47 protein-coding genes and 1 tRNA gene (1 of these 48 running past the window's edge) are annotated in these 56,783 nt (G+C 67.3%); 17 read left to right on the top strand and 31 right to left on the bottom strand.

Annotated elements, in window-relative coordinates:
- Positions 1-2,971 carry the 3' portion of an AsmA family protein gene (locus tag QNJ67_09655; GenBank protein MDJ0609229.1) on the top strand. It extends 836 nt beyond the left edge of the window, so the window shows 2,971 of its 3,807 coding nt (coding positions 837-3,807); its start codon lies beyond the left edge, outside the window; its stop codon occupies positions 2,969-2,971.
- 131 nt (positions 2,972-3,102) lie between these two features.
- Here the strand turns inward: QNJ67_09655 and QNJ67_09650 are convergent, their stop codons facing one another.
- Positions 3,103-3,435, bottom strand: a complete 333-nt coding sequence (locus QNJ67_09650) for a hypothetical protein (protein ID MDJ0609228.1) — start codon at positions 3,433-3,435, stop codon at positions 3,103-3,105.
- Between the two features lie 242 nt (positions 3,436-3,677).
- Between QNJ67_09650 and QNJ67_09645 the strand changes: the two genes are divergently transcribed.
- On the top strand, positions 3,678-4,541 hold the full coding sequence (locus QNJ67_09645) for a hypothetical protein (protein MDJ0609227.1): 864 nt from the start codon (positions 3,678-3,680) through the stop codon (positions 4,539-4,541).
- Between the two features lie 79 nt (positions 4,542-4,620).
- Here QNJ67_09645 and QNJ67_09640 read toward each other — a convergent pair whose 3' ends face one another.
- The 5 genes from QNJ67_09640 to QNJ67_09620 form a co-directional block, all read right to left on the bottom strand.
- Positions 4,621-4,770 (bottom strand): hypothetical protein, encoded by a 150-nt coding sequence (locus QNJ67_09640; GenBank protein MDJ0609226.1) that lies wholly within the window; start codon positions 4,768-4,770, stop codon positions 4,621-4,623.
- Between the two features lie 25 nt (positions 4,771-4,795).
- Positions 4,796-5,455, bottom strand: coding sequence for a pentapeptide repeat-containing protein (locus tag QNJ67_09635; GenBank protein MDJ0609225.1), 660 nt, complete (start codon positions 5,453-5,455; stop codon positions 4,796-4,798).
- Between the two features lie 339 nt (positions 5,456-5,794).
- A complete protein-coding gene (locus QNJ67_09630; protein MDJ0609224.1) occupies positions 5,795-6,034 on the bottom strand; it encodes a hypothetical protein in 240 nt (79 codons plus the stop codon).
- Positions 6,035-6,125: 91 nt separating this feature from the next.
- Complete coding sequence (locus QNJ67_09625) at positions 6,126-7,193, bottom strand: 2OG-Fe(II) oxygenase (protein MDJ0609223.1); 1,068 nt, start codon at positions 7,191-7,193, stop codon at positions 6,126-6,128.
- A gap of 96 nt (positions 7,194-7,289) precedes the next feature.
- Positions 7,290-7,366, bottom strand: a tRNA-Pro gene (locus tag QNJ67_09620).
- A gap of 187 nt (positions 7,367-7,553) precedes the next feature.
- Here QNJ67_09620 and QNJ67_09615 point away from each other — a divergent pair.
- Positions 7,554-7,805 (top strand): hypothetical protein, encoded by a 252-nt coding sequence (locus QNJ67_09615; protein ID MDJ0609222.1) that lies wholly within the window; start codon positions 7,554-7,556, stop codon positions 7,803-7,805.
- A complete protein-coding gene (locus QNJ67_09610; GenBank protein ID MDJ0609221.1) occupies positions 7,805-9,286 on the top strand; it encodes a patatin-like phospholipase family protein in 1,482 nt (493 codons plus the stop codon). The genes QNJ67_09615 and QNJ67_09610 overlap by 1 nt, the downstream gene beginning before the upstream one ends.
- Positions 9,287-9,296: 10 nt before the next feature.
- On the opposite strand, the gene QNJ67_09605 is transcribed toward QNJ67_09610, so the two are convergent.
- From QNJ67_09605 to QNJ67_09550, 12 genes are all read right to left on the bottom strand, one after another.
- Positions 9,297-9,578, bottom strand: coding sequence for a hypothetical protein (locus tag QNJ67_09605; protein MDJ0609220.1), 282 nt, complete (start codon positions 9,576-9,578; stop codon positions 9,297-9,299).
- 39 nt (positions 9,579-9,617) lie between these two features.
- Complete coding sequence (locus QNJ67_09600; GenBank protein ID MDJ0609219.1) at positions 9,618-10,979, bottom strand: amidase; 1,362 nt, start codon at positions 10,977-10,979, stop codon at positions 9,618-9,620.
- Between the two features lie 24 nt (positions 10,980-11,003).
- Positions 11,004-11,201, bottom strand: coding sequence for a hypothetical protein (locus tag QNJ67_09595; GenBank protein MDJ0609218.1), 198 nt, complete (start codon positions 11,199-11,201; stop codon positions 11,004-11,006).
- Positions 11,202-11,234: 33 nt separating this feature from the next.
- Positions 11,235-12,602: a TRAP transporter large permease subunit gene (locus QNJ67_09590; protein ID MDJ0609217.1), complete on the bottom strand. Its 1,368-nt coding sequence runs from the start codon at positions 12,600-12,602 to the stop codon at positions 11,235-11,237.
- A 44-nt stretch (positions 12,603-12,646) separates the two neighbouring features.
- The gene (locus QNJ67_09585) at positions 12,647-13,222 is read right to left on the bottom strand and encodes a TRAP transporter small permease subunit (GenBank protein ID MDJ0609216.1); all 576 of its coding nucleotides are present in this window, start codon (positions 13,220-13,222) and stop codon (positions 12,647-12,649) included.
- A 113-nt stretch (positions 13,223-13,335) separates the two neighbouring features.
- Positions 13,336-14,490 (bottom strand): TRAP transporter substrate-binding protein, encoded by a 1,155-nt coding sequence (locus tag QNJ67_09580; GenBank protein MDJ0609215.1) that lies wholly within the window; start codon positions 14,488-14,490, stop codon positions 13,336-13,338.
- 359 nt (positions 14,491-14,849) lie between these two features.
- A complete protein-coding gene (locus QNJ67_09575; protein ID MDJ0609214.1) occupies positions 14,850-15,815 on the bottom strand; it encodes a D-glycerate dehydrogenase in 966 nt (321 codons plus the stop codon).
- Between the two features lie 257 nt (positions 15,816-16,072).
- A complete protein-coding gene (locus tag QNJ67_09570; protein ID MDJ0609213.1) occupies positions 16,073-17,188 on the bottom strand; it encodes a DUF2336 domain-containing protein in 1,116 nt (371 codons plus the stop codon).
- A gap of 219 nt (positions 17,189-17,407) precedes the next feature.
- Positions 17,408-18,166, bottom strand: coding sequence for a hypothetical protein (locus tag QNJ67_09565; GenBank protein ID MDJ0609212.1), 759 nt, complete (start codon positions 18,164-18,166; stop codon positions 17,408-17,410).
- Positions 18,167-18,326: 160 nt separating this feature from the next.
- A complete protein-coding gene (gene dusA / locus QNJ67_09560; protein MDJ0609211.1) occupies positions 18,327-19,331 on the bottom strand; it encodes a tRNA dihydrouridine(20/20a) synthase DusA in 1,005 nt (334 codons plus the stop codon).
- A gap of 84 nt (positions 19,332-19,415) precedes the next feature.
- On the bottom strand, positions 19,416-20,051 hold the full coding sequence (locus QNJ67_09555; protein ID MDJ0609210.1) for a phosphoribosyltransferase family protein: 636 nt from the start codon (positions 20,049-20,051) through the stop codon (positions 19,416-19,418).
- On the bottom strand, positions 20,048-20,812 hold the full coding sequence (locus tag QNJ67_09550) for a BtpA/SgcQ family protein (GenBank protein ID MDJ0609209.1): 765 nt from the start codon (positions 20,810-20,812) through the stop codon (positions 20,048-20,050). Before QNJ67_09550 ends, QNJ67_09555 begins: the two co-directional genes overlap by 4 nt.
- Before the next feature lie 188 nt (positions 20,813-21,000).
- Between QNJ67_09550 and QNJ67_09545 the strand changes: the two genes are divergently transcribed.
- The 5 genes from QNJ67_09545 to QNJ67_09525 all read left to right on the top strand — a co-directional run bounded on the left by QNJ67_09545 (position 21,001) and on the right by QNJ67_09525 (position 26,232).
- A complete protein-coding gene (locus QNJ67_09545) occupies positions 21,001-22,152 on the top strand; it encodes a spermidine/putrescine ABC transporter substrate-binding protein (protein ID MDJ0609208.1) in 1,152 nt (383 codons plus the stop codon).
- 115 nt (positions 22,153-22,267) lie between these two features.
- The gene (locus tag QNJ67_09540) at positions 22,268-23,143 is read left to right on the top strand and encodes an ABC transporter permease (protein MDJ0609207.1); all 876 of its coding nucleotides are present in this window, start codon (positions 22,268-22,270) and stop codon (positions 23,141-23,143) included.
- Positions 23,140-23,937: an ABC transporter permease gene (locus QNJ67_09535; protein MDJ0609206.1), complete on the top strand. Its 798-nt coding sequence runs from the start codon at positions 23,140-23,142 to the stop codon at positions 23,935-23,937. Before QNJ67_09540 ends, QNJ67_09535 begins: the two co-directional genes overlap by 4 nt.
- A gap of 301 nt (positions 23,938-24,238) precedes the next feature.
- Positions 24,239-25,348 carry an ABC transporter ATP-binding protein gene (locus QNJ67_09530; protein MDJ0609205.1) on the top strand — a complete coding sequence of 370 codons (1,110 nt, stop codon included), beginning with the start codon at positions 24,239-24,241 and terminating at the stop codon, positions 25,346-25,348.
- Positions 25,345-26,232: a polysaccharide deacetylase gene (locus QNJ67_09525; GenBank protein MDJ0609204.1), complete on the top strand. Its 888-nt coding sequence runs from the start codon at positions 25,345-25,347 to the stop codon at positions 26,230-26,232. Before QNJ67_09530 ends, QNJ67_09525 begins: the two co-directional genes overlap by 4 nt.
- Positions 26,233-26,266: 34 nt before the next feature.
- Here QNJ67_09525 and putA read toward each other — a convergent pair whose 3' ends face one another.
- The 3 genes from putA to QNJ67_09510 form a co-directional block, all read right to left on the bottom strand.
- Complete coding sequence (gene putA, locus QNJ67_09520; protein ID MDJ0609203.1) at positions 26,267-29,824, bottom strand: bifunctional proline dehydrogenase/L-glutamate gamma-semialdehyde dehydrogenase PutA; 3,558 nt, start codon at positions 29,822-29,824, stop codon at positions 26,267-26,269.
- A gap of 79 nt (positions 29,825-29,903) precedes the next feature.
- Positions 29,904-30,842 carry an arginine deiminase-related protein gene (locus tag QNJ67_09515; protein MDJ0609202.1) on the bottom strand — a complete coding sequence of 313 codons (939 nt, stop codon included), beginning with the start codon at positions 30,840-30,842 and terminating at the stop codon, positions 29,904-29,906.
- On the bottom strand, positions 30,839-31,900 hold the full coding sequence (locus QNJ67_09510) for an ornithine cyclodeaminase (protein ID MDJ0609201.1): 1,062 nt from the start codon (positions 31,898-31,900) through the stop codon (positions 30,839-30,841). Before QNJ67_09510 ends, QNJ67_09515 begins: the two co-directional genes overlap by 4 nt.
- Positions 31,901-32,048: 148 nt before the next feature.
- Between QNJ67_09510 and QNJ67_09505 the strand changes: the two genes are divergently transcribed.
- Positions 32,049-32,495, top strand: coding sequence for an Lrp/AsnC family transcriptional regulator (locus QNJ67_09505; protein MDJ0609200.1), 447 nt, complete (start codon positions 32,049-32,051; stop codon positions 32,493-32,495).
- A 15-nt stretch (positions 32,496-32,510) separates the two neighbouring features.
- On the opposite strand, the gene QNJ67_09500 is transcribed toward QNJ67_09505, so the two are convergent.
- From QNJ67_09500 to QNJ67_09490, 3 genes are read right to left on the bottom strand one after another with little or no spacing between them, the layout of a single operon-like run.
- Positions 32,511-33,176 (bottom strand): NnrU family protein, encoded by a 666-nt coding sequence (locus tag QNJ67_09500; protein MDJ0609199.1) that lies wholly within the window; start codon positions 33,174-33,176, stop codon positions 32,511-32,513.
- An 11-nt stretch (positions 33,177-33,187) separates the two neighbouring features.
- Entirely contained in the window at positions 33,188-33,604 is a 417-nt protein-coding gene (locus QNJ67_09495) for a DUF126 domain-containing protein (protein MDJ0609198.1), read from the bottom strand.
- Complete coding sequence (locus QNJ67_09490) at positions 33,601-34,830, bottom strand: aconitase X catalytic domain-containing protein (GenBank protein ID MDJ0609197.1); 1,230 nt, start codon at positions 34,828-34,830, stop codon at positions 33,601-33,603. Before QNJ67_09490 ends, QNJ67_09495 begins: the two co-directional genes overlap by 4 nt.
- A gap of 298 nt (positions 34,831-35,128) precedes the next feature.
- Here QNJ67_09490 and yghU point away from each other — a divergent pair, with 298 nt between their 5' ends.
- On the top strand, positions 35,129-36,004 hold the full coding sequence (gene yghU / locus QNJ67_09485) for a glutathione-dependent disulfide-bond oxidoreductase (GenBank protein MDJ0609196.1): 876 nt from the start codon (positions 35,129-35,131) through the stop codon (positions 36,002-36,004).
- Between the two features lie 232 nt (positions 36,005-36,236).
- On the opposite strand, the gene phnY is transcribed toward yghU, so the two are convergent.
- Positions 36,237-37,694, bottom strand: a complete 1,458-nt coding sequence (phnY, locus tag QNJ67_09480) for a phosphonoacetaldehyde dehydrogenase (protein ID MDJ0609195.1) — start codon at positions 37,692-37,694, stop codon at positions 36,237-36,239.
- 20 nt (positions 37,695-37,714) lie between these two features.
- Positions 37,715-38,971, bottom strand: a complete 1,257-nt coding sequence (gene phnA / locus QNJ67_09475; protein MDJ0609194.1) for a phosphonoacetate hydrolase — start codon at positions 38,969-38,971, stop codon at positions 37,715-37,717.
- A gap of 281 nt (positions 38,972-39,252) precedes the next feature.
- On the opposite strand from phnA, the gene QNJ67_09470 reads away from it, so the two are divergent.
- The 4 genes from QNJ67_09470 to QNJ67_09455 are packed head-to-tail and all read left to right on the top strand — an operon-like array spanning position 39,253 to position 41,480.
- A complete protein-coding gene (locus QNJ67_09470) occupies positions 39,253-39,558 on the top strand; it encodes a metalloregulator ArsR/SmtB family transcription factor (protein ID MDJ0609193.1) in 306 nt (101 codons plus the stop codon).
- On the top strand, positions 39,555-40,088 hold the full coding sequence (locus tag QNJ67_09465) for a hypothetical protein (protein ID MDJ0609192.1): 534 nt from the start codon (positions 39,555-39,557) through the stop codon (positions 40,086-40,088). Before QNJ67_09470 ends, QNJ67_09465 begins: the two co-directional genes overlap by 4 nt.
- The gene (locus tag QNJ67_09460) at positions 40,085-41,080 is read left to right on the top strand and encodes an acyl-CoA desaturase (GenBank protein MDJ0609191.1); all 996 of its coding nucleotides are present in this window, start codon (positions 40,085-40,087) and stop codon (positions 41,078-41,080) included. Before QNJ67_09465 ends, QNJ67_09460 begins: the two co-directional genes overlap by 4 nt.
- Positions 41,070-41,480, top strand: coding sequence for an ACT domain-containing protein (locus tag QNJ67_09455; protein MDJ0609190.1), 411 nt, complete (start codon positions 41,070-41,072; stop codon positions 41,478-41,480). The genes QNJ67_09460 and QNJ67_09455 overlap by 11 nt, the downstream gene beginning before the upstream one ends.
- Here the strand turns inward: QNJ67_09455 and QNJ67_09450 are convergent.
- On the bottom strand, positions 41,477-42,334 hold the full coding sequence (locus tag QNJ67_09450) for a sterol desaturase family protein (GenBank protein MDJ0609189.1): 858 nt from the start codon (positions 42,332-42,334) through the stop codon (positions 41,477-41,479). The genes QNJ67_09455 and QNJ67_09450 overlap by 4 nt on opposite strands.
- A gap of 101 nt (positions 42,335-42,435) precedes the next feature.
- Here QNJ67_09450 and QNJ67_09445 point away from each other — a divergent pair, with 101 nt between their 5' ends.
- Positions 42,436-43,017 carry a TetR/AcrR family transcriptional regulator gene (locus QNJ67_09445; protein ID MDJ0609188.1) on the top strand — a complete coding sequence of 194 codons (582 nt, stop codon included), beginning with the start codon at positions 42,436-42,438 and terminating at the stop codon, positions 43,015-43,017.
- On the opposite strand, the gene QNJ67_09440 is transcribed toward QNJ67_09445, so the two are convergent.
- The 3 genes from QNJ67_09440 to QNJ67_09430 all read right to left on the bottom strand — a co-directional run bounded on the left by QNJ67_09440 (position 43,014) and on the right by QNJ67_09430 (position 45,987).
- On the bottom strand, positions 43,014-43,955 hold the full coding sequence (locus QNJ67_09440) for an alpha/beta hydrolase (GenBank protein ID MDJ0609187.1): 942 nt from the start codon (positions 43,953-43,955) through the stop codon (positions 43,014-43,016). The genes QNJ67_09445 and QNJ67_09440 overlap by 4 nt on opposite strands.
- Before the next feature lie 282 nt (positions 43,956-44,237).
- Positions 44,238-45,014 carry an SDR family oxidoreductase gene (locus QNJ67_09435; GenBank protein MDJ0609186.1) on the bottom strand — a complete coding sequence of 259 codons (777 nt, stop codon included), beginning with the start codon at positions 45,012-45,014 and terminating at the stop codon, positions 44,238-44,240.
- Between the two features lie 22 nt (positions 45,015-45,036).
- A complete protein-coding gene (locus QNJ67_09430; GenBank protein MDJ0609185.1) occupies positions 45,037-45,987 on the bottom strand; it encodes an arginase family protein in 951 nt (316 codons plus the stop codon).
- Between the two features lie 241 nt (positions 45,988-46,228).
- Between QNJ67_09430 and betA the strand changes: the two genes are divergently transcribed.
- Positions 46,229-47,920 (top strand): choline dehydrogenase, encoded by a 1,692-nt coding sequence (gene betA, locus QNJ67_09425; protein MDJ0609184.1) that lies wholly within the window; start codon positions 46,229-46,231, stop codon positions 47,918-47,920.
- Positions 47,921-48,050: 130 nt separating this feature from the next.
- Here the strand turns inward: betA and QNJ67_09420 are convergent, their stop codons facing one another.
- Positions 48,051-56,756, bottom strand: coding sequence for a cadherin domain-containing protein (locus QNJ67_09420; GenBank protein MDJ0609183.1), 8,706 nt, complete (start codon positions 56,754-56,756; stop codon positions 48,051-48,053).
- Positions 56,757-56,783 lie beyond the last annotated feature (27 nt).

Here is a 56,783-nt window from a genome sequence, read left to right as displayed (position 1 = left end):
GACCGCGCTCGCGCTCGAGGACCTGCGGGTCGAGATCCTGGAGACCTCGGGACAGTTTCTCCGCGCCGAGGGATCGCTCGCCGACCTCACGGCGGGCGAGGGCCTGGACTTCAGCGTCGATGCCGCACTGGGCCCGGCGGCGCTCAACCTGCTGCCCGCCCCGCCCGAGATGCTGCGCCGGCTTCTGGCCGAGACCGAGGAGCTCGAGCTGACCGGGCGGGTCGCCGGCCGGCTCGCCGCGCCCGCGGTCGAGGACTTGGCGCTTCGCTTCGTGCACGACGGCGCGGCGGCGCTCACGGCCGAGGGCCGGCTGGCGCTGGCCTTCGACGACGGCGGGCCGGTCCCGAGCGCGCTGACGGCCGCTCTCGCGCTCAGCCTCGCCGACCCCGCCCCCTTCGAGCAGGCGCTGGACACCCGGCTGCCCGAGCTCGGCGCCGTCGATGTCACCGCCGCGCTCGAACCGGCGGACGACCGCATCCTGCTCACCGCGCTCACGGTCGAGGCGCCCGCCTTCGAGTCCCTGCGGCTGGAGGCCTCGGGACCGCTCGCCCGGCACGCGGACGACGGCCTCGCCTTCGAGCCCGACCTCAAGGTCTCCGCCGCGCTCGACCGGAGCGCGCCGCTGGTCGAGCTGCTTCTCGATCCCACCCGGCAGCCGCCAGCGCCCGAGATCGACCCCGCGCGTCTCGAGGTCTCGGGCCGGGACCTCGTCCTGGCGGTCCAGCAGGCACTGCGCGACGCCGGCTTCGATCCCGGTCCCCCGGACGGGCTCATGGGGCCGCGCACCCGCGCCGCGATCGCCGCCTACCAAGCCGAACACGCGCTGCCGGTCGACCGCCGGCCCTCGCGCGACCTGCTGGCCCACCTCCTGGGCGCGGGCGTCCGGCGGCCCGCCTTCCCGGGCAAGGCCGAGCTCGACGCCCTCGTGGCGCGGCTCGCCCCGGTCGCGGCCGAGGCCCGGCTCACCCATGCGGCCGGCGCCTTTCGCCTCGATGACCTGCGCGTGACGCTCGGCGCGCGGGAGGCCCTGTGGCTCGAGGCGGCCGGCAGCCTGGCGGCGCCACGGCCCGGCGCCGAGGCACCGGTCGAAGACCTCGCCCTAGCGGTCCGCGTCGCCGCCGCGTCGAGCCGTGTCCTGGCGCCGCTGCTACCGCCCGACCTGCCCGAGATCACCGGTATCGAGGGGCGCTTCGACCTGCAGGGCGTGCCGGCCGCGCTCAGCCTGAGCGACGCCTCCTTCGAGGCAAAAGGCCCGGCGGACCTGGCCGTGCGCGCGACGGGTGGGATCGAGCGGCTGTCGCTCCTGCCTGCCTACGCCACGGCCGGCCTGGCCTTCGCGCTCGAGGCCCGGGCGCCCGAAAGCGCGCGCCTGCTGCAAATCCCCGAGCTCGGCCTGCCCGAGCTCGACCCGCCGGAGATCGGCGAGCTGCGGGCCCGGGCGACCCTGAGCGACCCGGACGGGCGCCTCGGCCTGAGCGCCCTGGAGCTCTCGGTAGGGCCCGCGGACGAGCCGGTGGCGCGGGCCGCCGGACGGATCGGCGACCTGCTCGGCCGGAAGGATGTATCGCTGAGCGGCGACTTCGCGCTGCCGGCGGCTATGCTGCTGGAGCTGAAAATGCCGGCGGGGGCGCCGGCGCTCGGCAGCGTCGAGGGCCGCTTCGGTCTGTCGGACCAGGACGGCACCCTGGGCATCGACGCCCTGGAGGTGGCGGTGACCGGCACAGACCTGCTCACCCTGACCGGCGAGGGGATCTTCGACGACATGCCGCGCTACGACCGGCTCCGCCTGGAGGCCGCGCTCGAGGTGCCCGACGTCCCAGCGCTGGCGCGCGCCCTCGGGCACGAGGTCGCCGGCGTCGGCAGCCTCGCCTTCGAAGGCCAGATCGCGGGCAGCGACGAGTTCTTCGAGGCCGACGGCTTGCTCCGGGTGGGCAAGACCGAGATCACCGGCACGCTCGAGGGCAACCACCTCGGCGATCGCCCGGTCCTGAAGGCGCGACTCTGGTCGCCGATCGTCTACCTGGCCGACTTCGGCCAGCCGCCGGCGGCAGACGACGAGGAGAAGCCTCTGGCGCCGGGGGACCCCCGGCTGTTCGACGAGGAACCCTTCGAACTCGGCGTCATCCGGGACTACGACCTGGACCTCGACATCGAACTGGACGAGATCGACGGCCTCCATTTCGACGTCGATCAGGCCCGGGCGCGCATCGAGGTGGTCGACGGCCTGCTGACGGTCGACCCCCTGGTCTTCAGGTTCATCGGCGGCAGCGTCGATATTCGCCTGGGCGTCGACGCGCGCCGCGCGCCGCCGGAAATGCGCATCCGCGTCGTGGCCGACGACCTGGACATCGGCGACTTCCTGGCACAGATCGAGGGCGAGGTGCCCCTTGACGGCGAGCTCGACATGATCGTCGAGGTGCAGGGCTCGGGGGAGTCGCCCCATGCGCTGGCTTCGTCGCTCGACGGCACCGTCAACCTCGCCGTAGCCGAGGGCCACGTGCAGACCGGCCTCCTCGACCTGACCGTGACCAACCCGGTCCGCTGGCTGTTCTCGCGTTCGGCGCGCCGGGGCTATTCCGAGCTGAACTGCCTGGTCGTGCGCTTCGAGATCGACGACGGCACGGCAGACGACGTCAACCTCATGCTCGACACCCGGAACGTCCGCGCCGAGGGAACCGGCGACATGGATTTCGGCGACGAGAACCTGGACATCGACGTCAGCCCGCGCCCCAAGCGCCGCCGCCTGATCGCAATCGTCACGCCCTTCGAGATCGAGGGGCCCATGACGGGCCCCTCGGTCATCGTCAGCAAGCGGAGCGGCGCCAAGCGGGCGATCGGCCAGATCCTGGTCAGCCCGATCAACCTGCTCGGCTCGCTCTTCACCCTGGTGAGCGATGACGGCCGCGACGCCGACAACGCCTGCCTCCAGATCCGCGAGATCACCCGCGCCCCGGAAGACCTGCCTGAATGATCCCCGGGGGCCCGTGGCTCGGGAGAAACAACGCGCCCTCACCCTGACCCTTTCCCAGCAGAAGAGCAGGCGTGGCCCGGACGCTTCGCGCAGGTGAGGGTATCTTGGTTTAGAGCCAAGGCCGCTCTCAATCAGCGCAGGCCGCGGGCCCAGATGCTGGTTACCTGGCAGGCTACAGAGAGCTCGACCACGATGGCGCCGCCGCCCTCCTTCGGCCGGACCCAGGCCTCGAAGCCGACGAGTCGGCCCCGGCCCCGCGTCGTGCCACGCACCTCGCGGAAACGGATGCTCTCGATCCAATCCTTGCCGACGTTCTTGCTCGCCAGGGCGTCGTTGACCGCGTCGCGGCAGAGCTGGCGCTCGCGCGGCGGCAGTTGGGCGAGCGGGTCCCTGCCGAAGGAGACACCATCACAGGCGACCGTCAGCAGGAGCGCGGCGGCAAGAAGTGGCCGCGCCGTCGGCATCCGGTATCGCCCTCGCATGCTTGGATCCCGCCTTCCCTTGATGCCTGGACCGGTCCCGCCGGCGCCCCCTATGTCTCATCACCATTCTTAGAGCAGTTGCCAGCCGAAGCAAATCGCCCCGCGGCACTGGAACGGGGGCGGCAAAACCGATATTCTCCCGCCGCCAGATCGGGTAGGCGCACGACTCCAACCGCGGTCGCCGCGCCACCGGGCACGCACCTTTCGCTTCGGACAATCTCGCCATGGCTAAAATCACGCTCAATCCCGCCGTCGACGACTACGTCGTCGAGGTCGACTGGGGCCCGGGCCCCCGGCTCTCCGCCGAGACCCGCGACCTGGTGCTCTCCTCTTTCGAGGACGGCAAGCTGATCGTCTTCAAGAACCATCCCCTGCGCGTCGACTACGCCTTGCTGAACAGCTTCGAGCTGCCCGACTCCGAGGCGCTGCGCAAGCTGAGCTACCGACGGCTGCTCTATCCCTGGCCTTGGCGGACCGAGAGCCGACGCGCAATTCTCGGCGCCTTCGGCTTGAACCTCGCCAAGTACCTGCGGGTGCGCGCCGAGATTCAGCGGGTCAACGAGGGCCTCTCGTCCCTCTGCCACGAGATCTTCCCCGGCTACCGGGTCCTCAAGAAGCAGTATTCCTGGCGCTTCCTGCCCACCGACCTGGGCGTCCACCCTGTCCACCTCGACTCCTACGGCGGCCATGGTGCCTTGCACTACGTCCGCCTGTTCCTGAACCTCGACGTCGCGCCGCGTGTCTGGCGGGTCGCCGATCGCCTGGACACCATCGTGCGGCGGGATCACGCGGAACTGGACTGGAGCGCGCTTGCAGGCCTGACCGACGACCGTTTCTGCCGCGAGATCAATAGCCACGTAGGGCGCCAGGGCGACGCGATCCCAACCCACGAGGCCGCCTTCGAGCAGGGCGACCTATGGCTCTGCGACACCCGAAAGATCCCCCACGGCGTGGTCGCCGGCCACCGCATGGTCGCGACCCACTTCTGGGTGGACCCGGCCAGCATGGCCGATCCGAGCAAGGCGATCGACCCCACGGCCGCCGCCTACATCGCTGAGTACGGCGCCGTGGCCACGGCCGCGGAGTAGGCACGCGCGGGCGGCCCCACCGCCGGAAAAATAATGAGGGCAAAACAACGCCCCTCTCCCACGGGGAAAGGGGGACGGCCTATTCGATTTGCCGGTACACCAGCACGGGCAGAGCGGCAACGACGCCGAGAAACAGCGTGTATGACAGGCTGTGCTTCTCTTGGAACACGCCCAGCCACTCGTTGAGCGCTCTCATATCCTGGAAAAATCCGCTCAGTCCTCTCAGCATTCCGCCTCTCCCGTCTGATCGCCGGTCACTCTCCGAACTCGCATCGCATGCGCAGCGCGTGGGCGCGCACCTCCTCAGGCATGCCGGTCGTCTCGAGTAAGTCGGCCATGTAGAACTCGATCCCGTCGAACTGGACGCCGGTGAAGTTCACCCCGTTGGCGACGCAATAGGTGAAGATCGCCTCGCGGAGATCGGCGCCCTCGAGGTTGGCCTGGCGCATCGTGGCGTTCTCGAGCTTGGCGCCGCGCAGAACCGCGCCGCGCAGGTCCGCGCCGTCCAGATTGGCGTGGCGCAGGTCGGCGCCCGCCAAGTTGGTGCCCTGGAGGTCGACGCCGGCGAGACGGGTGTGGCGAAGGTCCGCCCCGCTCAGGTCGGCGCCAGCCAGCTTGGCGCCTTCGAAGCTCGCCTTCTTGAGCAGGGCGCCCGCCAGCTTGGCGCCGCCGAGGTCGGCCGAGTCGAACTGGCTGGCGTTCATCTTGAGGCCGGAGAGATCGAGGTTCGAGAGGTCCTGCTTGGCCAGATCCGCGCCGCTCAGGTTGGCGCCGTCTGCCTGGGCCTCGGCCAGGAGCGCCCGGATCAGGTCCGAATGGCTGCGCTGCTGGGGAATCGGCAGCACGGCGGAGTAGAGCTGCTTGCTCGAAGAATGCGCGAAGAGGATAACCTCCCGGCTATTCGGCATTTCCATGCGTTCCGCCTCTCCACGGCCGGCGCCACCGGCCATGTATTGCGCCGTCACCTCGTCCTAACCCTGCGACCTCATCTGAGAGACTATTTGAGCGGTCTTGAGAATTCGTGAAGCATCCGCCCCGCCTGAAGACGCTAGGCAAAATAAAATTAGATTTAATTTGTAGTTTTGCTACGGCTCAACAGACCGCAGCGCCGCGGCGAGGCCCGGATAGAGAATGGGGCCTGGCAGCGTCCGTCACGGGGCGGCAGGCGGGCCGCCTGCGGCTCGGAACGGCCCCTTCGCCCAACGGCGAAGGCACGCGCCCGAGCGAGCCGCGGCGGCCGGAACGCGGCCGCGCTACCTCAGGGCTTCGGCGGCCTTCAGGTAGGAGTCGCAGGCCTCGATCTTCTCGTTGTCGCCGGCGGCCTCCTTCACGCAGTCCTGGTACTTGTCGACCAGCTCGAGACGCTCCTGGGCCGCTTTCTCGATCGCCTCGTAGGACCGCTCCTGCGCCTTCGCGGCCCGGTCCTGCGGGCTCGAGCAGCCCGCCAGCATGCCGAGCACAGCCAGACCCGCCAGGATCTTCACGTGCTTCATGAGTGCCTCCCCTCCGATTCCATGGTTGCTTGGGGGTATTCTCCACATCCCCCTGAAGCGATCAAGGTCGCGGATCGCCGCCGCGGGAGGGTCAGGCGTCGCCCTGCTCCTCGCCCTCGGGGCCGTAGAAGAAGGTGAGCAGCACGAAGCGCCGGCCGGCGGTGACCGGCGTCGCCTCGTGGAGCAGCGGGCAGGCGAAGACAACCGCGTCGCCCGCGGCCGGCCGGTAGAGGTGCGGCCCGTACTCGGGGAAGCGCAGGTAGCCGCCCTCGTAGTCGCCGGTGTTGAGATTGAGGCTCATGGCGAAGCGCCGCCCGGTCCCGATCGGCTTGACGTTGTCCCGGTGCGGCCGGAAGAAGCCGCTTTCGGTCGCGTCGTAGCAGGCGATCTTGAACTCCTTGACGTAGTTCACCTTGAAGCTGAAAGCCTTGAGGATCTCTGGCACCACCCGCCGGCCGATCAGGCCGCCGATCTCCTCGTTGATCGCCGGGTCGGTGACGATATGGTCCCGTCGCGCCTTCATCTTGGGGTCGAGCAGCCCGCCGGACTCCCGGTAGTCGGCGCGGAACACCCCGCTGGGCGCATTGCCGCCGGTCTCCCAGAGCGCGATCAGGCGGCGGCAGTACTCCTGGTCGAAGACCCGGGGCACGATGAGGACCGGCGCGCTCGGGCCGACCTCGCGCGGGGCGGGCTGGGGCTCGGTCTCGAAACGGGCAACCAGCTCGGCGGCCGGCGCACCGCCCGCCCCCCGGTCGATCTTGACGACCCGGCGGTTGGCGTCGGCGGTCACCAGGGCGTAGGCCCCGGGCGCCGCCGCGCCTTCGGGTGCTGGCGCGATACCGCAGGCGCGGTGGACCGCCCCGTCCGGGTCGCCCAGGATTGGGAACGGCAGGCCCGTATAGACCGGGTTGGCGGCGTTGCTCTCGGGTGCGGCACCGTTGACCGCGATCAGGTGGATGTGCGGCCCGAGCCGCGGCTGCACGTCCACGAAGCCCTGCAGCAGCCGCTCGGTATCTGGGGTCCCGTCGTCGGCGAAGAACAGCACGACCAGGGATTTGCCGAGCGCCGTGGCGAGTAGCCCGGTCCCGCCGCCTCGCTGGTTGGTCAGCTGGAAGTCGGGCAGGAAATCGCCGATATCCAGTCTCGCCTGCTCCGCCATCTCCGCCGCACTCCCTTGCGTGACCCGCAACGCGGCACAGCCCCCGCCGGTCCCGACCTGGCGCGGCGCGCCGAAATCACGATGCTCTTGATTTCGTGGTCGGGGAGAGAGGATTCGAACCTCCGGCCCCTACGTCCCGAACGTAGTGCTCTACCAGGCTGAGCTACTCCCCGACGCGGCGGGGGTTATAGCGCCTCCCAGGGCCTTTGGCAACGGCGCCAACGCGCCCAATCGGGCCTGCTCAGCTCCCGGGATCGGCCGGCCCAGGCAGGTTTGTGGCGAAAGCCACAGCGCCGCGCCGCTACGGGTGATAACATGGCGGGATCGCCCAGGAGGGGGAGCAGCATTCGGGGGGTGAGCATGGTTGAATTCGTGATCGTGATCTATCCGCGCCGCCGCGGGGTCGTGGTCAACGGTCGGGAGACGGCCAAAACCAACGAGCGTTTCCTGGTGCAGACCGGCACCCACGAATTCTCGCTGACCGGAGACGCCAACTACACGCCGCCGACGCAGGTCTTGCCCGTGGAGAACACGACAGCAGACGAGCCCTGCGTCGTCACCTTCGTTCCAAAGGCCAGGGTCGAGGCCATCGTCGCCAAGGCGGACGGTTAATGGCCCGGCAGCAAAGGAAGCGGCCGGGGCGGAAGTCGCGAGTCTCGCTCGCCTTGGCGCTGGGCTTCACGCTCGCCGCCTGTGCCCATTTCGAGGAGAATCCGCCCTTTCCGGCGGGCCAGCCCGACGCCGGCTACCGTTACGACAAGCTGACGCCCTACACCACGGGCAACTCGGAGGAGGTCTTCGTGATCCTGACCTTCTCCGGCGGCGGCACCCGCGCCGCGGCGCTCTCCTATGGGGTGCTCGAGAAGCTGCGCAGAACGACGATCGAGGTGAACGGCGAGCGCCGCAGCCTGCTGCAGGAGGTGGACGTCATCTCATCCAACTCCGGCGGCAGCTATACCGCCGCCTATTACGGCCTCTTCAGGCAGGAGATGTTCGGTGACGGCTCCGATCCGGACCTCTATTTCACCGATCGCTTCCTCTACCGCGACATTCAGGGGGCGATCGTCGAACGCGCGCTCTTCAATCCGGTGAACTGGTTCAAGCTGATGTCGCCGACCTACAACCGCAGCGACCTGGCGGCCGAGCTCTACGACGAGGAACTCTTCGATCGCGGCACCTTCGGCGACCTGGTGCCCAATGGCAGGCCCTTCGTCATCGTCAACGCCAACGACACCACCAAGGGAGTCCGCTTCGAGTTCACCCAGGAGAATTTCGACCTGATCTGCTCGAACCTGGATGACTTCCCGCTGTCCCGTGCTGTCATGGCCTCTTCCGCGGTTCACGGTGTCTTCGGTGCGATCCGCCTGGTGAACTACGAAGATACCAATTGCCAGGAGCCGCGCTGGGTCGCCTTGGCGCTGGGCGAGGCCACGGGCGACCGCGGCGACCTAGACCGCAATCGCCAGCGCTACAAGCTGGCGCGGGTCGCGCGGTCCTACCGCGAAAAGGACGACCCCGGTGCGACCTACTACGTCCACCTCTCCGACGGCGGCGCGGTCGACAATCTGGGCCTGAGGTCGCCGCTCCAGTCCCTACGCTCCCTCGACCCTTCGTGGAGCCTGCTGGCGAAGCTCGACCGTAAGGAGGTCAAGAAGATCCTGGTCTTGAGCATCAACGCAGCCTCGGAGCCGGACAACGATTTGGACAGGTCGGCCAAGGGCCCGAATCTGGTCGAGCTGATCGCCAGTGCGATAAACGGCGCTATCGATACCATCACGCTCGACTCCATCGACGTCGCCACCAGCGTGGTGAATGAGCAGATCCGCGCGGTCAGAAGTCTGGGCTGGGACGCCGAGATATTCGGCCCGGTCCTGATCGACTTCGAGCACATTGACGATCCCGGACAACGGCACTGCTTCAAGAACATTCCGACCACCCTGGCCCTCGATAAGGACACCGTCGACGGCCTGCGCAAGGTCGCCTATGAGCTGGTGCACAGCTCAAAAGGGTTCCAGAACTTCCTAGGTGCCATGGACGGACGGGAAGAGCCGATGCCCGATCCGCTTCCGGGCCAGCCGGCCTGCCAGTCCTGAGTCCGTTCCTTTACGGTTCCCGCGCCTGGTCCTTCGAATCGGGCAGGAACTCCTGGAAGATCGCCTCCAGACCCTCCTTCTGGTCGCCGCCGAAGGTCAGGTAGACGACCGCCCAGAGGATCAGCGTTAGGATCGCGAGGCCCTGAACGATGGACCTCATCGAGCGGCCCGTGGCCCGCTCCACCACTTCGGAGAACCTCTCATAGAGGTTGCCGAAGCGCCGCCGCACATAGATGCCCATAGCGATTAGGGCGACGACGAGGAGCAGCAGGGGAAGACTGATCTGATCCACGGCCGGCCCCGGTCTCCGGATGCTCGCACGCGACGGGGGCTAGTCGGCCGCGCCGTCCGGCGCCTTGTCCCCGGCTCCGTCCGCGAGGCGCGCGATCAGCCAGCGCGCGGTGCGCAGCAGGCGGGCGTCGTCGCCGCGCGGGCCGATCAGCTGGACGCCGATCGGCAAGCCGTTGGCGCCGCGGAGCAAGGGCAGCGAGAGCGCCGGCACGCCGAGATAGGTCCAGAGGCTGCAGAACGCCGGACTGCCGGTCGCGTCCAGGCCCTCGGGCGCCTCGCCGGGCGCCGCCGGGGTGACGATCGCGTCGTAGCGGTCGAAGACCTGGTCGAGCCCGGCGTTGAGCGCCTCGGCGTGGTCGAGCGCCCGGTTGTAGTCGACCGCCGTGACCGTCCGGCCCTCTTCGATCATGCCGTGCAGGGTCTCGCTCATCTGCGCTTTCTCGGCGTCGTAGGCCGCGCCCAGGTTCTTGGCGATGTCCGGCAGCATGACCGTCTTGTGCCGCTCGATGGCATCCTCGAAGGGCGCCGGCAGGTCGAAGGCGTCGATGTCCTCGCCCAGCGCCTCGGTCAGCTCGCCGAAGGCTTCGCGGCAGTCGGGGCTGGCCTGGTCCCAAACCGGAGACTTGACGAAGACCAGGTCCGGCGTGACCGGCGGCTCCTGGCTCGAGACTTCCCGCAGGTGCGGCGCCGCGCGGGGCCGGGTGTCCGGATCCTCCGGGTCGTAGCCCATCAGCACCTCGCCCAGCAGGGCGAGATCGCCCAGGTCCCGGGTGAAGACCCCCAGGGTGTCGAGCGGGCGCGAGAGCTTCAGCACGCCCCGCCGCGAGATCAGGCCGTGGGTCGGCTTGTAGCCGAAGACGCCGCAGAACGAGGCGGGCCGGATGACCGAGCCGTTGGTCTGGCTGCCCAGCGCGGCCGGCGCCATGGCGCTGGCGACCGCCGCCGCCGAACCGCTGGACGAGCCGCCCGGCGTCCGCGTCGGATCGTGGGGATTGGCGGTCTTGCCCGGACTGTAGACCGCGAACTCGGTGGTCACGGTCTTGCCCAGAATGACCGCCCCGGCCGCGCGCAGCCTGGCGACCACGGTGGCGTCCCGGCGCGGCTGGCGGCCGGCGTGGATCGGGCTGCCGTTCTCCGTCGGCATGTCCGCGGTATCGATGATGTCCTTGACCGCGACCGGGAGGCCGTGCAGCGGGCCGGTCGGGGCGCCGCCTGCGCGGGCCTCGTCGGCGGCGCGCGCCTGCGCGAGGGCGTAGTCGGCGTCGAGATGGGCCCAGGCGCCAATCTCGCCGTCGACCTGGTCGATCCGGTCGAGGCACGCCCGCACCAGTTCCTCGGACGTGATCTCGCCGTTTCCTATCCTGCGGATCGCCTCGGCGGCGGGGAGCTGGTTCAACGTCATGACATCAAAGCTGCAGACAGGTCCCTACTTCTTGCGGAAGCAGGACTCCCAGAAGTCGTAGAACACCAGCCCCAGGACAGCGATGCAGATGACCCAGAAGGGGAAGCCGCCCCAGAAACCGGCGGCGCCGGAAGAAATGCTCTCCGCCAGACCGAGCACGAAGCCGGCGATCATGAACGAGCCGATCAGTCCGGAAATCTTCTCAATGGTTTCAGGCGACATCGCGTTCTCGCTTCCTCAAGCCCGTATCCCTGCTCACGGAATGTACTTGCCGAACAGGACATCCGGCAGCCACAGCGCGATCCCCGGGAACTGGTACATCATGACCATGATGAAGATGACGATGCCCAGATAGGGCATGATGCCCTTGAAGATCTGCGCCAACTCGATCCCTCTTCCCACGACCCCCTTCAGGTAATAGGCGGACATGGCCATGGGCGGAGTCAGGAACGAGGTCTGAAGGTTGAGCGCCACGAGCATGGCGAAGAAATAGGGGTTCACGTCGAATGCGGGCAGCATGGGCAGGAAGATCGGCACGAAGATGATCAGGATCTCCGACCACTCCAGGGGCCAGCCCAGGAGGAAGATGATCACCTGGACCATGACCAGGAACTGCCAGGGCTCGAGGTTCAGCCCGAGGACGAAGTGCTCGATGATCTCGTGACCGCCCAGGTAGGAGAAGACCGACGCGAAGGTCCAGGATCCGACGAAGAGCCAGCAGACCATCGCCGTCGCCTTCGCCGTCAGGTAGACCGAGGCCTTGAGCATCTCCCAGTTGAGCGAGCGATAGAGCGCCGCCAGCACCAGCCCGCCGAAGGCGCCCATCGCGGCGGCCTCCGCCGGTGTCGCGAGGCCGCCCAGAATGGAGCCGAGCACCAGCATGATGAGGGCGGTCAAGGGGACGAAGGAGGTCAGAAGCTCGAGGTAGACGACGCGCCTCGGTGGAATATCCTCCTCGCGCGGTTTCGGCGCGATCGACGGATTGAACCCGACGCGGATGATGACGTAGACGATGTAGCAGCCGGCCAGCAGAAACCCCGGGAGCACGGCCGCGGCATAGAGCCGCAGAGGCGAGAGCTCCGCGATTGCCGCGTAGACGATCAGCATAATCGAGGGCGGGATCAGGATGCCGAGCGTCCCGCCGGCACAGATCACGCCCGAGGCGAAGCTCTTCTCGTATTGGGCCTTGGCCATCGCCGGAAACGCCAGGAGTCCCATCAGCGTCACCACCGCGCCAACGATGCCGCTGGCGGTCGAAAACACCGCGCAGGTGATCAAGGCGGCGATGGCCATGGAACCGGGCAGATTGCGGGCCGCCATTTGCAGCGCATAGAAAAGCTTGGTGACGATGTTGGCGCGCTCGACCACGTACCCCATGAAGAGGAACAGCGGGATCGCGACAAGGGTGTCGTTCTCCATCACCGAGTAGGTGTTCTGGTTCAGCAGGTAGAAGATGTTGTTATTGAAGATATCGCCGAGCGACTCGAAGGAGCCGGGCTGATAGTAGGCGTAGTAGCCGAAGCCGACGCCCATGGCGAGCAGCGTGAAGGCGACCGGAAACCCAAACAGTATCATGATGATAAAGAGGGTCAGCATCAGGATTGCGACTTCGGGATTGGTCATCCTGCGGCCTGCTCCGTGTCACGTCTTGGCGTCATGAAATGGGGTTACCTTTTTTCGAGCTCAGCGGCCTGAGCCTGCAGGATGTCTTCCGTTTCCTTTGCGTCCTCCAGCCGCGGCAGCCACTTGTTGGTCTTGATCGCCAGATAGCACCGCATGCATTCCGCGATGCCCTGAATGATGAACAGTCCGCCGGCCAGCGGGATCAGGGTCTTGAAGAAATAGATCTGGATGCGCGCCGGGCTGTTCCAGCTGACTTCCTTGTAACGCCAGGAGTCCATGGCGATTTCCCAACCGAACCAGACCAGGGCCAGCATGCCCGGGAAGAAGAAGACGATGTAGAGAAGCAGGTCGACACGGCCCTGCCAGCGGACCGACAGGAAGCGGTAGACCACGTCGGCCCGCACGTGGGTGTCCTGGGCGAGAGCGTAGGGCCCGGCCATGAGGAAGAGCGCGCCGTACATCTGCACCATCATGTCGAAAACCCACACGGTGGGCGCGTTGAGCACGTAGCGCATAAAGACTTCATAGACGACTGAAAGCGTCAGGATCAGGATGCACCAGCCGAAGGCGCGCCCAACCCAGATACTGAGCTGTTCAATCGCGTGAATAAAGGAAACCACGGCTAGTCCCCCACCCTTGCAGTCTCTTCAAGTTATGAGAGGGACAGCCCCTCGGCTGTCCCTCTATGACTGCACGATTTTGCGTAACGGTCTTGCAAAAGGTACGGATCGGTTCAGCCGAAGTGGTGCTTGTAGGCGAGGGCGTAGTCCGGCTGGTTCAGCAGCAGGTAGTTCATCACCTTCTTGGCGTATTCTTTCTGCGACTTGACCACCTTGGCGAAGAAGGGATCCTGCGACGAGATACGCTCGACGACGATGTCCCACCCCTTCAGCTGATCGGCCATGACCGAGTCCGGCGTGCGGTAGACATTCACGCCGTGCTTCTCCTTCAGCTTCACCAGGTCATCCGCGTAGCGAAGGGTGTTGTGCCAGTAGAAGTTCGAGTTCTCGGCCTCGGAAGCGTACTTCAGAATGGCCTGGTGCTCCTTCGACAAGGAATCGTACTTCTTCCTGTTGAAGGTGACCTCGAAGCACTCCTGGGACTGGTGGAAGCTGGCCAAGTGGTAGTGCTTGGACACGTCCTGCATGCCGAAGTCGCTGTCCGAGGTCGGGTTGTTGAACTCGGCGGCATCGATCAGGCCGCTCTTCATCGCCGGCTGAATTTCGCCGCCCGGCAGCTGCACGACCGACATGCCCATCTCGTTCAGCACGTCCGCCGCCAGGCCGACCGTGCGGTACTTCAGGCCCTTCATCTGGGAAGCGTCCTTGATCTCTTCCTTGAACCACCCGAGCGGCTGCGCCGGCATCGGGCTGTTGAAGAAGCTGACCAGGTTCAGGCCGAGGGTCCCCATCAACTCGTTGAAGAGGTCCATGCCGCCGCCGTAGTGGATCCAGCCGAGCAGCTCCTGCGCCGACCAGCCGAAGCAGGGGCCGGTGCCGAACAGGGACGCCGCCGGCGACTTGGAATACCAGTACGCGGGCACGTAGTGGGCGCCGTCGAGGACGCCGCGGTGCACGGCATCCTGCATCTGGCTGGTCTTGACCACGGAGTTGACCGACAGAAGGTCGATCTTCAGGTCCTTGCCGGCCATGGAGTTCACGCGGTCGACATAGCTCTTCGCGTTCTCGAGAAAGATGCCGCCGCCCCAGGCCGCCTGGACCTTGAGCACCGTCGGTGCCGCGGTCGCGACGTTGGGCGCCGCGACCATGGTCGCCGCGCCGGCCGCGGCGACGCCCGCGCCGGTCAGGAACTTCCGGCGGGTCGCCGCCTTGCCCTTGTTCTCCTCGGCGAGCGTCGAGTTGCGTTTCGTGACTTTCGTCATAACCATTGCTGTACCTCCCTAAGGCGATTTTACCCGGCGGGGCCGTCGGCCGCGGCGCCGGGAGTCCGATCAGAGTGCCAAAGTTCTTGGTGTCGTTGGTCCGCCGGCGAAGCTTATCTTCTTGTTATCGGCCGGCGTGGGCGCCTGGGCGCCCAAGCTGCCTCCTGTTCACTTCCTGTTCGCGCCTCCCCCTGGACGCGTCGGGACTCTCGGCTATTTCCAGGCCCTTCGCAAGTGACTTTTGTGACAGCTCCCAAGGGCCGCCGCCGCGAACCAGCCGCACTCAACTCGACCGAATGGATGCTCTTGATGGCTCGCGCCGCCCCGATCCCTCTCCCTTGAGAAGGGTCAGGGTGAGGGTGGTGTTAGGCGACGCGGTCGCCCGGCGCGCGGCCGGCGAAGAAGGCGTCGAGGTTGTCGCAGGCGCGGAAGCCCATGGCGTCCCGGGTCTCGCGGGTGGCGCTGCCGATGTGCGGCAGCAGGAAGGTGTTGTCCAGCTCGCGGTAGGCGGGGTCGAGCGCCGGCTCGCCGTTGAAGACGTCGAGGCCGGCCGCCGCCACCCTGCCCGACCGGAGCGCCGCGATCAGCGCCGGGTCGTCGACGATCGCGCCCCGCGCCGTGTTCACCACGATCGCGTCCTCGGGCAGCAGGGCGAGGCGCTCGGCGTTCAGCAGCCCCTCGGTCTCCGGCGTGTTGGGGCAGTGCAGCGAGAGCACGTCGCTCGCCGCAATCAGGTCCTCGACGGTCTCGTGGAACACCGCGCCGGCCTCGGCCGCCGGGTCGAGGCGCCGGCGGTTGTGGTAGTGGACCGCCATGTCGAAACCCCGGGCGCGCCGGGCGGTCACCTGACCGACCCGGCCCATGCCGATCACCCCGAAGCGCTTGCCGGTCACCTGGGTGCCGACCATGAAGGCCGGGCTCCAGTCGCGCCACTGCCCGGCGCGGATCAGGCGCTCGCCTTCGCTCGCCCGCCGTGCCGCGCCCAGCATCAGCAGCATGGCGATCTCCGCGGTCGCGTCCGACAGCACATCGGGCGTGTTGGTCACCACGATGCCGTGGCCGGCCGCGGCGCCGAGGTCGACGTGGTCGACCCCGACCGACATGTTGGCGATGATCCTGACGCTTTCCGGCAGGCGGCCCAGGACCTCGGGCGGGAAGCGCTCGGTGTGGCACGGCAGGATGGCGTCGGCGCCCTCGGCCAGGGCCAGAAGCTCTTCGCTGGTATAGAGCCGGTCGCTCTCGTTCAGACGCGCCTGGTAGTCCCGTGCCAGACGCGCCTCGACCGCAGGCGGCAGCTTGCGCCCAACCAGGACAACCGGTTTCTCGCTCATGGGACCCTCATAAAGGCGGCTCGACGGAAGGCGTTCAACGGCCGCGATCTACAGCAGGGCGCGGCGGTTCCGTCAAGCGGCAGCAGGCTGTGGGAAGGGCACTGAGTTGGCACCGTCACCCTTCGACAAGCTCAGGGTGAGGGCGATCCATTTACGAGCAGATACCCTCATCCTGAGCTTGTCGAAGGATGACGGTGATCAAGGACTGAGAGGTTTTCAGAAGCCTGCTTGATCCGGTGGCGAAATCAGCCAGGAGGTCAGGCGGCGAGCTGTTGCAGCTTGGACATGAGGAACTCGATGTCGTCATCCGACAGGCGCTCGCTCGGGTCCTCGCACTGGGTCAGGATGCGCTCCAGCATCCGCTCGATATAGCGGTTGCGGTCGTTCTCGCCACCGTCGTAGTCGGTCTCCTCGACCACCTCGATGCCGGCGCGCACCGCGGCGAAGAGCCGCTCGGGCAGGCCGGCGCGCAGGTAGATCGATTCCAGGCCCAGGGTGCCCTTGTCGTGGATCAGGATCCGGGCGTTCTGGACCGGTACGCCGGCCAGGCGAGCCAGCGCGACCTCGAAGAAGGCGATGTCGCCCATGCAGAGCGCGCGCAGCACCAGCGTCGGGGTCAGCCGGCCGTTGACATGGAGCTGCTCGACCAGGCGCTCGAGCTCCTCGTCGCTCGAGCCGTCGCTCAAGAGACTGACCGTGGCGCGCTCGCGCACCTGAAGGATCAGGCTGCTGGCGGTATCGGCCGCCAGGTCGTGCTGCTCGACCAGGAAGGACTCCAGACGGCTGCTGAGCGCCGACACCAGGCGCTCGGAGATCGCCGCCGAGAGGTTCGGCCGGCGGACCAGCGAGTCGGCGACCGCCTCGCTGCTCTCGTAGCGGTCAAGCACACGGCCGATCGCCTCGTCGTCGAGCTCCGCCCCCTGGTTGGCGACCAGGTGGGCCACGGCGACGTCGTTCTCGCTGTCGATCAGCGCGTCGGCGACACCGGGCGCGACGCGGTCGCGCTGGGCGATGGTCTGCTGCTTGGCCGGCGCCGCTTCGCGGATGATCTCGATGAGGTCCTCGTCACGCAGCACCTCCGAGAAGCGCAGGATCGGCAGGCTGACCTGCTCGACGTCCTTGGCCAGGGTCAGCGCCACGTCGTGCGGCAGGTCGTCCGAGTGCTTGAGCCCGACAGAGAGCGCCTCGCGCACCCGGACCTCGGCGTCCTTGACCAGGACCCGGAAGATCTCCTCGGCCAGCTTGCGCTCGTTCTTGGACAAGCTCTTGGCGCCGAACTCGTGCGCCACCTTGGCCGCCGTCTCGGCGCGCGCATCGGCCGTCGGATCGTTGATCAGCCGCTCGACGTCGGCCTTGGAAAGTGTCTTGCTCATGTCGTCCTTGCGTCAGGCCGGCGGGGCGTCGAGGCGGCCCGAACCGCCCGCCCCAGGACCAATGCGGTTGAACGCGGTTAGTGTAACGTTAAGTGGCTAAGCCTTGTTTAACGCACCCTGACATTCGTGCCCTCCGGGCCCCTCGAAAGGGTCTAGCGCAGGGAGATTAGGGCGCTTCCGGCCGTTGGGAGGGGGCCCGGCCAGGCCCCGGAAGAACCTTCAGCCGCGGCCGATCATCGCCTGGCCGACCGCCCGGATCTGCTCCTCGATCGAGAAATCGAGGTAGGAGGTCACCTCCAGGTCCCGGTCCTCGAAGACATTGGCGCCGGGGTTCCGCGCGCGCCAGTCGGCCACGGTCCGGTCGCGCCGCTGGACCAGCTCGACGATCTGCGGCTTCATGAGCCGGAGAACCGCGGTGATCCAGCGGTTGACCGGCCAGGACGGGCGGGCGTGGTCGATCTCGAAGTGGTCGAGCAGGCGGGCGACGTCCTCGGCCTCGTACCAGACCTCGCCGGTCACCCAGCGATTGACCGTGAACAGCCGGAACGGGAAGCCCATCTTGTCCATCGAAACGGCGATCAGGTGACAGAGCGCGTCGTTCGGGTCCTTGGGCTTCTTGTACTCGGGCACCTTGGCCGGCTCGATCCCCTCGGGCATGCCCTTGGGCCGGATGAAGGTGTGGAAGTGGCCGTGTTCCTTCTCGAAGCGGTCGGCGAAAGGGTGCGCATGGTAGTAGTACTGGCCGTGGGTCTCGTTGTCATAGACGTCGCCTTTAGGATAATGGTCCCATTCATAGAAGGTCCCCTGGTCGCGCAGTAGCTCGCCGACCACGTTGTCGCCGGTCTTGGCCAGGATTCGGTGGATCTCGACCAGTTCGCGCCCGGCCTCGGCCATGGCCTCGAGCTGCTCGCCCGGCAGGCCTGCCAGGTCGACGTCCGACTGGATCGCGACCCGCTCGATCGCCTCCGCCGTCCGCATGGTGCCTCCTCCTTCGAAGCCTATGCTCAGGATCGTCTAGGTGGGGCCGGCCGCCCCGCCGTTCACCGCACGGGAGATAAAGATGCCGTGAGCCGCCGGCCTTGAAAAGCCCCGGCTGGACGGCGAACCAAGCGCCCTCGGGGTGGGGGCGTCGGGCCTCCTACGCGGCGAGACCGCGGGCCTGTAGCCGTGCCTCGACCTGGGCGAGCGCCTCCAGCATCACCTCGGGGCCGGCGCCAGGCTTGTGGGCCGCCTCGCTCAGGTGGCGGCGCCACTGGCGGGCCCCGGGCAGGCCGTTGAACAGTCCCAGGATATGCCTGGTGATCGACTTGACCGGCACGCCCCGCCGCCCCGCCGCCTCGGCGTAGGACACCAGGGAGCGGACCACCGCCGCCCGGCTCGGCGGCGCCGCAGAATCGCCAAAAAAGCGCCGGTCGACCTCGGCCAGGACGTAGGGGTTCTGGTAGGCCGCGCGGCCGATCATCACGCCGTCGACCCCCCGGGCGAGGTGGGCCTCGGCGGCCTCCAAGTCGAGGATGCCGCCATTGATCACGATCTCCAGCGCCGGGAAGTCCGCCTTCAGGCGATAGACTCGCTCGTAGTCCAGCGGAGGGATCTCGCGGTTCTGCTTCGGGCTGAGGCCGGAGAGCCAGGCCTTGCGGGCGTGGATCGTGAAGCTGCGGCAGCCGGCCTCGGCGACCGCCGCGACGAAGGCCTTGAGCTCGTCGTAGGAGTCCCGGTCGTCGATGCCGATCCGGGTCTTCACCGTGACCGGCAGGCTCGAGGCGCGGCCCATGGCCGCGACGCAGCGCGCGACGAGCGCCGGCTCGGCCATGAGGCAGGCGCCGAAGCGGGCGTTCTGGACCCGGTCGCTCGGGCAGCCGACGTTGAGGTTAACCTCGTCGTAACCATAGGCCTCGGCCTGCTCGGCGGCGACCGCGAGGTCCGCCGGCGCCGCGCCGCCGACCTGCAGCGCCAGGGGCCGCTCGGCCGGGTCGAAGCCGAGGAACCGCTCCCGGTCGCCGTGCAGGATCGCGCCGACCGGGATCATCTCGGTATAGAGCAGGGCGCGCCGCGAGATCAGCCGCAGGAAGAAGCGGTCGTGGCGGTCCGTCCAGTCCATCATGGGCGCGACGGAAATTCTGCGATCCAGACTGTAAGACACGGGGTTCGCTCGGAGGTTCCATCCAAGCCGCAAGCTACCACGGAACGCCGTCCGCGGCACGGGTAGAGACGCCAGCCGGGAGGCTCAACGGCGGGCCGGAAAAGCCATCTCCGGTTTGTAGCTGCCGAAGGAGCTCAGGGTTTGGCCGTTGCACTCCACCTGCCAGAATGAGCCAGGCACCACCGCCGACACACAGAGATAGTCCTCGCGAAAGGCATTGGTCGTCTCGTTCTCCTCGATGGCGATCGCGACCAGGCCGGCGACGATTCCTCCTTGCGCCGTGACCAACTGAATCGCGCCCTGCATGGTCCCGCCGGTTTCGATCCACTGGTCGACCAGGAGGACCTTCGTGCCAGGCGCGAAGGCCGGCAGGCGCATCTCCATGTCCTGGGTCCGGCCCGAATAGTTGGTGAAGGTCGCCTTGTCGGTATCGACGCAGAGCTTGCCGGCCTTGCGGATCGGCAGCATGCCCACGCCCAGGCGGGTCGCCAGGGCTGCGGCAAGCACGAAGCCCATGGCATCCAGGCCGGCCACGACATCGACCTCCGCGCCCTGCAGATCGGCTTGAAGATCGTCCAGCAGATCGTGGAAGGCCGCGCCGTTGATGTAGATCGAGGTCGGATCGAGCCAGGCGAACTTCGGCCCCTTGGTGTTGGGCGACATGATCCGCAGATACCAGCGGTCGTCTCTCGGGCCGCGTTCGAGACTCGCTTTGGTCATAGGCCTCCCCAATCAGTATTGCCAAGCGTACGGCAGAGAGTCATCAGATCCGCCAGACGCACCGGATCGATGTTGTAGAAATCATCTTCGTGGTTGATTCCCGTTGCCACCAGGAAACAGTCGACCGCGAGGCAATAGTACTGGGCGTTCTCCGGCGTTACACCCGAGGCCAGGGCCAGAGCGTGCGGCCCGAGTCCGGACCGAAAGGCCGCGATCTTGTCCAGGTCGGCTTCCACTCCGGTTGCCATGCCGGAGGTGGTCACGACGTCCATCCATTCCGCCGCCCGCCTCGCCGCCTTGACGTAATCCTTGGGAGCAACCGGCCGCTGCTTCTTGAAGGCTGTTCCGCCGAAATATAGACCCTCCCAACCGGAACTCTCGCGGGCCGCCGAGATCGCTTCCGCCTCTGGCTGATCGGAATGGAAGCCCCGCTCGTCGATGCAGGCATCGTCGGCCCAGTAGGCATCGAAGCGCGCACCCTCTCTCTGAAGAGCACCGAGAATCGGAAAGGCGTCGCGCCCGGTCACGGCGAGGAAATTCACCCCCATCCAGAGTGTCGGAAAGTCTGCTCTCACCCGGCGAAGGATCGGCAGGAAGGGTTCGACCGGAAAGTCGTGGTTGATCAGGAAGGCCCCGGCCGCGCCCGCCTCCGCGACGATGCGGAGATTTCTCTCCGTCTGCGCCGTGTCCAGCACATGGATGACCGGGAAGACCACCGGCCCGGGGGTATCGAAGTGTCGATGAAAGCTTGCACGGTCCATGACAGGCACAAGAATAGTCGGATTCCCGATCGAGCAAAAATTCATGTTGTCGACGGCGGCGGCCTTGAACGGGCGGCGCGACCCGCGGATCGCTTTAAGTCTTCTACCCGGTCAGCACCGTCGTTAAGATCGGCCCGGGCGGCCGAGCGGAAAGGCACCCCAAGGAGAACGACGGGGAGACAGGTACAATGAGAAATCCAAAGAGCTCGAAACTGGCGCAGCCGACCAGGCGGGAAGTGCTGAAGTACGGCGGAGTCGCGGTCGGCGCCGCCGCCGGTCTGGCCATGCCCTTCGTCAAGCGCGCGAAAGCGCAGGCGACCGAGATCAACATGCTGGCCTGGTATGGCCACGGCGAGCCGGACATGGTCGAGGAGTTCGAGGCCGAGAACAACGTCAAGTTCAAGCCGAAGTACTATGCCGGCGGCGACAACATGCTGGCCTTGATCGCGCAGTCACCGCCGGGCACCTATGACATCATCCTGTCGGACGCGGAATTCGTACAGCAGCTCAATGCCGCCGGCTACATCGAGCAGATGGACCCGGGCGACTACGATTTCGACGACATGCTCTACGAAGACTTCAAGCGCTTCCCCGGGCACTGGGACGGCGACAAGCTCTTCTCCGTCATGGTGCGCTTCGGCCACCTCGGCGTCTCCTACAACAAGAACGCCGTCACCGCCGAGGAAGCGGAGAGCTACGCCTGCTTCTGGAAGCCGGAACTGAAGGGCAAGGTCGGCCACTTCGACTGGCACCTTCCATCGCTCGGCATGATGAGCCTCTACAACGGCAACGGCGCCAAGCTGTGGGATCTGGACGACGCGGCCTGGTCCAAGGTGCAGGAGACGACCCTGAGCCTGCGGCCCCAGGTCGGCGGCTATTTCGACTATGGCGGCACCTTCAACTCGCTGAAGAACGGCGAGATGCTGGCCATGTGCGGCATCGGCGACTGGATCACCGGCGTGCTCGAGAAGGACGGCGCGCCGGTCGCCTCCGTCGTGCCGAAGGAAGGCGGCATCCAATGGACCGAGTCCTATTCCATCGGCAAGGGTTCGGAGAAGGCGGAGGTCTGCAAGAAGTTCATCCAGTACATGCTGAGCCCCCGTGGCCAGGTGCGCTCGGCCCAGATGGTGGCCTACCCGGGTTTCTGCATCACAAGAAAGGGCCAGAAAGCCCTGCAGGAGGCCAACCTCGCTGAGGCCAAACGCACCGGGCAGATCGAGGGCGCGCCCAACAATCCGATCACCCTGATCAAGGAAGGCCGCATCCACTACCGCAACATTCCGGTGCAGCAGAGCCTGGAAGACTGGAACGACTTCTGGTCTGAGTACAAGAACGCCTAGATCAGACCCGGTTACGGCCGGCGCAACCCCAGAAGCGGATCGCGCCGGCCGTTCTTTGGCTTGTCCTCGAGGGGGATGACCACGTGTTGCCGCGAGGCGCGATCAAGGAAGTGGAATGGCTGACGCGCCGCAAGAATCTCGGAAGTTTGTCCGCCGGTTCGACCGCTATGCCCTGACCTGGCGCCTGCCGATCATCGTCTGGCAGTTGGCCTTCTTCGTCGGTCCATTGCTCTTCATGATCGCCATGTCGTTCTTCCTGGTGAAGAACTACCGCATGGTCGAGGCCTTCGAGTTCGTCAACTGGACCAAGATGCTCGGCCGGAACTACTTCTGGGACAGCTACCTGCTGACCTTCGGCCTCGCGATGCTGTCGACCCTCGTCGTCACGGTCCTCGCCTTTCCGGCCGCCTATGCCCTGTCCTTCAAGGTCTCGCCCGCGGTCCGGCGCTGGGCGATCTTCTGCCTGATCGTGCCCTTCTTCACCAGCTATCTGGTGCGGACCTTTTCCTGGTACGTGATCCTCGCCGAGTCCGGCGTGATCAACGCGATCCTGGGCTACATCGGGCTCGGCCCCTACACCATGCTGAACACCAAGTTCGGCACCATCGTCGGCTACATGACGCTGACCCTGCCGCTCGTCGTCATCCTGCAGACCCTCTCGCTGGCCAACGTCGACCGCAGCCTGATCGAAGCGGCGCACAATCTGGGCTGCGGGCGGCTGCGCACGGTTTTTACGGTGATCGTGCCGCTCGCCAAGGTGGGTCTGATCATCGGTGCGGTCTTCTGCTTCATTCTTTCCTTCGGCGACTTCGTCAGTCCCTACTACCTCGGCGGCTCGAAACCCCCGACACTGCCGATCCTGATCATCGATACGACCAAATCCGGCCAGCAGTGGCCACGCGCCGCCGTGGTCGCCATCATGATGATGATCACCCTGCTCACCGTCGCCTTCACCGCCGTCGCCCTGGCCTACCGGAAGCCGGTCAGATGACGTTGGATCGCGGAATCCGCTGGTTCCTCCGCGCCTACCTGGTGCTGATCTTCGTCTTCGTCTTCGCGCCGATCATCGCCAGCGTGATCTTCTCCTTCAATTCACAGCGCTTCCCGACCATTCCCCTGGGCAGCTTTTCGCTCCAGTGGTACGAGGCGATCTTCACCGATCCCGACGTCTGGGACGCAGTGCGCACCAGCGCCATCGTCTCGCTTTGTACCGCTTGCCTCGCGACGCTCATCGGCTTCTGCACCGCCTACACCGACTACCGCTACGGCTTCCGCTTCAAGGGCGCCTATCTGGCGCTCGCCCTGCTGCCGCCGACCATACCCCTGATCATCCTGGCGCTGGCCATGCTCGCCTGGTTCTCGCGGATCGGGGCCTCGGGCCAGATCTGGTCCATCGTGATCGCCCACACCGTGCTCTGCGCGCCCTTCGCCATGGCGATCATCCGCCTGCGCCTGCAGCAGATGGACCGCAACCTCGAGGCGGCCGCCTGGAACCTGGGCGCCAGCGAGTGGCGGGCGATGCGCCAGGTCGTGATACCCTTCACCCGGCCGGCCATCGCCTCTGCGCTCTGCCTGACCGCGGCGGTCTCCTTCGACGAGTTCGCCGTCGCCTGGTTCGTGTCGGGTCTCAACAAGACCGTGCCGGTGATCATTCTGGAGATCGTCACCGGTAACATCGATCCACAGGTCAATGCGATCGGCACCCTGGTCTTCATCACCTCGATCACCCTGGTGGTGATGGCTCAGATCCTGATCATGACCCGGGAAGGCCGGCAGGGAGCCTAGTACCCACTTTCAGGATTGAGTGTTTCGTATGACGAGTTATCAAGACTTTCGGTTAGGAGCGTGGTCCGCCGTGATGCAGGTCATCAAAAGGGCCGCGCGACCCCCATTGGTCTCAACGGGGCCGAAAGTCTTGATAACGCGCCCGGAAAGTTGCCGAGGCGCCCGCCCGGCGTCGTCAGCGGCGCTCACCGATGCTTCGGCATCGCTTTCGCGCCGCGCGCAGCGCCGGGCCTACGCCCCCCTAGCCGGACGGGCGCCTCGGCAATCAGACGATGCACTCAATCCTGAAAGTGGGTACTAGATGAGCCGCGCGCTTGTCGTATTTGAGGATGTCGTTAAGCGTTTCGACAACTTCGTGGCGGTCAAACGCCTGAACCTGGAAATCCAGAGTGGCGAGTTTCTAGCCCTGATGGGCCCTTCGGGCTGCGGCAAGACCACGACGCTGCGCATGCTGGCCGGGCTCGAGCAGCCCTCGAAGGGCGATATCCGCCTGGACGGCCAATCGCTTCTTTCCGTCAAGCCCCACGAGCGCGACACGCCCATGGTCTGGCAGAGCCTCGCGCTCTTTCCCTTTCTCAATGCCCGGGAGAACGTCGAGTTCGGCCTGAAGATGCGCGGCATGGCGGCGGAGCCGCGGCGCAAGAAGGCCCAGGACTGGCTGGAACGTCTCGGCATCGGCGAGTTCGCTGAACGCGACGTCCTGCAGCTTTCAGGCGGCCAGCGCCAGCGCGTCGCCCTGGCCCGCGCCCTCGTGACCGAGCCTAGGATCCTTCTTCTCGACGAGCCCCTCTCGGCCCTTGACGCTCACCTGGTGGTGCGCATGCAGGGGGTCCTGACCCGCCTGCAGCGCGAGCTCGGCATCACCTTCGTCTATGTGACCCATTCCCAATCCGAGGCCTTCGCCATGGCCGACCGCGTCGTCATCATGAGCGACGGCGAGATCGCCCAGATCGGCACGCCGCGGGACATCTACCGGGCGCCTGCCAACCGTTTCGTGGCCGAGTTCGTTGGAAGCAACAACATCCTCACCGGCAAGATCGAGCGGCTCGAAGCGAGCGAAGCCGTGGTGGCAACGCCGGCGGGCGACCTCAAGGTTCAGGTCGGCGTCGAAAACACCATTGCGCTGGGAGACGAGATAAGTTTCGTCATTGCCGCCGATCTCGTGCACCTGTCCCAGGATCGGCCGGCAGACGGCAACTGCGTCCCGGTCACTCTGATTTCGGAGGAATTCATCGGGTCCGTCGTCACCCTGTTCCTGGAAAGCGCGGATGGCACCGAGTTCAAGACGCAACTTCAGGAACGCGACCTGGCCAACATCGACCTCAAGTCGGCGCGCGAGCTCTATCTCTCCTGGCCAGCCGCCAGCACTCACCTTCTGACCGGCGAGTCGAAGCGAAAGGGCACGTCATGATCGCCAACCCAATCCCCTGGCCGAACGGCGCGCGCTGCGCCTGCGCCATCACCTTCGACATGGACGCGGACAGCCTCATTCACATCGCCAAGCCCGAGGATTCCCATCGACGCCTCTATCCGATTTCCATGGGAAAGTACGGTCCGACCGTCGGCGTCCCGCGCATTCTCGAGACCTACCGCAAGTACGGCCTCAAGCAGTCCTTCTTCATTCCGGGCTGGTGCCTGGAGCAATACCCCGAGACCGTGGAAGCGATTCTGAAGGACGGCCACGAGATCGGCCATCACGGCTATCTTCACGAGAACCCAACCAGCATGGGCGCCGAAAAGCAGCGCGAGTGGTTCGAGCGCGCGCTCCAGGCCCACAAGAACATCTGCGGAAGCCTGCCGCGCGGTTACCGGGCGCCGGTCTACGACATAACGCCCGAGGTCGTCGACCTGCTGATCGAGCACGACTTCGCCTATGAATCCTCCATGATGGCGGACGACGTCCCCTATCTCCTCAAGACCGATCGAGGCCAGCTCTGGGAGATTCCCGTGCATTGGGGCGAGGACGACTGGCCGCCCTTCGCCCACTACGAGGAGATTGGCTACCTGATGCCGGTGCGCGCGCCGAGCAGGGGCCTTCAGGCCTTCTGGGAGGAGTTCGAGGCCCAGTACGAGTTCGGCGGCTTCTTCATGCTGATCCTCCACCCCTTCCTGACCGGCCGCCTCGCACGCTGGCGCCTGGTCGACTCCTGGATCGAGCAGACCCTGCGGACGAAAGAGGTTTGGTTCGCCACCCTGGAGGACATCACCCGGCACATCGCCGAACTACAGGCGGCCGGCCGCTACGAACCGCGGATCGACAAGCTGCCCTACTACGACGGCCCTGTCGCCGAGTGAGCGCTTCGGCCCCACCCGACCTGACGCTCCAGCTCTACGCCGCGCCCGCCTCGGCCAGCAGCGAGGCGTTGCCGCCCGCCGCCGTGGTGTCGACGCAGACGTGCCGCTCCAGGCTGAACCACTCGGGCCGGCCGGGCTCGGTGACGAGCGGAACCAGCGGGCCCTTGCGCGCCGCCAGCGCCCGGCGCAGCGCGCGGAGCGTGGCGACGCCGGCCTGGCTGGCCACGGCGTCGCACCCGGCCAGCCCGGCCAGCGCGGCGGGCTCGAGCACCCCGTCCAGGGCCGCCGCCGCGCCGTCCGCCTCGAGTTCCGAGGCCGACGCGCCGGGCGCCACCATCAGGGCGGCGTTGCCCGCCTTCAGGGCCGCCTCGGCCTGGGTCCGGGCCGCCGCCGCCGTGGGCCCGAGGCAGAGCACCTTGCCGCGCGGATGCTCGGCCAGGCGGTTCGACTCGCCGGTCGGGCCCGGCAGGGATTCCGGCTCCGCGGTCCAGTCCGGCACCGTCAACCCGTCGAGGGCGGCCTGGGCCGCCGCCGCGCCCACGGCCGCGCCTGACGCCTCGGCACCATCAGCCTCGGGGACCGCGAGGAAGCGCCGCACGTAGCTCGGCCCGCCCGCCTTCGGTCCGGTGCCCGAGAGCCCCTCGCCGCCGAAGGGCTGCGAGCCGACCACGGCGCCGATTTGGTTGCGGTTGACGTAGATGTTGCCGCAGCGCACGCGCTCGACGATGTGCTGCACGCGGTCGTCGATCCGGGTATGGAGCCCGAAGGTCAGGCCGTATCCGCGCGCATTGACGGCGTCGATCACGGCGTCGACCTCCTCGGCGTCGAAGGTGGCGACGTGCAGGACGGGGCCGAAGATCTCCTGCTCCAGCTCCTCGATTCCGTTCAGCCGGATCACGGTGGGCGGCACGAAGAGACCCCCGGCCGGGACCTTCAGCTGCTTCGCCACCCGGCCTTCGGCCGCCTGCACCGCGATGTGCCTCTCGATGCCGGCGCGGGCTTCGGCGTCGATCACCGGGCCGACGTCGGTGGAGAGCTCCCAGGGGTCGCCGAGGCGGAGCTCGTCCATAGCGCCGTAGAGCATGGTCAGCACCCGGTCGGCGACGTCCTCCTGGACATAGAGCATGCGCAGCGCCGAGCAGCGCTGTCCCGCGCTCTGGAAGCTGGAGGCGATGATGTCGCGCACCGCCTGCTCCGGCAGAGCGGTCGAGTCGACGATCATCGCGTTGAGGCCGCCGGTCTCGGCGATCAGCGGCGCGCGGGGATCGAGATTTTCCGCCATGGAGCGGTTGATGATCTGCGCCACCTCGGTCGAGCCGGTGAAGCAGACCCCGGCCACCCGCGGATCGGAGGTCAGCGGCGCGCCGACGGCGGGGCCGTCACCCGGCAGAAGCTGGATCGCCGCCTTGGGCACGCCGGCTTCGTGCATCAACCCCACCGCGCGGGCCGCGATCAACGGTGTCTGCTCGGCCGGCTTGGCGATCACCGCGTTGCCGGCCGCGAGCGCCGCCGAGATCTGGCCGGTGAAGATCGCCAGGGGAAAGTTCCACGGGCTGATGCAGACGATCGGGCCGCGCGGCCCGTCCTGGCCCTCGAGCCGCTCGGCTTCAGCCGCGTAGAAGCGCAGGAAGTCGACCGCCTCGCGCACTTCGGCCACGCCGTCCAGCAGCGACTTGCCCGCCTCGCGGGCGGCCAGGGCGAAGAACTCCGGCGCATGGGCCTCGTAGAGATCGGCGACCTTGCGCAGCACGGCGGCCCGCTCGCCGGCGGGGCGCGCAGACCAGTCGGCGAAGCCTTGCGGCGCGGCGGCAAGCGCGGTCTCCACATCCGCCGCGCTCGCCTCGGTAACCCGGCCGACCAGCTCGGCGGGCTGGGCGGGGTTCGCGAGATTGCGCGGGGTCGCGCCGGCGACCGGCCCGGCGATCATCGGCCCGGCCTGCCAGGTGTGGTCGCGGAAGGGCGCGCGGGCGGCGTCGAGCGCCGCGACCTCCTCGGGGTCGGTGATGTCCCAGCCCTTGGCGTTGACCCGGCCGGCGCCGAAGAGAGCGGCCGGCGGGCGGATGCCCGGATTGGCGATCCCGTCCCCCAGGGCCGCCACGGCGTCGAAGGGATCCTGGGCGATCGCCTCCGGCGCGATGCTCTCGTCGACGATCTGGTTGACAAAGGAGGAGTTGGCGCCGTTCTCCAGGAGACGCCGCACCAGATAGGCCAGCAGGTCCCGGTGGGCGCCGACCGGGGCGTAGATGCGGCAGCGGGTGCTCTCCTCCTCGAGCACGACGGCATGCAGGGTCTCGCCCATGCCGTGCAGGCGCTGGAACTCGAAGGCGGCCTTGTTGCCCTTGACCTTGGAGGCGGCCATCTCCAGCACCGCGCTCACGGTATGGGCGTTGTGGGTGGCGAACTGCGGGTAGATCCGGTCGGTCATGGCCAGCAGCTTCTCGGCGCTGGCGATGTAGCTGACGTCGGTCGAGACCTTGCGGGTGAAGACCGGAAAGCCCTTCAGGCCCATCACCTGCGCGCGCTTGATCTCGGTGTCCCAGTAGGCGCCCTTCACCAGGCGCACCATGATCTTGCGGTCGAGGCGGGTCGCCAGAGCGTAGAGCCAGTCGATGACGTGGCCGGCCCGGGGCCCATAGGCCTGCACGACCACGCCGAAGCCGTCCCAGCCGCTGAGCGAGGGGTCCGAGAGCACGGCCTCGATGACGTCGAGCGAGAGGTCGAGCCGGTCGGCCTCCTCGGCGTCGATGTTGAAGCCCATGTTCGCCGACTTGGCCAGCAGCGCCAGCGAGCGGGTCCGCGCCGTCAGCTCGGCCATCACGCGGTCGCGCTGGCCGAACTCGTAGCGCGCGTGCAGGGCCGAGAGCTTGACCGAGATCCCCGGGTTCTCGCGGATGTCGTCGGAGGTACAGCTCCCCGCCAGGGCGGTGATCGCGTCGGAATAGGCCAGGTGGTAGTGCCGCGCGTCGGCCTCGGTCCGCGCCGCCTCGCCCAGCATGTCGTAGGAATAGGTGTAGCCCTTCGCCACGTAGGGCGCCGCGTTCTCCTGCGCCTCCTCGATGGTGCGGCCGAGCACGAAGTTGCGGCCCAGCTCGCGCATGGCCTGCCCGACGGCGGTGCGGATCACCGGCTCGCCGAGCCGCTTGACGGCGCCGCGCAGCGCGGCCGTCAGGCCCTCGGGCTCGGCCAGGACCTTGCCGGTCAGCATCAGCGCCCAGGTCGAGGCGTTGACCAGCGGCGAGGCGGAGTGGCCGAGATGCTTGCCCCAGTCGGACGGCGCGATCTTGTCCTCGATCAGCGCGTCGATGGTCTCCGCGTCGGGCACCCTGAGCAGCGCCTCGGCGAGGCACATCAGCGCCACGCCCTCCTTGGTGGAGAGGCCGTACTCGGCCAGGAAGCTCTCCATCAGTCCCGGATTGGTGGTCTCGCGCACCCGGCGGATCAGCTCCGCCGCCTTGGCCGCGATGGCGGCGCGGGCCCCGGCGCCGAGGCCGCTCTCGGCGGCCAGACGACGCACCACGGCGGCCTCGTCGGGCAGGTAATCCGCGCGCATGGCGGTGCGAATGGTGTCGAGATCGGGCGCGGGACGCATCATCTGGGACCTCCATTCGGCATGTTTCGACGAAAGTAGCAAATCACGCCGGGACCGAGCAGCCCCCTTCAAACGCAAATCCCTATCGCCGGGACAGGTGGACCCCCGCCAGCATGCAGCGCACCGATCCGCCGGCCAGCTCGATGGTCGGGATGTCGAGCGGCAGCGGCGTGGCGCTCTCGGAGATCGCCGCAACCTGCTGCGGCGTCAGGGCCCGCAAGGCGCGGCTCGATAGGGCGAGGACCCGGCCCTCGGGTGCCTGAAGCTCGATCGCGTTGCCCGCGAACTCGGCGATCTGCCTGCCGCTGAGCGCAATCACCCGGCGCCCGGACTCTTCGAAGCGCTGGATGATATGGGCGCGCCGCGCGGGGTCCACGATCATGTCGAGGCCGATCATGACGAAATCCGTCGCGATGCACATCAGCACATTGGTGTGGTAGATCGCCCTACCGGTGTCGTCGCGGGCGTCGAACACCATGGGCTCGTAGTTGAAGTGGGAGCAGAAGCGCTCCAGGGCGATGGGATCGGTGCGGTTCGATCGCGCCGCGTAGGCCACGCGGTCGATATGGTCGAGCACCATGGCGCCGGTGCCCTCGAGAAACAGGCCGTCGGGCTCGAGCCCGGAGTAGTCCATCACGTCCTGCACCCGGTATTCGGCCTTCAGCATCTCGATGACGTCCGCGCGCCGTTCCCTGCGCCGGTTCGGCGCGTACATCGGGTAGAGCGCGACGTGGCCGCCCGGATGGGTCGAGAACCAGTTGTTCGGGAAGACCGAGTCCGGCGTCTCGGTGCCCTTGTCCTCGAAGACGTGGGTCGTGACACCGGCGCCGCGCAGGGCCTCGGCGGCGCCGTCGGCCTCGCCGCGGGCCGTCACGGCGATGGAGTCCGGGGCCAGGCCGGCGGTGTCCCGCTGAAAGGCGTTGTCGCTCGCCGTTTCCGTGTTCGGCGAGAAGTGATGCGGCCGGATCATGATGACGGCCGGGGGCGCCTGGACGCTGCGGCGGATCATGGTCGCGCTCATGCGTGCACCACCGCGGCGCGCTGGATCATGCCGTAGAGGTCGCGAGGCTCGTCGGGGTCGGCGATCATGTCGAGATCCTGGTAGTGCCCGGCGCGCTCGAGCTGCTCGTGCAGGAAGCGGAGCGCCGAGAAATCCTCGATCGCGAAGCCGACGCTGTCGAACAGCGTCACCTGATCGGCGCTGACACGCCCAGGCGCCTTGCCGGCTATGACCTGCCAGAGCTCGGTCACCTCGTGGTCGTCGGCGAGTTGCTGGATCTCGCCCTCGATCCGGGTCTGCGGGGGGTACTCGACGAAGATGTCGGAACGCAGCAGGACGTCGCGATGAAGCTCGGTCTTTCCGGGGCAATCGCCGCCGACCGCGTTAATGTGGACGCCGGCCCCGACCAGGTTGTCGGTCAGGATGGTCGCGTACTGCTTGTCGGCCGTCGCTGTGGTGATGATCTGCGCGCCCTCCACGGCCTCTTCCGCCGAGCCGCAGCGAACGAGCTCGAAGCCCTTGCCGGCGAGGTTCGCGACGCACTTGTCGGTCGCGGCCGGATCGACATCGAACAGCCGCAGCCTGTTCGTGCCCAGGATCGTCTTGAACGCCAGGGCCTGGAATTCCGATTGGGCGCCGTTGCCGATCAGGGCCATGCACTCGGATCCCCTCGGCGCCAGGTAGCGCGCCGCGAGCGCCGACATGGCCGCCGTGCGCAGGGCGGTGAGGATGGTCATCTCGGTCAGCAGCAACGGATAGCCGGTGGCGACGTCCGACAATACGCCGAAGGCGGTCACGGTCTGCAGGCCGTCGCGCATGTTGCCTGGGTGGCCGTTGACGTACTTGAAGCCGTAGGTGACGCCGTCGCTGGTCGGCATCAACTCGATCACGCCGTCGTGGGAATGGGAGGCGACGCGCGGCGTCTTGTCGAAGAGTTCCCAGCGCCGGAAATCCTGCTCGATATAGCCGGCAATCCCGGCGAGCATGGGCTCGACCCCGAGCTGCAGCACGATCCGCATCATGTGATCGACGCTGACGAAGGGGACGAGGTTGAGCGCTTTGCGTTCTGCGAGTGCCATCCTGCCTAGGCCCTTTCCGTTTCTTTGGAGCGACGCCCTTAGAGATATTGCGCCTGGGGGTAAATCAAAATGGCAAAACCCTGCAGAAATGCTGGATATTCTATCGAAATTGATAGATCGTGCTGGCGTTCTGACAGAAAGCGAGTCTTTGGCGATCAAGAGCAGCAGTAAGCACGCCTTCGACCGACTCGACCGGGAGCTGATCTCGGTCCTGCGAAAGGACGGGCGCGCGCCCCTGTCGAAGCTGGCCGACATTCTGGGCGTGTCCCGCGGGACGGTTCAGAACCGGATCGAGCGCCTGCTGGCGTCGGGCGCCCTCCTCGGCTTCACCATTCGGGTTCGCGACGACTACGAGACGGAGAAGATCCGGGCGATCATGATGATTGAGGTCGCGGGCCAGTCGACCACCGAGGTGATCCGCAAGCTGCGCGGCTTTCCCGAACTCCAGAAGATCCATACGACCAATGGGAACTGGGACCTGGTGGTCGAGATACAGACCGACAGCCTGAGCGATTTCGACCGCATCCTGAGGGAAGTCCGTGCCGTCAACGGGGTCTCCAACAGCGAGACCAGCCTGCTCCTCAGCAGCGTCTGAGCCGCGTTCCAGGTATCAGAGAGGTTCGACGCCCAGGATCAGCGGGTGGAGCCGGAAGAGACCGAAGTAGAGGCCGAGGCCGGCCGCGAGCCGGATCCCGGTGGCGCGGAGGCTCGCCGGTTTGGCGATCAGGGGACTCTGTTCGACGCGAACTAGCAGGTCCTGCCACGTCTCCCCCATCTCGCGGCGCTTCCGGCGGTCCACGAGGCGCCCCCCCAAGGCGGCGAAGGCCGCGAAACTCCCAAACAGCAGGAGGTGGGCGAGGTCGCCGTTCGGCACGATATGGGCGACGGACCAGAGCGCCAGAGCCGCCAGCAAGGGGTGCCGTGTCCAGCGCACCACGCCCGGGTGCGATGGGTCGAACTTCTCGCTGGCGCCGCCGCCGAAGGAAAAGGGGTTCGGCCGGGCGACCGACGCGGCAAGCAGAAGGCAGGCGGGCAGCATGAGCGCCACCGTCACCTGTGACTGCCAGGGCGCCCAGGGCCAGATCTGAACAAACGGTGCCCGCCCGGCCGCCAGGATGAGCCAGGCCAGAACCGCGAGGGACAGGGCGGAATAGAGCAGGGTGAACCCGGTGGCGCCGAGGCGGGCCACGAGCCAGGGCTTGACCGGCGCCCGGACCGGGAACGAATGACTCGCGAAGAAGACCGCGAACGCGAGGGCGAACTCGGCCCAGGCCATGGCGTTGCCACCTATGAACCGCGGTTGGTGATGGTCACCAGGCCGACGCTCGGGTCGACAACCAGATTGTCGCCGGTCCTGATCAGTGCCGTGACATCGCCGGCCTCGAAGCGGTCGCAGAGGGCGAGATCCGCCAGTGCCGCGCCTTGGGCCAGGATCGTGTTCGCCCGGTTGAACAGGATCGCCGTGGGGCAGATGCCGCGCGTCTTCATCTCGTGCAGCATCCAGGCCGAGGCGACGCCGCCCTTCGCCGTGTCGAACACCAGGATCCGGTCCTTGTAGCTCTGCCCGGCCAGGGCGTGCTCCGGGCGCGAGAAGACGCCCTTGATCCGGTCGAGGTCGTAGCGGGCCGAGAAGTTGTCTTGGGCGACCAGGGCCTCGCCCTCGACGCGCGGGCCGATCCCGGCGTGGCACCTGAGCTCGATCATCCGACGATCTCCCCGGCGACCGCCGACTCGACACAGCGCTCCATGCTGGCCAGCGCCGGCTGATAGCCGTAGCCGCCCAGGATGTTGACGATCTTGGCCGAATTGGAGAGCAGGCGCTTCCAGCCCTTGGCCTCGCCGATCTCGCGGGCGAACTGGTTGTAGAAGCAGGTGCCCTGAAGCACCGTGCCGCCGGCCGCCTCGATCGTCTCGACCAGCCCCATCCTGGCCGCGTCGGGATAAACCTGGGGCGCGGTGCAGACGATCAGCGGCACCACCATGCGGCGGCCCCGGCAGAGCTCGGCGACCTGCTGCATCTCCACGAGCGAGAGCTGCGGCGCGGCGAAGACCACCACGTCGGGCTTGTCGCCGGCGGCGCCGAAGCGCGCGCGGAGCGCGTCGATCATCTCCTCGGTCAGGGGCTCGGGAGTCAGGGCCCCGCCGCCGACGTCCTCCAGGCGCCCGGCCTCGGGCGTGATGCCGGCCAGGTGGAACAGCGGCGTGGAGCCGAAGCTCGCCATGGCCGCGCCCAGATGCTTCATCTGGTCCGAGGTGGGCACGGCCTCCAGTCCCTCGATCACCGGCACTTCCCAATAGGAGCCGGCAGTCTTGCCGGCCAGGGCGCCGAGCAGACCCCAGTCGGTCAGGTCCCGGGGCTGGACCTCGACCCGGAACCGCCGGGTCGCCCTGCGGTTCTCCTCGAGGTGCAGGCCGTAGCGCGGCGTGCGGCCGGTCAGCCCGGCGGCCAGCGCCGAGGGCCCGCCCTCGAAGTTCGAGCGCGCCCCGCAGGCCGAGTTGGCGTAGATCACCACGCCGGTGTCGCCGTACGCGACGTGGTCGCCCCGGACCGGCGGCATGACGGTCTGGTAATTGATGCAGGTGTTGGTCATGAGGATGCCCATCGCGGTGCAGGCCGCGATCGTGCGCCGCTCAAGATCGGCCATGGCCTCGGTCTGCCCGAGCGGACGGTAGTGGTCCAGGTCGACGCCGCGCGGGTCGGTGATCATGGGGACGGCGACCCGGCCCCCCTGCCCGGCCAGGCCCTCGAGGAAATCCACCCCGGCCTCGCCCAGGGCCTCGGGGTCGGCCATCATGTGGGCCTGGCTGACCGGCACCATGTCGGCGGCGTCGAACATCCGGCCGACCTTGATCTGATGGTCGATCGCCCAGCGCTTGGCCGCGCCGAGCGACCCGGCACGCATCGCCTTTTCTTCGTCGGTCAGTTTCACGGGCGCGGCCTCCCCGGGATGCTTGTCGGCCCCAGAGTAGAGCGGATCATGTTTGGTCGGAACCAGTTCGTGGTTCCGCCCAAACATGAGAATCCGCTCTACATGCTAGAGTGAGAGCAGATTCACGCAGTTGAATGGATCGCCCCGGGCGAGTCCATTCAATCGCGATCTGCTCTAGCGGGAAATGATCCTGGCGATCACAAGACTTTTTACCGCCCGCGCCCTGGGAGCCGGCGGCCCGCGCCCCATATGGGCCTAAGCGAAAGGCATCCGGCCGCCGGGACAGAGGAGGAGCGACATGAACGACGCCAGCGGATACCAGCCCCCGAAAGTCTGGAAATGGGAGGGCGAGAGCGGCGGCACCTGGTCGAGCATCAACCGGCCGATCGCCGGGCCGACCCACGAGAAGGAACTCCCGGTCGGCAAGCACCCGCTGCAGCTCTACTCCCTGGCGACGCCCAACGGGCAGAAGGTCACGATCCTGCTGGAGGAGCTGCTGGCGCTGGGCGAGAGCGGCGCCGAGTACGACGCCTGGCTGATCAGGATCGGCGACGGCGACCAATTCGGCAGCGGCTTCGTCGAGATCAACCCCAACTCCAAGATCCCGGCGCTGCTCGACCGCTCGGGCGCCAAGCCGATCCGGGTCTTCGAGTCGGGCGCGATCCTGCTCTATCTCGCCGAGAAGTTCGGGCACTTCCTGCCGAGCGACCCGGCGGCGCGGGCCGAGTGTCTCTCCTGGCTGTTCTGGCAGATGGGCTCGGCGCCCTATCTCGGCGGCGGTTTCGGGCATTTCTACAAGTACGCACCCTACCCCATGGAGTACCCGATCGACCGTTTCGCCATGGAGACGAAGCGCCAGCTCGACGTGCTCGACCGGCGTCTGGCCGAGAGCCGCTTCATCGCGGGGCAGGACTACACCATTGCCGACATGGCGATCTGGCCCTGGTACGGCAGCCTGGTGCGCGGCAAGGTCTACGACGCCGGCGAGTTCCTCGAGGTGGCCTCCTACACCCACGTGGTGCGCTGGGCCGAGGAGATACTCAAGCGCCCAGCGGTGCAGCGCGGCCGCATGGTCAACCGGGTCTCGGGACCGCTCGAGGAGCAGCTCCACGAACGCCACGACGCCGGCGACTTCGAGACACGCACCCAGGACAAGCTCGAGGCCGCCACCTGAATACGCTGTCCGGACCTGTCCTCGATCCAGATCACTTCTGCCTCGGCGATGGCGGTCAAGACAGGGGTCGAAGGCTCTGTTTTAGAAAGACCGTGGCATTCCGCTGGATCAGGGCGCGATTGGCCGCCGACTCGTTCCGCGCCAAACAATTGGCCCGCGCCAGGGCGATCTTCGACACACCTTCCGTGCGAGCTGGCGCTGGTATCCTCCAGGCCTTCGTCGAGGCTCGGATCTAGGTCCAGGGCAAGGAGAAGGTCTTGACGTTGGTGTAACTCTTCATCGCCTCGATCACGCCTTCCTTGTAACCGAGGCCCGAATCCTTGATGCCGCCAAATGGCGACATCTCGATCCGGTAGCCGGGCACTTCCCAGATGTTGACCGTGCCGACCTTGAGGCCACGGATATAGGCCTGCATCCGCTTGAAATCGTTGGTGCAGACACCCGAGGAGAGGCCGAAGGCGGTGGAGTTGGAGATCGCCATGACCTGCTCGTCCTCGTCGGGCACGCGGATCACCGGGATCACCGGGCCGAAGGTCTCTTCCATGACCAGCTCGGACTCGTGGGGCACCCGGTCGACCACGATGGGCGGCAAGAGCGCGCTCCGGCGGCCCGGGTCGTAGAGCACCTCGGCGCCGCGATCGGCCGCCATATAGACCCGCTTCTCGAAGAGCTCGGCGGCCTTGGCGTCGACCACGGTGCCAAGCGCGGTTTTCGGGTCCATCGGGTCGCCGAAGACGATCTTCTTGGCCCGCTCCTCCAGCAGCGGCACGAAACGGTCAGCGATGCTCTCCTGGCAGAGGATGCGCTTGACGGCGGTGCAGCGCTGGCCGGAGTTCTTGGTCGCACCGGCGATCGCAAGATCCGCGGCCTTGGCGAGATCATCCTCGTTCAGGTCGTTGAGGACGATCAGTGGATCGTTGCCGCCGAGCTCCAGCACCGTGCGCTTGTAGCCGGCGGTCTCGGCGATCATCTTGCCGACCGGGACGCTGCCGGTGAAGGTGATCAGGTCGATCAGTGGATTGGTGATCATCTCCGCGCCGATGTCCTGCGGCCAGCCGGTGACGACCGAGTACATCTCCGGCGGCAAACCGGACTCGTAGAGGACATCGGCCAGGATCAGGGCCGCCATGGGCGTCAGCTCGGTCTGCTTGCATACCAGGCAATTGTTGGTCGCGATGGCCGGCGCGATCTTGTGCGCCACCATGTTGAGCGGGTGGTTGAAGGGCGTGATCGCCGAGATCACCCTGAGCGGCTCGCGCGTGGTGAAGATCTTGCGCGCCTTGCCGTGGGGCGTGATGTCGCAGGAAAAGATCTCGCCATCGTCCTGGATACAGAGTTGGGCCGAAAGCGAGAAGACGTCGTAAGCCCGCCCGACCTCATAGAGCGAGTCCTGCTTGGAGATGCCCAGCTCCAGGGTGATCACGTCGGAGATCTCGTCCCGCCGCGCGACCAGGGCCTCGGCGGTCTTGAGCAGAATCTCCTGGCGCTCGTAGCGGGTCAGCTTCGGCTCGAACCTGGCCGCGGCTTCCAGAGCTTGGCGCGCATGTTCGGCGGTCCCCGCCGGCACGGTACCGATCACCTCCTCGGTGTAGGGGTACTTGACCTCGATCACGCCCTCGGCCTCGACCTTGCGGCCGGCGATGCGCATCGGCTCGTGGCGGGGCCCGGCGGCGGCTTCCGCGATGCTCATTTCCCTGTCTTCCCTCTTACCTAGCCCTCGACGATAGCGCGGTTCAGGCCGAGATCGAAGGCGTCGAAGTTGCGCACCTGAAGCCCGGCATCCAGGCCGCGCAGTTTGCGGTTCAAAATCATCGGCACGGCCTGGGTCGAGAGCCCGCCGTGGGAGCGCAGCGGCTCCTTCAGGGACGAAAGGTCGTGGCGCTCCGGGCTGGAACCCACGGCCGTGGTCGCCGCGGAAATCACGATGATGTCGCCCATACGGTCTTCCGGCAGCTCGAAGCGGGCGCAACCCTCGGCGCCGGTGCCGACCCACTCGATCCCGTCGAGCGCGCGCAGCTTGGCGCAGAGATCCGCGAGGTCGGTCTCCTCGGGCATATAGGCGGTGGCGAAACCGCCGAGGGCGCCGTGGTGCACGACATAGGGATCGGTGATCGGCAGGATGACCCGCGCCCGGTTCTCGCCCAGCATCTCGTCCAGGATGGTCTGCAGGTAGACCACGTGGGGCGTGCCGTCAGGATTGTGCATCGGGGTCATGCCGTGGTCGGCGGTCAGCACGACGGTGGCGCCGAGCGCATCGAGCTCGGCCCAGTAGGAATCCATCATCCGGTAGAAGTCGTTGGCGACCGGATCGCCGGGGGCGTGCTTGTGCTGGATGTAGTCGGTGGTCGAGAGGTAGACTATGTCGTAGCGCTTCTGCTTTAGCAGCGCCACGCCGGCCTTGAAGACCACCTCGCTCAGGTCTGCGCTATAGACCTCGGGAACCGGACAATCCAGGAAGGCCCGGGCGTCCTCGATGCCGTGTTCGGCCAGCGTCGTCTGGTCGCACTTCTCGGCGGAAAAGCAGACCGCGCCATCGGGACCGAAACTGAGCCCGTGGCCCAGCAGCTTGCGCAGCTTGTCCTTGGCGGTCACCACGCAAATCGAGGCCCCCGCCGCCTGGAAGGCCGCCAAGATGGTCCCCGCCCGAAGCAGCTTGGGGTCGTTCATCATGACCTCGGTGTCCGAGGCCGGATCGTAGAAGAAGTTGCCGCAGATTCCATGCACCGAGGGCGGCTGCCCGGTGACGATCGAAAGGTTGTTGGGATTGGTGAAGCAGGGCACCACGCAGTCGGCCGGCAGGTCGCTGCCTTCACTCAAGATCCGCGCGGTCCAGGGCATGGCGCCGGCTTCGACCGCCCGGTCGATATAGGCCCGCTCGCAGCCGTCAATGCAGACCACAACCGTCGGCCGCTTCGGCCAAAGATAGTCCCGGCCGTTTACGGAGATGCTCACGCTGTAGTCCGTCATCTGCCCCTCGCTCGATCGCTGTCGCCACGCTCCTGATGAATGGCTTTTTGCCGCTCCTGTCAATGGTGGCAGAGCGGAATCTCGGGAAATCTCGATCTCGCCGGTTTCGGCATTGGCCGTGCCGAAAGCTCGGATACGGAGCAAAGCCGGGCGTCCGAAGGCAAGGACCGGAGTAGCCGGCTGCTGAGCGGCGGCAGGCCCGAGGCGCGCTCCTTTCAAATCCCTGACAGGCAGAAAGAGTTTCCTTGTATTTAGATACTTTCCTTGTTAGGAAAATATCTATGTCGAGCCCTTTCAAAGCCCTCTCCTCCGAGCCGCGCCGCCGGATCCTGAATCACCTTTCCGGCGGCCCCATGACCGTCAGCGAGATCGCGGCTCAGTTCGACATGGCCACGCCTTCGATCTCCAAGCACCTCTCGGTACTCAAGGAGGCCGGGCTGGTGCACGAACAGAAGCGGGGCCAGTACGTCATCTACAGCGTGGCGGCGGACAGCCTGGCGAATGCTCTTTATAGCTTCTTAACCCCCTTCTGCCCCGATGCCCGGCGGATCACGGCGAAACGCAAAGGAAAGGACGAGGAGGCGTGACGCTTCCGGCGCCAGCCTTACGCCTTGCCGACTTCCTCGGCGAGCTCGGCGGCCGCTGGGGTAACCCGGCCCTGCCCTGCCGTGTTCACGGCTATCTGTATCTGGTCGCGCGTCCGGCAACCGAAGCCGAGCTCCGCGAGGCGCTGGCCTTGGGTGGAGCGACGCTCGCCGACGCCCTCGCCTGGCTCGAAGCCTTCGGCCTGGCCGAGCGCGCGGGCGCGGCGCAGTGGCGCACCGAGAGCGACCCCTGGAACGTCTTGATGCGGGCCCTGGAGGAACGTCGGCGGCGCGAGCTGGCTCCGGCCCTCGACCTGCTGCGCGGCTGCCGGAGCGAGCTGGCGGCAGCGGGTCCAGAACACCAGCCGGTCGGCGCGCAAGTAGACAAGCTCGTCGCCTTGGCGGAGGACCTCGCCGCCATCGACGCGCAGGCCAGCCGCCTCTCGCCTGAGCGCCTGAGGAGCGTTCTGAGGGTCGGCGGCCGCGCCGCCCGCTTTGTGGACCGACACTTCGGGAAGGAGCGCCCGCGATGACCGAGCAGGATGCCTACAAAGTCAATTCCCTGACGGATCTCGACACGGCCGACCCGACCGAGGGGGAAGTCGTCTGGGATTGGCCGCGATCCATCTGGAACACCCTCATGTTCCTGTGCGCCGTGGTGCTCGCGCCGCTGACCTTCGAGTGGAGTGCCTTGGGGGTCTTCCTGGTGACCAGCGCGGTCACGCTCTGCGCCGGTCACTCGGTTGGTTTTCACCGCCGCCTCGTGCACCGCAGCTTCGAATGCCCGAAATGGCTCGAGTACGTCCTGCTCTGGCTCGGCACGCTTGTCGGCATGGGCGGTCCGATATGGACCATTCGGCTGCACGACAGCCGCGATTGGGCTCAGAGGCAGCCGAACTGCCATTGGTTTCTGCGCCACGGCAAGCCGTTTCTCCTCGAAGGGTTCTTCTATCTCAACTTCGGGATCAAACTGAAGAACCCGCCCGGCTTCGACCCCGGTCCCGACATCGCGGGAGACCGCTTCATCGTTTTCCTCGACAGAACTTGGATGCTTCATCAAGTCCCCATCGCTCTCGCGCTCTATTGGCTGGGCGGCTGGTCCTGGGTGGTCTGGGGGGTGTGCCTGCGGGTCTCCGCCTGCACGACCATGCATTGGATGATCTCATACTTCGCCCATACACGCGGGCCCCAGGACTGGCTCGTCGATGACGCGGTGATCCAGGCGCACAACGTTCCATGGCTCGCCATCCCGACCATGGGCGAGGCTTGGCACAACAACCACCACGCTTTTCCCAGTTCCGCGCGTCACGGGCTCTATCCGGGCCAGATCGACCTCGGGTGGCGCTTCATCCAGGTGCTGCAGTTGCTGGGCCTGGCCTGGAACGTGAAGCTGCCCAGCGAGCTGCCGCCCAGGGCCGGCATTTCGCCGACCACGGAGCGGGCGCTCGCGGCGGCCGCCGACGGCCAGGCGGCCCTGTCGGCACCGCCGCCCAGCGGCAGTCCGGAGGCCGCCCATGTCGGGTGAGACGCGCCTGGAGACGCTGCTCGCGGCCATGCGGCCGCGGCTGCATCCGGAGGTCTACGTCTTCGCCACCACCGCCGCGGCCTACGACGCCGCCGCGCTGGCGCCGCTGCTCGTGTTCCAGGAATCGGAGGGCACGACGCTGATCGTGACCCGCGCAGCGGCCGAGGCAGCGGGGCTCGCCCACGAGTTTCCCTGCCGCAGGATCACCCTCGAGGTGCATTCGGCGCTCGAGGCGGTCGGCTTCATCGCCGCCGTGGCGGCCAGGCTCGCCGAAGCCGGGATCGGCGCCAATCCCGTCGCCGGCTTCTACCACGACCACCTCTTCGTGCCCGAGGACCGCGCCGAGGAAGCGCTCGCCGCGCTCGAGGCCCTGGCGTCTGGAGTCGCGACGAAAAGCTAGGCCGGAGGGCGGACAAGGCAAGCGAGCTTGTTGCCCAGGCCCTTGGTGGTCCAGGCCCGACGCGCCAAGCGCTGGAACCCGTGAAAGAAGACGACCAGCGGGTTGATCGAGCGGATCTGCTCGGTCAGGCCGTAGACGACCTTCTCCTTCTCTTCCGCGAAGCTGCCGAAGAGCCTGTCCCAGACGATCAGGATTCCACCGAAGTTCTTGTCGATGTACTGCGGGTTGGCGCCGTGGTGAACCCGGTGGTGGGAGGGCGTGTTGAAGACCGCCTCGATCGGCCGCGGCAGCTTGCGGACCGTCTCGGTATGGAGCGCGGTCTGGTAGAGCAGGTTCATGGATTCGGCGAAGAGGACCAGCGCCGGGTGGAAGCCGAGCAGGACCAGCGGAAGATGGAAAGGCAGTGGGATCAAGCCGTCCAAAGGCCCGAAGCGGTAGGCCACCGAGATATTGAAGTAGGGCGAGCTGTGGTGAACCGTGTGGCTCGCCCAGGCGAGCCCCACCCGGTGGGAGAAGCGGTGCTCCCAGTAGTAAGCCATGTCCCCCAGCAGGAAGCAGAGCAGAACCGACCAGAGCGTGATCGGGATGTCGAACAGCCGGTACTCGTGAAAGACGTAGAAGATGCCGATGTAGAAGGCGCCGAGAAGGATGTAGTAGAGCCCGATGAAGGCGGTGAGCGTGACGAAGTTGGTCACCGTGTCGCCGAGGATGTTCCAGGTCAGCGCCCGCTTGAACAAGAGGCGCAGCAGCTCCACCCCGAGAAAAGCGAGGAAGATCAGGAAGAACCAGTCGTTGATCTGCTCGTCCCAGGCATAGAGCTGCCACTCGCTGAAGGTCTGTTCGAGGTAGGCCACGGCCCTGCTCCCTGCGCCGTTACGTTGATAATCAAAATTGACAATTTACATCTGATCTGTCCAGGATAAATTGTCAAGTCTGACAACTAACGGAGGCCGCGGTGCCGCGCCCGAGCGTGAAGACCGAGCGAACCGAGGAGATCCTGGACGCCTTCGAGCGCTGCGTGGCGCGCTTCGGCGTGGAAGGCTCGACGCTGGAGAAGATCGCCGAGGAGGCCGGCCTCAGGCGCAGCCTCCTGCGGCACTATATCGGCAACCGCGACGACCTGTTGGACGCCCTCGTCGCGCGCTTCCTGGACCGCTCGAGCCAGGACAGCGACGAGCTCTTCGCCGCCCTGCCGGCCGAGGGACGGGCGGCCGCCTTGATCGACTTTCTCTTCGACGAGTCCTACGCCGACGCGCAGGCGGTCCTCGTGGCCGACGCTCTGGTGGCGGCGAGCGCCCACCGGCCCGAGCTCGCGCCCAAGCTGCGGTCCTGGATCGAAGACTTCGTCGAACGAATCGCGGCCGAACTCGGCCGCTGCTTTCCCACCGCCGAACCCGGGGCGTGCCAGGCGGTCGCCGCCGGCCTCGTCGGCATCTTCTTTACCGTCGACTCCCTGAACCCGCTTGGGTCCATGCGCGGCTTCCGTTCGGACGCGAGGGCGGCCGCCCACCGCCTGGTCGCCAGCCTGGAAAGCTAGTCGAGGTAACGCTTCAGAAAGGCCGCAATCTCCTCAAGCGACTGCCCGGCCTCGGGGATCTCGGGATAGAACTCGAAGACGTGCCAGAGGCCGTCCCAGACGTTGAGCCGGCTCTCGGCGCCGGCCTGGCGCAGGACCCGGTGCAGGCGCACGGCCTGGCTGAGGAAGAGGTCGCGCGTGCCCGTGGTGATCAGGGTCGGCGGAAAGCCGGCGCCGTAGGCGCCGCGCAGCGGCGAGACCAGTGGATCGTCGGCCGGATGGCCGCCGGTGTAGAGCTCGGTGCAGGCGCGGACTGCCGCCGGCGTCAGGGTCGGGTCGCGCTCGGCGTTGACCTCCAGACTGTCGCCGCCCCCGGCCAGATCCGCTGCCGGCGACAAGAGCGCGGCGGCCGCCGGCAGCGGCGCCGCCTCGGTCTGGGCGCGCTGCAGCAGGGCCAGCGCCAGGTTGCCGCCGGCCGACTCCCCGGCCAGCGCGAGCTTGTCCGCCCCGAAGCGGTCGACGAGCGCCCGGTAGACCGCCCAGACATCGTCGAGCGCGGCGGGAAAGGGGTGCTCGGGGGCGAGCCGGTAGTGCGGCGCGAAGACCGGCCGGCCGAGGTGGTGGGCGAGCGGCGCGCTGATCCGAAGGTCCTCGAAGGGGCTCCCCAGCACGAAGCCGCCGCCGAAGAGGTAGAGCAGTGCCCCTTCGCCCTCGGGCGACAGCGCCTTGGGCCGCAGCTCCTGCACCCGGACCCCGCCGATCTCGCCATCCTCGGCCGAAGCAACGTAGCGGTCCCGCATGGCTTCGCAGCCGACCCGGTAGGCCGCCCGGGTCTCCTCGCGCAGCGCGACGATGCCCTCGGCGGTCCGCGGCGGGTCGGGCTTCGCGAGATTCTCCCGGACGAAGGCTTTCGCCTGGGGACTGAGCGAAGCGGGCGCGCCGTCGGATTTGCCGACCATGGGAGGAGTCCTGGGTCTAAATTTGCAGGCAGCATAGTAATGCCGGGGCGCGCGAGTGGGATAGGGTCGGCCTGCTTGGCCGGCACCCTTCGGCAAAGGCGATGTCGGACGCTCCCCTCTTCGAAGAGGGGCCGGCACCAACCGACCCCTCCATGTCTCTGTCATGGCCGGACTTGATCCGGCCATCCAGGGCGACCGCAGGTCACGTGCCGGCTTTGCTGGATGCCCGGATCAAGTCCGGGCATGACAGAAAGAAGGCGCACGACATCCGGCCGTACGCGCCTAAAGCGCCTCGACGTTGCCGCAGACGCTGAGCGCCTGACCGGAGATGTTGCGTCCCGCCGGCGTGCAGAGGAAGTGCGCCATGTCGGCGATGTCCTCGGCCGAGACCATCGAGCGCAGCGAGACCTTGGCGAGGTTCTCCTGCTTGACCTCCTCGACCGGCCGGCCGAGCGTCTCGGCGCGCGCGGCGAAGACCCGCTCGATGCGCGGCCCCTCGACCACGCCGGGCAGAATGGCGTTGACCCTGATGCCCTCGGGCCCGAGCTCCACCGCCAGGCTCTTGACCAGTCCGACCACGCCCCACTTGGTTGCCGCGTAGGGCGTGCGGTAGGGAAAGCCGAGCCGGCCGGCGACCGAGGAGAGGCAGATGATCGAGGCGGCCTCGGAGACGCGCAGCAGGGGCATGGCGTAGTGGGTGCAATAGAAGTGCCCGGTCAGGTTGACCTCGACGGTGCGCCGCCAGTCGGCGGGATCGAGCTCGCCGACGCCGGCGGTCGGCCCGGCGATGCCCGCGTTGTTGACCAGCACGTCGAGGCCGTCGAGGCTCTCCAAGAGTGCCGCGACCTGGCCCTCGTCGGCCACGTCGCAGGGCCAGGCGCTGCAGTCGTGATGCGCCTGGCGGAAGTTCTCGAGCGCCGCCTCGTCGATGTCGCAGACCGTGACCTGGGCACCCTCGCGCGCGAAGCGGGCGGCGATCGCCCGGCCGATGCCGGCCGCGCCGGCCGTGACCAGGACCCTGAGGCCCGCTGGGATCCTGGATCGGCTTTCTTCCGTCATGCGCTTTCCCCCTCTATCGCGTTCATGAACCGGCGCGGCGAAGCGACGGCGCCTGGCAGGCCAGCGCCAGGCACTGGATCATCACGGTCCCGGCCAGGAAGGCCGTCATGCCGCCGACGTCGTGGGGCGGGCTCACCGTGTTGACGTCGAAGGCGACGTAGTCGAGGCCGCCGAGCGAGCGCAGGAAGTCCAGCCCTTCCCGGGCCGTCGCACCGCCCCAGGTCGGGGTGCAGACGCCCGGCGCGCAGGACGGGTCGAAGAAGTCCATGTCGAAGCAGAGGTAGACCGGCTTGCCCGTGAAGCGCTCGCGCAGCTCGGCGCCTACGTGGTCGAAGCCCCGGCGGGTCAGCTCCGCGCCGTCGATCAAGGCGTAGCCCTGGTCGCGCGTGTGCTCGAACACGCCGCCCAGCGAAACCGTGCCGCGCGGCCCGACGTGGATCGAGCCGGCGGCGTCGACCACGCCCTCCTCGGCCGCCCGGGTGAAGGTGGTCGCGGTGTTGTAGCGGTCCTGCACCGCGTTGCCGTCGCCGGGGTAGGTGTCGGTGTGGGCGTCGATGTGCAGCACCACCAGGTCGGGATACTTGCGGTGCAGCGCGCGCAGCTGCGGCAAGGTCACCGAGCCGTCGCCGCCCATGGTGACCGGAACGGCCTCCGCCTCGACTAGGCGCGCGACCGCCGCCTCGATGCGCTCGAACGAGGGCTCGATCATGCTGGGGATCACGTCGACGTCGCCGCAGTCGACCAGGTTCAGCGCGTCCAGGGGGTTGAAGTCGGCGTGCGGCGGCTGGAACGGCCGCACCAGCCCCGACTGTGCGCGGATCGCCGCCGGCCCCTGGCGCGCCCCGATCCGGGTCGGGTGGGTGCCGCAATCGAAAGGCATGCCCAGGATCGCCGCCTTGCTGCCGCGCGGGTCGCGCGAGAAGGGCACGCCCATGAAGGTGCCGGGGGCGTCTAATCCTGAGGTCTCTGTCATGGGTGAGGTCTAGCCCTCTTGGAGACGGACACTGGAATCCTTGATCACGGTCATCCTTCGACGAGCTCAGGATGAGGGACTTTTCTTGCAACACCCCGCCCTCACCCTGAGCTTGTCGAAGGGTGATGGTGCCGGGTTCGCACCTCTTGTGCGGATGCTAAAGCCGCTTCCGACCGATGACCAGCTTTCGGCGTGACAAGCGCTTCGGGCCCGCCGAAGATGAACCCGCGGGGAGAGGGCTATGGACGCCAAGGAATTCGACTACGTCATCGTGGGCGCCGGTTCGGCCGGCTGCGTGCTGGCCGCGCGCCTGACCGAGGATCCCGACGTCACGGTGCTGCTGCTCGAGGCCGGCGGCAGCGACCGCTCGATCTTCATCCAGATGCCCTCGGCGCTCTCCATCCCCATGAACATGCCGCGCTACAACTGGTTCTTCGAGTCAGAGCCCGAGCCCTTCCTTGACGGCCGGCGCCTGCACTGCCCGCGCGGCAAGGTGCTGGGCGGCTCGTCCTCGATCAACGGCATGGTCTACGTGCGCGGCCACGCCTGCGACTTCGAGGAATGGCAGGACAGCGGCGCCGAGGGCTGGGGCTACAGCGACTGCCTGCCCTACTTCCGCCGCGCCGAGACCTGGACCGGCGGCGGCGACGAGTACCGCGGGGCCGAAGGGCCGCTCGGCACCTGCAACGGCAACGAGATGCGGAACCCGCTCTACCGCGCCTTCGTCGAGGCCGGCCGGCAAGCCGGCTACCTGGAGACCGAGGACTACAACGGCCAGCAGCAGGACGGCTTCGGCGCCATGCACATGACGGTCAAGGACGGCCGCCGCTGGTCGACCGCCAACGCCTACCTGAAGCCGGCGCGCGGCCGGCCGAACCTGGCGGTCGCAACCGAGGCGCTGACACGCCGCGTGATCCTGGAGGGCCGCAAGGCCGTGGGCGTCGAGTACGAGCAGGGCGGCCAGCCGGTCGTCGTAAAGGCCAGACACGAGGTGATCCTCTCGGCCGGCTCGATCGGCTCGCCGATGATCCTCCAGCTCTCGGGGGTCGGGCCGGCAGAGGTGCTGCGTGCCGCCGGAGTGCCGGTCGTCCACGAGCTGCCCGGCGTCGGCGAGAACCTGCAGGATCACCTGGAGGTCTACTTCCAATTCCGCTGCACTCAGCCGATCACCCTGAACGGCAGGCTAGACCCCTTCAACAAGCTGCTGATCGGCGCCCGCTGGTTCTTCTTAAAGGACGGCCTGGGCGCGACCAACCACTTCGAGTCCTGCGCCTTCATCCGCTCCAAGGCGGGCATCAAGTGGCCGGACATCCAGTACCATTTCCTGCCGGGCGCCATGCGCTACGACGGGAACGCGGCCTTCAGCGGCCACGGCTTCCAGGTCCACGTCGGCCCCAACAAGCCCAAGAGCCGCGGCCGCCTGCGCATAACCTCGGCCGACCCGCGCGCCAAGCCGAGCGTGCTGTTCAACTACATGGAGCGGGACGAGGACCGCGAGGCCTTCCGCGCCTGTATCCGCCTGACCCGCGAGATCATGGTCCAGCCGGCCATGGACCCCTACCGCGGCGAGGAGATCCAGCCGGGCGCGGCGGTCGCCGAGGACGCGGCGCTCGACGCCTGGATCCGGGCCAACGCCGAGAGCGCCTATCACCCCTCGTGCACCTGCAAGATCGGGCCCGACGACGACCCCATGGCCGTGCTCGATCCCCAGTGCCGGGTGCGCGGCCTGGAGCGCCTGCGCGTGGTCGATTCCTCGGTCTTCCCGACCATCACCAACGGCAACCTCAACGCGCCGACCATCATGGTCGGCGAGAAGGCCGCCGACATCATCCGCGGAAAGCCGCCTCTGCCCGCCTCCAACGCGCCCTACTACGTCCAGCCCGACTGGCAGACCAGCCAGCGTCCGGGAACCCCGGAGCGAGTCACCGAATAACAAAAAAGGGGTTTCACCACAGAGACACAGAGAACACAGAGGAAAAACCAAGATCATCGCGCGCAAGCGCGCATAAAACCCTGGTTTCTTCTCTATGCTCTCTGTGGTGAGACTTTTTATTTTTGGGTTTTTACCACTCGATGCGTTCGATGCCGGTGAAGTCGATGGTCGAGCCGTCGACCAGGGTGATCATGCCGGCCGCGTCGTCGGAGAGGTCGAGGAAGTCGGCGCCGGAACTCTCGACCGTGCCGCTGTCGAGCTGGTAGGTCCAGCCATCGGTCGGGTCGCCGCCGCCCTGGTCGCGCAACTCGATCACGTCGGTCCAGCCGCCGCCGTCGCCGCCCTCGACCGTCGCGCTGAAGGCGCTGGAGTCCTCGTTGATGATGAAGAGGTCGCTGCCCTCCTCGCCGTAGAGGGTATCGTCGCCGCCGTTCGCGGTCAGCGTGTCGTCGCCCTCGCCGCCCCACAGCGTGTTGATCCCGCTGTCGCCGGTCAGCACGTCGTTGTGGTCGGAGCCGACCAGGTTCTCGATGTTGGACAGGATGTCGGCTTCCGCGTCGCCGCCGATACCCGTGCCGGCGTCGAGATCGACCGTGACCGCCGCCGAGGAGCCCTCGTAGGAGGCCGTGTCGGTGCCCGCGCCGCCGTCCAGCGTGTCCCCTTCGGCGCCGCCGTCGCCCCGCGTGTCCTGGTAGACGTGGCTGTAGACGCCAGAGGAATCGCCCGAGCCACTGCCGTCCCAGGTGACCACCACGTCGCCGCTGTTCAGGACGGCCACGTCGGGCGAGCCTTGATCCCCGCTGGTCGAGCTGTTGACCAGGACCTCGCCCGAGACGTCGGTGCCGCCCGAGTCGAACTGCTTGGCGTAGACGCCGGTGCCACCACCGTCCTGGGAATCAGACTGCCAGACGATCATGTAGCCGCCGTCGGGCAGTGCGGCGATCTCCGGCTCACCCTGATCGTTCGAGGTGGTGTCGTTGATCTGGACCTCGGAACCGATCGCCGTGCCGCTCGAATCGAAGCGCTGGGCATAGACGCCCGTGCCGCTGCCATCCTGGCCGTCGGACTCCCAGACCACCACGAAATCGCCGTTCGTCAGAGTGGCCGACGTGGGCGCGCTCTGGGTCCCGCTGGTCGTGGTGTTGACCCGGAACTCACTGCCCACGGCAGTGCCGCTCGAGTTGTAGATCTGGCCGAAGACGCCCGCCGAGTCGCCGGTGCCTTCACCCTCCCAGGTGACGACGAAGCCGCCATCGTTGAGCACCGTGATCGAGGGATTCGACTGGGTGTTCGAGGTCGTGGTGTTGACCAGGAACTCGCCGCCGACCTCGTTGCCACCGGAGTCGTAGCGCTGGCCGAAGACGCCCGAGGAGTCGCCGCTGCCACTGCCGTCCCAGACCGCGACAAAGCCGCCGTCCGGCGTGGCAGCGATCGTCGGTGCGTCCTGGGTGCCACCGGTCGTGGAGTTGATGGTGAACTCACTGCCCGCCGGGTTGCCGTTGGAATCGTAGACACGCCCCATGACATTGTCGGGGCTCTCTTCGCCCGTGGGCTCGGCCCAAGTGACGACGAAGCCGCCGCCGACCAGGCCGGTGACGTCGGCCTCGAAGAGACTGGTCGTATCCTCTTCGCCGAAGGCGCCGATCGTGATCTCGCCCCCGACCGCGTTGCCGTCGGCGTCGTAACGCTGGGCATAGACGTGGTTCGTCTCCTCCTCGTCCTCGGGAGCATTCTGCCAGACGACCACGTAGCCGCCGTCGTCGAGGGCCGCGACTGCGCCATCCTTCTGGGTATCTGAGGTCGTGGTATTGGATTGGGTCTCGCTGCCGGAGGTGAAGTCGATGCTGCCGCCGGCGCCGCCGTGCAGCCAGTCGTCGCCGTCGCCGCCGTTCAGCGTGTCGGCGCCGTCGAAGCCGTACATGACGTCGTCGTTCGCCGTGCCGGTGGTGTCGTCGGCGCCCGCGGAGCCGAAGTGGAGGCCGAGGTCCTCTGAATAGGTGTTGCCGTTGCTGTCCTCGACCTCGACCGTGACGGTCTGTGACCCGAGGCCGCTCAGGTCGACGTCGCTGGCGCTGTTCTCGTAATAGTTGATATTGCCGGTGTTCTCGCCGATGAAGGCGTCCACATCGCCATCGCCGTCCAGGTCGGCGAAGACCGGGGCGGAATTCGAACCGATATCGACCCCGTCGAAGGGGTTTGACGCGCCGGTCTGCTGGGTGAAGGTCGGGCTGCTGCTGTCGCCGGTATTCTCGTAGTAGTTGATGTTGCCGCTAGCCTCGCCGATGAAGGCGTCGAGGTCGCCGTCGCCGTCGACGTCGACGAAGGTCGGCTTCGAATCCCGCCCGACATCCACGCCGTCGAAGGGGTTGGACCCGCCGGTCTGCTGGGTGAAGGTCGGGCTGCCGCTGTCGCCGGTGTTCTCGTAGTAGTTGATGTTGCCGTCATACTCGCCGATGAAGGCGTCGAGGTCGCCGTCGCCGTCGATGTCGACGAAAGTGGGCGCCGACCTGGCGCCGATATCGACGCCGTCGAGGGGGTTGGACCCGCCGGTCTTCTGGGTAAAGGCCGGGCTGCTGCTGTCTCCCGTATTCTCATAGTAGTTGATGTTGCCGGACGATTCGCCGATGAAGGCGTCGAGGTCGCCGTCTCCGTCGATGTCCGCGAAGACCGGCGTCGACCTGGCGCCGATGTCGACGCCGTCGAAGGGGTTGGACCCGCCGGTCTGCTGGGTGAAAGTCGGGCTGCTGCTGGTGCCGGTATTCTCGTAATAGTTGATGGTGCCGTTGTCCTCGCCGATGAAGGCGTCGAGGTCGCCGTCGCCGTCGATGTCCGCGAAGGTCGGCGTCGACCTGGTGCCGATATCGATGCCGTCGAAGGGATTGTCCGAGCCTGTCTGCTCAGTGAAGTTCGCGTCGCCCGGCACGGCAGAGATGGCGCCGGTCGAGCTGTCGATCTGGAACAGGCCGCCGGCGTTGTCGGTCAGCGTAAAGGTGTAGGTCTGGCCGCCCGAGGGGTTCACCACGCTCGCCGTGGCGACCGTGTCCGCGGCGCTCGCGTCCGTCGTCAGCGCGCTGTTGCCCGCGAAGGTGAGGTCGCTCGGGGCCTCGTTGAGATCGATGGTGAAGGTCTGGGTCGAGGTGGAGCCGTCGGTCGAGGTGGCCGTCACCTCGATATCGTGCGAGGCCGCGACGTCGTAGTCCAGCAGTGTGTTGTCCGCGACGGTCACGACGCCGGTGTTGCCGTCGATCGCGAAGCGCCCGCCGGCATCGTCGGAGAGGCTGTAGGTGACCGTGTCGCTGGCGTCAGCATCGCTCGCCGCCGCGGTGATGCCCACGGTGGCGCCGTCGGCCGCCGTGTCGGAGACTTCGTTCGCCCCGGCATCGCCATCCGAGATCGCGCTGGCTGAGAACTCCGAGGTGTCGTCGGTCAGGTTGATCGTGAAGGACTCGGAGTAGGTGTTCGCGGCCGAGTCGGTGACCTCGACCGTGACGGTGTGGCTGGTCGCACTCTCGTAGTCCAGCAGGCCGCCATCGGCGACGGTGACCTCGCCGGTGCTGCTGTCGATCGTGAAGCGGCCGCCGGCGTCGTCGGTCAGGGCATAGCTGAAGGTCTCGCCGGGGAAGGAGTCCGTGGTCGAGATCGTGCCGACGCTCGCGCCGTTGGTGGCGCTCTCGGACACCGTGTTGGCCGAGAGGTCCATGTCGGTCGGTGCGAGATTGATCGGCGGCGTGATGGTTACGTCGATGGTCTCGACCGCGTCCGCCGTGTCGCTGCCGTCGGTCGCCGTCGCGGTCACGGTAAGCTGGAAGGTACCGGTGTAGTCTTCGGGCGGGAAGAGTTGCAGCCCGGAGAGCTCACCCGAGTCCAGGGTCCAGGTGCCGTCGCCGTTGTCCGTGCCGGCCGAGAGGCTGGCCCCGGTCGGCACGCCGGAGACCAGGATCGAGAGCGATTCCGACCCGTCGGTATCGACCAGGGAGGAGGAGACCGACAATTCGACGAAGTTCGGATCGACGTCGAAGGTATCGTTGATCGTACCACTGTAATCGACGGTCAGGTCGACGTCGTCGAAACGGATTTCGGTGAGTTCGCTGGTCGTGGTCTTCTGGTTGTTAAAGCCGCCCAGGGTGAGCGTGTGATTGCCGGCGGAGAGCGAACCCAGGTCGATCGTGACGGTCTGCCAACCGGTGTCGCCGCCGCCGTTCAGCTGCGCGACGTAGTCGTTGCCGCCTGTGCCGATCAGGTTGCCGTCCAGGCTGATCAGAACCTGAGAGTACTCATTGTTCTCGTAGGAGTTGTCCTGCTCCATCCGGTAGCTGAAGGTGATGCTGCCGGTGCCGGCATTGGAGACGTTGAAGGTCTGGGAGAAGCCGCCCGACATGCCGTCCGTGATGTCGACGCCATCGACGCCACCCAGTTCGACCAGCAGCCCGCCACCGGTCTCGCCGTCCGACGCGCCCCAATTGCCCGTAGCATAGTTCGACTGGCTGGTGCCGCGGAAGGTGTCGTCGCTGTAGGTGAAACCGCCGGCGCCGGAGGCGAAGCCGTCGTTGACCGGGTTCTCCTGACCCGAGTAGTTGGCCTCGATGTTCAGCGTGAAGTTGGTGTCGTCGCCGGCGGGCGGCTCGATAACCAGCTGGTCGAGCTCGCCGGAGACCAGCGTCCAGGTGCCATCGCCATTATCGGTGCCGGCCGAGAGCGTCGCGCCGCTCGGCACGTTGGAGATCGTAACCGATAGGCTCGGGTCGCCGTCGAGCGCCATGATCGCGGGCGGGATCTCGACCTCGACCGCGCCGTCCTGGCTGCCCGACGCCGTGTTGGTCGCGCTCAAATTGGGCGTGTCGGCGACCGGATCGACCGTGACGTCGATTGTCTGGGGCGCCGAGGTCTCGACCGTGGAGCCGTCGTCCGAGGAAGCAGTGACGGTCAGCTGGAAGTCATCATCACTGTGCTGCGGCGGCGTGATGGTCAAGCCGCCGAGCTCGCCCGAGGTCAGGGTCCAGGTGCCGTCACCATTGTCCGTGCCCGCCGAGAGGGTCGCGCCGGAGGGGACGCCGGCGATCAGCACCGACTGGGTCGCGCCGGGCTCGAGGTCGGCCAGGTTGATGGTCAGCGGGATCGCCGTGTCCTCGTTGCCGGTCGAATCCCCGGTCGTCACCGTGGGCGCCTCGTTCAGGTCGTCCACCGTGATCGTGAAGGTCTCGGCGTAGTCCAACCCGCCGCTGTCGGTCACCCGGATGGTGATGTCGTGGCTGGTGTCGGTCTCGAAGTCGAGCAGAGAGCCGTTGGCCACCCTTACCTCGCCGCTGGAGCTGTCGATCTGGAAGCGGCCGCCGGCATCGTCGTCCAGACTGTAGGTCATGGTGTCGCCGTCATCGGGGTCGGAACCGATCGCCACGTTGACCAGCGTGCCGTTGGCGGCGTTCTCATCGACCGAGGTGCCGAAGGCAATATCGGTCGGCGCCTCGTTCACGTCGCCGACGTTGACCGTGAAGCTCTGGGTCGAGGTCGAGCCGTCGGTCGAGGTCGCGGTCACCTCGAGGGTGTGGCTGTCGGCGGCCTCGTGGTCGAGCAGGGAGCCGTCGGCAACGGTGACCACGCCCGTCGTGCCGTCGATCTCGAAGCGCCCGCCGGCGTCGTCGGAAAGACTGTAGGTGACGCTGTCCGTGGCGTCGGTGTCCGTCGCCAGGGCCGTGACACCGACCACCGTCCCGTCTGCGGCGTTTTCCGCCACCGTGTTGGCCGAGGCGTCGCTGTCGGTGACCGGACCCGCCGAGGATTCCGCCGTGTCGTCCGTCAGGTTGATGGTAAAGGTCTGGGTCGAGGTCGTCCCGTCGGTCGAGGTCGCAGTCACCTCGACCGTGTGGCTGGTCGCGGTCTCGTAGTCCAGCAGGCTGCTGTCGGCGACCGTGACCACACCGGTGCTGCTGTCGACGTCGAAGCGACCGCCGGCGTCGTCGCTCAAGGAATAGCTTACGGTGTCGGTCGCGTCGGCGTCGGTCGCCAGCGCGGTGATGCCGACGGCGGTGCCGTTGGCCGCGCTCTCGGAGATCGTGCTCGCCGAGGCATCGGTGTCGGAGACGGCGCTGACCGAGTACTCCGTGTTGTCGTCGCTCAGGTTGATCGTGAAGCTCTGGATCGAGGTCGAGCCGTCGGTCGAAGTGGCGGTCACTTCCACCGTGTGGCTCGTGGCGGTCTCGTAGTCGAGCAGGCTGTTGTCGGCGACCGTGACGACGCCGGTATTGCCGTCGATGTCGAAACGTCCGCCGGCATCGTCGCTCAAGGCGTAGGTGACGCTGTCGGAGGCATCGGGGTCGGTCGCCAGGGCGGTCACCCCGACGGCGGTGCCGTTGGCGGCGCTTTCCGAGACCGTGTTGGCCGAGGCGTTGCTGTCGGAGACCGCGCCGACCGCGTCTTCCGCCGTGTCGTCGGTCAGGTTGACGGTGAACGTCTGGGTCGTGGTCGTGCCGTCGGTCGAGGTGGCGGTGACCTCGACGGCGTGGCTCGTGGCCGTCTCGTAGTCGAGCAGGCTGCTGTTCGCCACCGTGACCACGCCGGTGCTGCTGTCGATGTCGAAGCGCCCGCCCGCGTCGTCGGACAAGCTGTAGCTGACGGTGTCGGTCGCGTCGGCGTCGGTCGCCAGCGCGGTGACGCCGACCGCGGTGCCGTTGACGGCGCTCTCGGAGATCGTGTTCGCCGAGGCGTTGCTGTCCGCAACCGCGCTGACCGAGTACTCCGTGTTGTCGTCGCTCAGGTTGATGGTGAAGCTCTGGATCGAGGTCGAGCCGTCGGTCGAAGTGGCGGTGACTTCCACCGTATGGCTCGTCGCGGTCTCGTAGTCGAGCAGGCTGCTGTTCGCCACCGTGACAACGCCGGTGCTGCTGTCAATGTCGAAGCGCCCGCCGGCATCGTCGCTGAGGCTGTAGCTGACCGTGTCGGTCGCATCGGCGTCGGTCGCCAGCGCCGTGATGCCGACCGCGGTGCCGTTGACCGCGCTCTCGGAGACCGTGTTGGCCGAGGCGTTGCTGTCGGTCACGGACCCGACCGCGTCTTCCGCCGTATCGTCGGTCAGGTTAATCGTAAAGCTCTGGGTCGCGGTGGAACCGTCGGTGGAGGTGGCGGTGACCTCGAGGGTGTGGCTGGTCGCGGTCTCATAGTCGAGCAGACTGCTGTTCGCCACCGTGACAACGCCGGTGCTGCTGTCGATGTCGAAGCGCCCGCCGGCGTTGTCCGATAGGCTGTAGCTGACCGTGTCGGTCGCATCGGCGTCGGTCGCGAGCGCTGTGACGCCGACCGCGGTGCCGTTGACGGCGCTCTCGGAGACCGTGTTGGCCGAGGCGTTGCTGTCGGAGACCGCGCTGACCGAAGCTTCCCCGGTGTCGTCGGTCAGGTTGATCGTGAAGCTCTGAACGCTGGTCGAGCCGTCGGTCGAGGTGGCCGTGACTTCCACCGTGTGGCTGGTCGCGGTCTCGTAGTCGAGCAACGAGTTGTCGGCGACCGTCACCACGCCGGTGCTGCTGTCGATGTCGAAACGCCCGCCCGCGTCGTTGCTGAGCGAGTAGCTGACCGTGTCGGAGCCGTCGGCGTCGGTCGCCAACGCGGTAACGCCGACCGCGGTACCGTTGACGGCGCTTTCGGAGACCGTGTTGGCCGAGGCGTTGCTGTCGGTGACCGGCCCGACCTGGGCCTCGCTCGTGTCGTCGGTCAGGTTGACCGTGAAGCTCTGGGTCGCGGTCGAGCCGTCGGTCGAGGTCGCGGTGACCTCTACGGTGTGGCTCGTCGCGGTCTCGTAGTCGAGCAGCAAGTTGTCGGCGACCGTCACGACGCCGGTCGTGCTGTCGATGTTGAAACGCCCACCGGCATCGTCGCTCAGGCTGTAGCTGACGGTGTCGGTCGCGTCGGCGTCGGTGGCCAGCGCGGTGACGCCGACCGCCGTGCCGTTGACGGCGCTTTCGGAGACCGAGTTGGCCGAGGCGTTGCTGTCGGAGACCGGGCCGACCGCGGCTTCCGCCGTGTCGTCGGTGAGATTGATGGTGAAGCTCTGAGTCGCGGTGGAACCGTCGGTCGAGGTCGCGGTGACCTCGACGGTGTGGCTGGTCGCGGTCTCGTAGTCGAGCAACGAGTTTTCGGCGACCGTCACCACGCCGGTGCTGGCGTCGATGTCGAAGCGCCCGCCGGCATCGTCGGAGAGGCTGTAGCTGACGGTGTCGGTCGCGTCTGGGTCGGTCGCGAGCGCGGTGACGCCGACCGCCGTGCCGTTGACGGCGCTCTCGGAGACCGTGTTGGCCGAGGCGTTGCTGTCGGAGACTGCGCCGACCGCGTCTTCCGCCGTGTCGTCGGTCAGGTTGATCGTGAAGCTCTGCACCGAGGTCGAGCCATCGGTGCTCGTGGCGGTGACTTCCACGGTGTGGCTGGTCGCGGTCTCGTAATCGAGCAGGCTGCTGTTCGCAACGGTCACCACGCCCGTCGTGCTGTCGATGTCGAAGCGCCCACCCGCGTCGTCGGAGAGCGAATAGCTCACTGTGTCGGTGGCGTCGGCGTCGGTCGCCAGCGCGGTGACGCCGACCGCCGTGCCGTTGACCGCGCTTTCGGAAACGCTGTTCGCCGAGGCGTTGCTGTCGGAGATCGCGCCGACCTGCGCCTCGCTCGTATCGTCGGTCAGATTGACCGTGAAGCTCTGAACCGAGGTCGAACCGTCGGTCGAGGTCGCGGTGACCTCTACGGTGTGCGAGGTCGCGGTCTCGTAATCGAGCTGGCTGCTGTCGGCGACGGTCACGACACCCGTCGTGCTGTCGATGGCGAAGCGCCCGCCCGCGTCGTCGGAGAGTGAATAGCTCACCGTGTCGGTCGCGTCGGCGTCGGCGGC

The sequence above is a fragment of the Kiloniellales bacterium genome (assembly GCA_030064845.1).
In the GTDB taxonomy this organism is placed as follows: Bacteria; Pseudomonadota; Alphaproteobacteria; order Kiloniellales; family JAKSDN01; genus JASJEC01.
The sequence above is the reverse complement of the archived record's forward strand: the minus strand, read 5'-3'. Positions and strand labels throughout refer to the sequence as shown.

What these genes read in the sequence shown, in the direction of transcription:
- QNJ67_09650 (MDJ0609228.1), bottom strand. Translation starts at nt 3,435, where the DNA reads ATGCCGACGGCGCGGCCACTTCTTGCCGCCGCGCTCCTGCTGACGGTC.
- QNJ67_09645 (MDJ0609227.1), top strand. Translation starts at nt 3,678, where the DNA reads ATGGCTAAAATCACGCTCAATCCCGCCGTCGACGACTACGTCGTCGAG.
- QNJ67_09640 (MDJ0609226.1), bottom strand. Translation starts at nt 4,770, where the DNA reads ATGCTGAGAGGACTGAGCGGATTTTTCCAGGATATGAGAGCGCTCAAC.
- QNJ67_09635 (MDJ0609225.1), bottom strand. Translation starts at nt 5,455, where the DNA reads ATGGAAATGCCGAATAGCCGGGAGGTTATCCTCTTCGCGCATTCTTCG.
- QNJ67_09630 (MDJ0609224.1), bottom strand. Translation starts at nt 6,034, where the DNA reads ATGAAGCACGTGAAGATCCTGGCGGGTCTGGCTGTGCTCGGCATGCTG.
- QNJ67_09625 (MDJ0609223.1), bottom strand. Translation starts at nt 7,193, where the DNA reads ATGGCGGAGCAGGCGAGACTGGATATCGGCGATTTCCTGCCCGACTTC.
- QNJ67_09615 (MDJ0609222.1), top strand. Translation starts at nt 7,554, where the DNA reads ATGGTTGAATTCGTGATCGTGATCTATCCGCGCCGCCGCGGGGTCGTG.
- QNJ67_09610 (MDJ0609221.1), top strand. Translation starts at nt 7,805, where the DNA reads ATGGCCCGGCAGCAAAGGAAGCGGCCGGGGCGGAAGTCGCGAGTCTCG.
- QNJ67_09600 (MDJ0609219.1), bottom strand. Translation starts at nt 10,979, where the DNA reads ATGACGTTGAACCAGCTCCCCGCCGCCGAGGCGATCCGCAGGATAGGA.
- QNJ67_09595 (MDJ0609218.1), bottom strand. Translation starts at nt 11,201, where the DNA reads ATGTCGCCTGAAACCATTGAGAAGATTTCCGGACTGATCGGCTCGTTC.
- QNJ67_09590 (MDJ0609217.1), bottom strand. Translation starts at nt 12,602, where the DNA reads ATGACCAATCCCGAAGTCGCAATCCTGATGCTGACCCTCTTTATCATC.
- QNJ67_09580 (MDJ0609215.1), bottom strand. Translation starts at nt 14,490, where the DNA reads ATGGTTATGACGAAAGTCACGAAACGCAACTCGACGCTCGCCGAGGAG.
- QNJ67_09575 (MDJ0609214.1), bottom strand. Translation starts at nt 15,815, where the DNA reads ATGAGCGAGAAACCGGTTGTCCTGGTTGGGCGCAAGCTGCCGCCTGCG.
- QNJ67_09570 (MDJ0609213.1), bottom strand. Translation starts at nt 17,188, where the DNA reads ATGAGCAAGACACTTTCCAAGGCCGACGTCGAGCGGCTGATCAACGAT.
- QNJ67_09565 (MDJ0609212.1), bottom strand. Translation starts at nt 18,166, where the DNA reads ATGCGGACGGCGGAGGCGATCGAGCGGGTCGCGATCCAGTCGGACGTC.
- QNJ67_09555 (MDJ0609210.1), bottom strand. Translation starts at nt 20,051, where the DNA reads ATGACCAAAGCGAGTCTCGAACGCGGCCCGAGAGACGACCGCTGGTAT.
- QNJ67_09550 (MDJ0609209.1), bottom strand. Translation starts at nt 20,812, where the DNA reads ATGGACCGTGCAAGCTTTCATCGACACTTCGATACCCCCGGGCCGGTG.
- QNJ67_09545 (MDJ0609208.1), top strand. Translation starts at nt 21,001, where the DNA reads ATGAGAAATCCAAAGAGCTCGAAACTGGCGCAGCCGACCAGGCGGGAA.
- QNJ67_09540 (MDJ0609207.1), top strand. Translation starts at nt 22,268, where the DNA reads ATGGCTGACGCGCCGCAAGAATCTCGGAAGTTTGTCCGCCGGTTCGAC.
- QNJ67_09535 (MDJ0609206.1), top strand. Translation starts at nt 23,140, where the DNA reads ATGACGTTGGATCGCGGAATCCGCTGGTTCCTCCGCGCCTACCTGGTG.
- QNJ67_09530 (MDJ0609205.1), top strand. Translation starts at nt 24,239, where the DNA reads ATGAGCCGCGCGCTTGTCGTATTTGAGGATGTCGTTAAGCGTTTCGAC.
- QNJ67_09525 (MDJ0609204.1), top strand. Translation starts at nt 25,345, where the DNA reads ATGATCGCCAACCCAATCCCCTGGCCGAACGGCGCGCGCTGCGCCTGC.
- putA (MDJ0609203.1), bottom strand. Translation starts at nt 29,824, where the DNA reads ATGATGCGTCCCGCGCCCGATCTCGACACCATTCGCACCGCCATGCGC.
- QNJ67_09515 (MDJ0609202.1), bottom strand. Translation starts at nt 30,842, where the DNA reads ATGAGCGCGACCATGATCCGCCGCAGCGTCCAGGCGCCCCCGGCCGTC.
- QNJ67_09510 (MDJ0609201.1), bottom strand. Translation starts at nt 31,900, where the DNA reads ATGGCACTCGCAGAACGCAAAGCGCTCAACCTCGTCCCCTTCGTCAGC.
- QNJ67_09500 (MDJ0609199.1), bottom strand. Translation starts at nt 33,176, where the DNA reads ATGGCCTGGGCCGAGTTCGCCCTCGCGTTCGCGGTCTTCTTCGCGAGT.
- QNJ67_09495 (MDJ0609198.1), bottom strand. Translation starts at nt 33,604, where the DNA reads ATGATCGAGCTCAGGTGCCACGCCGGGATCGGCCCGCGCGTCGAGGGC.
- yghU (MDJ0609196.1), top strand. Translation starts at nt 35,129, where the DNA reads ATGAACGACGCCAGCGGATACCAGCCCCCGAAAGTCTGGAAATGGGAG.
- phnY (MDJ0609195.1), bottom strand. Translation starts at nt 37,694, where the DNA reads ATGAGCATCGCGGAAGCCGCCGCCGGGCCCCGCCACGAGCCGATGCGC.
- phnA (MDJ0609194.1), bottom strand. Translation starts at nt 38,971, where the DNA reads ATGACGGACTACAGCGTGAGCATCTCCGTAAACGGCCGGGACTATCTT.
- QNJ67_09470 (MDJ0609193.1), top strand. Translation starts at nt 39,253, where the DNA reads ATGTCGAGCCCTTTCAAAGCCCTCTCCTCCGAGCCGCGCCGCCGGATC.
- QNJ67_09460 (MDJ0609191.1), top strand. Translation starts at nt 40,085, where the DNA reads ATGACCGAGCAGGATGCCTACAAAGTCAATTCCCTGACGGATCTCGAC.
- QNJ67_09455 (MDJ0609190.1), top strand. Translation starts at nt 41,070, where the DNA reads ATGTCGGGTGAGACGCGCCTGGAGACGCTGCTCGCGGCCATGCGGCCG.
- QNJ67_09440 (MDJ0609187.1), bottom strand. Translation starts at nt 43,955, where the DNA reads ATGGTCGGCAAATCCGACGGCGCGCCCGCTTCGCTCAGTCCCCAGGCG.
- QNJ67_09435 (MDJ0609186.1), bottom strand. Translation starts at nt 45,014, where the DNA reads ATGACGGAAGAAAGCCGATCCAGGATCCCAGCGGGCCTCAGGGTCCTG.
- QNJ67_09430 (MDJ0609185.1), bottom strand. Translation starts at nt 45,987, where the DNA reads ATGACAGAGACCTCAGGATTAGACGCCCCCGGCACCTTCATGGGCGTG.
- betA (MDJ0609184.1), top strand. Translation starts at nt 46,229, where the DNA reads ATGGACGCCAAGGAATTCGACTACGTCATCGTGGGCGCCGGTTCGGCC.